We start from the raw sequence: 57532 nt of genomic DNA on the forward strand, positions 1-57532 counted from the left end.
GAGGCTGAGGTCGCCGTGGCACTGGGCGGGGTCGAGGGCGTCGTCCGGGAACGTCGTCATCGGCTTCAGCTTGGCGGGCTTGAGCTTCGCGAGACCGTAGCGGTCGTCGAAGAGCGAGGCGCCGACCCCGAGGACGACACCAAGGTCACCGCCCGGGATGACGGGCCCGAGGACGCCGGAGTCGGCGGGCGGCGCGGAGATGCCGAGCGCGGCGGGCGCACCACCACCGGTGAGGAACCGCGCCCGGTCGGTGACGGCGCGGAAGAGGTCGGTGAGCTCGGCTTTCGACTCGGCGACGACGTCGAACGACGCGACGACGGTCTGGGTGGGCGGCTTCCGCAGGATGGCGGCCTGGTGCGGCCCGTGGAAGGGCACGGGCGCGGTGCTGTCGGTGACGGAGGAGGAGGCCCCGAGCCCGGCACCGGCGGCAACGGTCAGGCCGGCGCCCATGGCCGCGCGGCGCAGGAAGGAGCGGCGCGGCAGCCCGGTGGGATGGGGTACGGGGCAGCGAGACTGGTCGCTCACGAAACCCTCCTCGGCTCGGCGATCGCCGCGATCGGGGCCAGCAGCTCGGTCAGCTCGCTCACGTCGGCGTTCAGCTTCTGCCTTTCCCGCTGCGGCAACTGCGCGAGCGGCGTCCAGCTCCCGTCCGGCCGGTGGGCGGAGTCCAAAAGGGACTGCGTGCGCGTCAACCAGCTGTCCACCTTGGACAGATCCGGGTACCGGGGCGCGAGCAGCGGGCGGAGCACGTCCAGCACCGCGCGCGTGCCGTCGAGGTTGGCGCGGGCCGTGGCCAGGTTGGTGCCGCTGCCGTAGTCCGTGCGGCCCGTCAGTTCGAACTGCAGCGTGTTCTCCATGATCTCGTGCGCGCGCAGGCCGAGGTCGTTGCCGTCGACCTGGCTGTCGCCGAAGGACGCCTGCAGCGCGTGGGCGTCGGCGTCCAGCTTGTCGGCCACCGCGCCCAGCGCGCCCAGGTCCTCGCCGTGCCAAAGCCCCTGTTCCAGGCGGTGGAAGCCGGTGAACCCCGCGTCGGCCGTGCCGTCCGGGAGACCGTCGGCGGTGCCGTTGAGCGCGCCGTCGGAGTCGCCGAACGCGTCGTACGCCGCGCCCAGCCGCTCGTACGTCAGGTGGGCCGCCAGCCACGCGGCCTCGCTCGCCGCGCGGTCGCCGCCGTGGACGGCGTCCTTCAGCGCGCCCGTGTTCGCGACCAGCTCGCCGAGGCCCGTGGTGACGTGCTGCTGATAGGCCTTCAGCGGTCCGAGCAGGTCGTTGTGCGTCACGGGCGCGACGCCCGGGCCGGTCCGCTCGGCGCCCCCGCTGACCTGCACGGCCGGCCCGACGATCGCGCCCGCGTCCTCGGGCAGGCAGCGGAACGCGTAGCTGCCGTTGCCGAGGTTGACCTGCAGCGGCCGGGTGGTCGCCGGGCCGAGGCCCTCGACCTCGCCGTAGATCACGCCGGTCGCCGGGTCGATCAGGTCGACCTCGGCGGTCACCGATCCCGTGTTGTGCAGGCGGAACGTCTGCGGCCCGGGCTTCGGGTCCGCCCAGCCGGTGCCGCACGCCGAGCGCGACACCGCGATCTCGGGATCGCCGGCCGCGGCGCTGTCCGGCCAGAAAGCGACGACGGCTCCCGCCGCGGCGGCCACGACCACGGCCACCACGATCCAGCGGGTACGCACTGACCCCGGCACGCACACTCTCCCGTCACTCGATCGGACCATCACCGGTCACGGATTATGCGACCCTAGCGCCCGGAAAACCGCATCGGATGCCGTCGAGAGGAGGGAATTCACCGGGACTTCAGCCCGGCGCCCACGAAAGGGGGAGGAATCAGACTAATTCGTGTGCCAGATCTGTCGGGTTGGGCGGGTTGGTCCGGTTGGTCACGCTGCCGGCAGCGGGGAACCGGTCTCCAGCAGCGTCTTCAGGCTGGACAGCAGTGCGGGCCAGCCCTGGCTGCACATCGCCATGACCGTGCTGCCGGGCTCGAAACCGTCGTGCAGCACGGTCAGCTTCACCGTTTCTCCCTGCGGTTCCAGGGTGAACGTGACCTTCGACCGGCCTTCGCTCTGCAGTTTCGCAAGCGTTTCACCGTCGATTCCATTGCCCTTCGCCCATTCCTCGGTGAACGTGTGCCAAGTGTAGGAAAGGCGGTGGAACGGGTCGGATTCGACGACGACCTGGTCCGGGTGGCTCGTTTTCGCGCCGCCTTCCGCCCAAACCATCGGCGAACCCTTTTTCCAGTCGGTTTCGAAGGCGACACCCCAGTACTGGCGCGTGAAGGCGGGTTCGGTAAGCGCTTGCCAGAGCTTTTCCGGGGTGGTGCTGATGTAGGTGGTGTACGCGAATTCGTTCATCGGTTCGGACTCCAGGGCTCGTTTCAGATCGGCGAGCGCGCCGGCCCGCTGCCGGTCGAAGCGGGTCAGCCAGCGCTCGGTGATCGCGTTGATCGGCGCGGCGTCGAGGTGGTGCAGCTTTTCGCGGCCGCGCCAGGTCGTCGTGACCAGCCCGGCCCCTTCGAGCACGGCCAGGTGCTTGCTCACCGACTGGCGGGCCATGTCCAGCCCCGCGCACAGTTCGCGCAGGGTCAGGCCGTTGCGCTCGTTGAGCACGTCCAGCAGCCGGCGGCGGCTGGGGTCGGCCAGCGCCTTGAACACCTCGTCCATCGCGCCCTCTCCTGACATGCAGCCGGTTGGCTGCCTATGCACGATAGGCAGCCAAACGGCTGCATGTCAACCGGGGGTCACCGGAAGCGGATCACCGTGATGCTCGCGAGCACGAAGAACACCAGGACGACGAGCGTGCCGGTCTGCCCACCGGACGAGCGGGTCACGACCTGGTCGACCGAGCCGGTCAGCCGCACCCCGCACTCGGCGACGACCGTGTGGCGCCCGGCCTCGATCCGCGTGAACTGGACGGGCGCGGTGAAGGCGCCGGTGCTGTCGGTGAAGGCGGAGCCGACCTCGGTGCCGTCGGCGGTCAGGGTGACTCGCCGCGCCGGATTGCAGCCCTTCCCGGACGCCGACAGCTTGTCGCCGGGCTGGACGCTCGGGCGGTCGAGCACCAGTTCACCCGGCTTCGGCTCGGTGCTCGTGGTGGTCGGGGTGCCGGGCGTCGTGGGGGTGGTCGACGTCGGTGGCGTGGTCGTGGTGGTCGGCGGGGTGGTGGTCGTGCTTGGTGGGGTCGTGGTGGTGCCGGGCCGGGTCGGGGGCGTGGTCACCGGCGGTGGTGGAGTCGTCGTGGTCGGCGGCGGCGGGGTGGTGGTCGGCGTGCCGGTGACGGTGAATCGGCTGCTCGCGGTGAGCGGCTGCTTGGTCCGGGCGTTGGTGCACGTGCCGGTCACCGGGTAGGTGCCGGGCTGCGCGCCGGCGGGCACCGTGGCCGCGACCGTGCCGCTGGTCTGCTGCAGCGTCGCGTTCGCCGCCCACATCGGCGTGCCGTTCCAGGAAAAGGTGATCGCCGTGCCGCACGGGTAGAAATTCCAGGAAATGGTGAAGGAACTCCCGGCCTTTCCGCTCGACGGTTTCAAACCAACCGAAGACGTGTATTGTGCGTTGGCGCTGGTCGCGGTGGCCAGCAGAAGTATCGTTCCGGCCACGGCGCCGAAAAACAGCCGAACCACGAATCGCATTGGGACGTCCCTCCCCGGTGTGTGCTCGCTGTAGCATTCCGGACCAGTCGGATAACGCAAGTAGGGGATGCCCAATGGGACGTGTCATCGCGGCGGGGGTTGCGTTGGGTTTGTGCGCCGTGCTGCTCGGCGCGCCGGCCGCTTCGGCGGACTCCGGCTCGCTCGACGTGCAGGCGTCGATCGACGGGCGGCCGGTCGCGGACGCCACTGTCCCGATCGACCCGGCCCAGCAGATCGAGCTGCAGGTCGTGGCCACCAACTCGGGCACTGCGCCGGTGAAGGTCCGCAGCGTGCGGCTTTCCGGCGTCGCGCTCGCGCTGACGTTCTTCGCCTACGACACGACGGCGCCCTTCGAAGTGCCGGCGCGGGGCTCGATCACCCGGACGTTCGTGCTCGACCTCGGCGATCTCGCCGGACAGGCGACGGGGCTGCTGCCGTCGTCGGTCGAGCTGCTCGACGCCCAGCGCGCGACGCTCGGCGAAGCGACCACCGTCGCCGACGTCCAGGGCTCGTTCTGGTCGGTCTACGGCGTCTTCGGCCTGGCGATGCTCGTGCTGACCGTCCTGGCGTGGCTGACCGCGCTGCTCGCGCTGGCCCGGCACCGGCTGGCGCCCAACCGCTGGCGCCGTGGCCTGCGGTTCCTGCCCGCCGGGTTCGGCACCGGCCTGGTCGCGGTGATCACGCTGTCGGTGCTGCGGCTGGTCCCGCCGGAGCCTGCGGTCGAGATCCCGGTGGTGCTCGGCGCCGCGGCGATCGCGTTCCTGCTCGGCTACCTGACGCCGCACCCCGCGCCGCCGCCGGTCGTCACCGGCAGTGACACCACGGTCCGGCTGGCGGTCCCGCCGACGCAGGAATTCACCCGATGAGCGCACCGGCCGAGCTGGTCGCCGCCCTGCCGCAGTACGACATCGGGGCGGAGATCGGCGAAGGCGGCATGGGGGTCGTGTTCGCCGGGACGCACCGGACGCTCGGGCGGAACGTCGCGATCAAGCAGCTGCCGTGGGACGTGCTCAACCACGCGGCGAGCAGCGAGCTGTTCGACCGCGAGGCGCGCGTGCTGGCCAGCCTGGACCACCCGCACATCGTGCCGGTGTACGACTACGTCCGCACCGGTCGCGAGCACCTGCTCGTGATGGAACGCCTCGACGGCGGCACGGTGCACAGCCGGTTCCACGGCGACGGCGTGAGCGGTGAACAAGCGTGCGCGATCGGCCTCGCGATGCTCGCCGGGCTGCACGCGGCGCACCGGGCGGGCGTGCTGCACCTGGACGTCAAGCCGCGCAACCTGCTGTTCAACCTGCAGGGCGTGGTGAAGGTGGCCGACTTCGGCATCGCCCGGGTGATCAGCGAGGGCGCGACGCTCGTCACGCACGGTGGCGAGATCCTCGGCACGCCGGCGTATATCGCCCCGGAGCAGGCGATGGGCAATGCGCTGAGCCCGGCGGCCGACGTGTACGCGGCGGGCACGGTGCTGTACGAGCTGCTGGCGAAGGAGCTGCCGTTCGACAACACGCGCGGCGCGATCAGCATGATGCGCCAGCACATGTTCACCGACCCGAAGCCGATTTCGGGCGTACCGATGCCGATCGCCGGCGTGATCATGCGCGCGTTGGCTCGCGAGCTGGACGCGCGGTACCGGGAGGCGGAGTCGTTCGCGGCGGATTTGGCGGGAGCGGCGACGGCGGTTTACGGGCCGGGGTGGCTGGAGCGGTCCGGGGTGCCGGTGCTGCACCTGACGCCCCGGGTGATCGCGGGGTTGAACTCGCCGACGGCGCCGCAGGGGGACGAGCGGACGCGACCGGTCCGGCGCCCGACGGGTCCGAACGCGACACTGGTCGCGACGAGCGGCGGGTTGGACACGGCGCCGGGCTCGGCGGCCGGCGCCGGCGCTGCGGGCGGCTTCGGACCGGGCTTCGCCGGCGGGGACCGGGCAGGCGGTGCGGAGGCCGGCTATGCCGGCGGCCCCGGATCCGGCTCGGCGGCCGGCTTTGCCGGTGGCCCGGGTGCCGGTTCGGCGGGCGGCCTGGGCGTGGCGGGCGGCCAAGGCCCCTCGAGTCCTGGCGGCGCGAGCCCGGCGGGCGGCCCCGGCTCCGTTGGCGGCCCGGGCTCCACGTCCGGCTTCGGCGGCGCGGGCGGCGGCACGCTTGCCCCGGATTCCGACTCCTCCAGCCGCTCGCGGGCCGCCGTTCTCTGGCTGCGGCTCGCCGCCGCCGCGGCCGCCGTCGTGCTGGTCATTCTCGCGCTGCTCAATCCCGAGCGGCTGTCGCACGAGGCGTCGCCCACCCTTCTCCTCGGCAACACCAAGGTCACCGCTCCGGTCGAAGTGGACCTCAGCAAGCCGCTCGTCCTCGCCGGGGCCGGGAATCCCGGCCGGGTCGCCATCAGCCTGTCCGCCGCCGGGATTCCGCTCGGCTCGGCCGAAACGCTCGCCAAGCCGGCCGGCAACGGCTTCACCGCCGAGCTCACCCTGCCGGCGCTCGCGCGGTGGGTGGTCGGCGGGGCGGTCACCGCGACCGTCCAAACCGGACCCGTCACCCAGACCTTCACCCTGCTCACCAGCCAGCACCCGCTGGCCAGCGCGATGGGCGCGGGCAGCCTCATCCTGGCGCTGTTCGCGCTCGCCTACCTCGAATCGGGGCTGCGGACCATCCGCAACGGCCACCGCTGGCGCGGCGCGGCCGTCGGCGGGCCGGTGCTGGGCCTGCTGTTCGGCGCCGTCGCATGGCTGTGCGTCTGCGTGTTGCGGGTGCACGAACCGGCGCCCGGGTTCGGGGCCGGGTGCGCCGTCGCGGGTGCGGTCGCGGCGGGGCTCGTGGTCGCGGCGGCGCGGCGCCGGGCGTCCACAGTGGTCAGTCGACCATCCGGACGGTGACGTGCGGGCTGTAGCTCTTCCGCCGGCTCCACCCGGTTTCGGCGCAGAGGCTCAGCTGGATCGCGCGGTCGGCCGGCGCCCAGTAGCCGGTGCGGACGAAGTAGCCCTCCATCGTGTTCAGCGCGCCGAGCCGCTTGCGGGCCGAGCACATCTCCCAGCCCCACTGGCGCCCGGACTTCTCGACGCCGTTGCGGCGCACGGACAGGCACGGGTTGCCGACCGCGCGGATGTCGGCGTCACCCTCGGTGACGTAGACGACGCCGTCGATCTTGTAGAACCGGTTGTTGTCGAGCAGGGAGACCTGCCCGGAGAGCGTGACCCCGACGCGCCCACCTTCGTCGCCCGTGAGCGTCCAATCGAGACAGAATTCCTGGACCGGGAGTTCCAGCGACTGGGTCATAACGAGTTCCCCTGTTCTAGGCCGAGCGTCCCCTTCAGAAGATAGGGAAAATCCGGACGCCGGGAAGGGGGCGGGACGATCTTCACCCGAAGCGGTTCCCGGCCGTCGGATGCCTTGCCACGCATGGGTTTTCAGGCGAGTGGGTGACTTCGGGCACGCGAGGTGACATCGGCGCGTCTCTCCGGGTGGCGTCGGCCGTACGGTCGGGTCTGCGCCGGGTTCGGTCACGTTCCGTGAGTTAAAGGTAAAGGAACCATTACCTTCGCCGGGGCGTTGACGGGGCATGAGCGAGCCCACGGTCATCGAACTCGGGCCCCGCGACATGCTGGTCGTGGCGGGCCTCCCCGGCGCGGGCAAGACGACGATGCTCAACCACGCCGCGCCCGGCCTGGTGGTGCTGGATTCCGACCAGGTCCGGACCCGCCTGGCGGCGGCGGTGCCGTCGGTGCCGTACCGCTGCTACCGGCCGGTGGTCCACGCGTGGCACCGGGCGCGGGTGGTCCGCCGGGCGTTGGCGAGGGGTCCGATCGTGGTCCACGAGCCGTCGACGCGCGCTTCGACCCGGGCGCTGCTGGCCCTGGTGGGGGTGCTGAGCGGCCGCCCGGTGCGGTTGCTGTTCCTGGACGTGACGGCATCGGAGGCGTTGGCCGGGCAGCGCAGCCGCGGGAGAGTGGTGCGGCCGAGGTCGTTCGCCCGCCACGTGCGGCGGGTGGGGCGCTGGCGGGAGGGGTTGCTGGCGGAGCGGGTGCCGGCGGGGTGGAGCAGCGTGCAGGTGATCGACCGGGCCCGCGCGGGCCGGACGCGGGTGGTGGCCAAGTCCCTGGTGGGCTGCTGACGCGGCTGTGATGGCCACGTGCCGGTGGAGTTGGTGGCACCGGATCGACTGCTCGGCCGGTCGGGGTGTCGTGAGTGGCAACTGGGGTTCTAACCCGAATTGCCACTCACGACAAGCTGCGGAAGACCGCCCGGGGGCGGCCGCGGGTTGGTGGTTGTCGCGGCCGGAGCTGCGGCGGGGCCGGGTGGCGCGGTGCGGACATCGCCGGACGCTGAGGCTGGGCGGTGGAGGAGGTGGCGGGGCGGCGGCGGGGCCGGGGTGGCGAAACCGCCGGGTGTCGTCGTCGCGGCCGCGGCGGAACCCGCCCTCGGTTGGTCTGGACATTTTACATATTGGTCTAGACAATATACCCAGTCTCCCCGACTGGAGGACCCGATGAGGCGTTCCAGACTGTCCGCAATCCTCGCCGCCGCGATGCTCGCGCTCTCCGGGCTTGCCACCGGAACCGCCGAAGCGGCCAACCTCCTCGCCAACCCCGGCTTCGAAGCCGGCTCGCTTTCCGGCTGGACCTGCGCCAACGCCACCACCGTCAGCAGCCCCACCCACAGCGGCGGCTACGCCCTCGCCGGCACGCCCGTCGGGGCCGATTACGCCCAGTGCTCGCAAACCGTGGCCGTTCAGCCGAACACCACCTACTCCGTCTCGGCCTGGGTGCGCGGGAACCCCGTCTACCTCGGTGTCACCGGTGGCCCCTCGACGTGGTCCGGCAACAGCGGCGCCTACAACCAGCTCTCCCTCACCTTCACCACCGGCACCCAGACCTCCGCCCAGCTCTACCTCCACGGCTGGTACGGCGCCGGCACCTACTACGCCGACGACGTCGTCCTCGACGGGCCCGGTGGCAACACCCCCGGTACGCCCACCGCGCCCGGCACCCCGCAGATCACCACCGCCACGGCGGGCTCCATCACCCTGAGCTGGGGCGCCAGTGCCGGTACCGTCACCGGGTACCGCGTCTACGAAGGCGGCACCGTCGTCGCCACGACCAGCGGGACCAGCGCCACCGTCGGCGGCCTGACCGCCTGTACGACCCACAGCTACACGGTCGCCGCCTACAACGGAGCCGGTGAGTCGCCCAAGAGCGCCGCCGCCACCGGGAGCACCTCCGGCTGCGTCGACACCGGCCTGCCCAAGCACGCCCTCGTCGGCTACCTGCACGCCAGCTTCGCCAACGGCTCCGGATACGTCCGGATGGCCGACGTCCCCGCCGCCTGGGACATCATCGATCTCGCCTTCGGCGAACCGACCTCGGTCACCTCCGGGGACATCCGGTTCAACCGCTGCCCGGCCACCGAATGCCCGAACGTCGAGAGCGACGCCGACTTCACCGCCGCCATCAAGGCCAAGCAGGCGCAGGGCAAGAAGGTCCTCATCTCCATCGGCGGCCAGAACGGCCAGGTCCAGCTGACGACCACCGCCGCGCGGGACAAGTTCGTCAGCTCCGTCTCCGCCATCATCGACAAGTACGGCCTCAACGGACTCGACGTCGACTTCGAGGGCCACTCGCTCTCGCTCAACGCCGGCGACAGCGACTTCCGCAACCCGACCACGCCGGTGATCGTCAACCTCATCTCCGCGCTGAAGTCGCTCAAGGCCAAGTACGGCTCGGGCTTCGTCCTGACGATGGCGCCGGAGACGTTCTTCGTGCAGGTCGGCTACCAGTTCTACGGCGGCACCAGCGCCGGGGACGCGCGGACCGGCGCCTACCTGCCCGTCATCCACGCGCTGCGGGACTCGCTCACCGTGCTGCACGTCCAGGACTACAACTCCGGCCCCGTCATGGGCCTCGACAACCAGTACCACAACATGGGCGGCGCGGACTTCCACATCGCGATGACCGACATGCTCAAAGCCGGCTTCACCGTCGCGAACACCGGCCAGTTCTTCCCCGGCCTGCGCCCGGACCAGATCGCGATCGGGCTGCCCGCCGCGGTCAGCGCCGGCAACGGCTACACCTCGCCCGCCGACGTCCAGACGGCGGTGAACTGCCTGGTCAAGGGCAGCGGGTGCGGCTCGTACACGCTGCGCGGCGGCACCTCGCCCGCCCTCCGGGGCCTGATGACGTGGTCGATCAACTGGGACAAGTACTACAACTGGGAGTTCCAGAACAGCCACGAGCCGTTCCTGAACTCGCTGCCGTGACGCCGGGCAGTGTGCCCCGCCGAGCTGGGGCACACTGCCTGACGTGGAGAAACGCGACTCGGTGCTGACGCGCGTCGTCCGCATCTTCGAGACCTTCGGGCCGGAGACGCCGGCGCTGCGCGTCACGGACATCGCGCGCCGCGCCGGCCTGCACGTCGCCACGGCGTCCCGGCTCGTCGACGAGCTGGTCGGCCACGGCTGGCTGCGCCGCGACCCCGATCGGAGGATCCGCGTGGGCGTTCGGCTGTGGGAACTGGCGTCGCGCGCGTCGCCGACGCTCGGGCTGCGCGAAGCCGCGATGCCGTTCATGGAGGACCTGCACGCCGTCGTCGGGCACCACACCCAGCTCGCCGTGCTGGAGGACCGCGAGGTGCTGTTCGTCGAGCGGCTCTCGGCGCCCGGCGCGGTCGTCAACGTGACGCGGGTGGCCGGCCGGCTGCCGCTGCACGCGTCGTCGTCCGGGCTGGTGCTGCTCGCCCACGCGCCCGCCGACCTGCAGGAACAGGTCCTGTCCGGTCCGCTCGAGGCGTTCCGCCGCACGACGCTGACCGACCCGGCGCGGCTGCGGCGGTTCCTCGCCGACGTCCGGCGCGACGGCTACGCGTTCTGCGCCGGGTTCATCGACGAGGAGACGACCGGGATCGCCGTGCCGCTGCGGGGACGCGGCGGCGACGTCGTCGCCGCGCTGTCGGTGATCGTGCCCAACGACCGCAACGCGCGGATGCAGATCCCGGCGCTGCGGGCGGCGGCCCGCGGCATCTCGCGGATGCTCTCTCGCTGAATGAGAATACGGTAGTGGGCGGGGCGTCGGCGGGCGATGCTCGGGCTCTGTCGCGGGAAAGGACGTCTCCAGTGCGCACCCAGGTCGTCATCGTCGGCGCCGGCCCGGCCGGGCTGCTTCTGTCCCACCTGCTCGGGCTCGACGGCATCGACTCGGTGCTGCTCGAACGGCAGACCGCCGAGTACGTCCAGGCCCGCATCCGCGCGGGCATCCTCGAGGCGGGCACGGTCGAGCTGCTGCGTCAGGTCGGCCTCGGCGCCCGGCTCGACGTCGAGGGCATGGAACACCGCGGCATCTACCTGCAGTCGCCGGGAGAGCGCCACCACATCGACTTCACCGGCCTCATCGGACGGTCGGTGACCGTCTACGGGCAGACCGAGGTCACCAAGGACCTCATGGTGGCAAGGGAAAAGGCCGGCCGTCCGGCTTATTACTCCACTTCGGACGTCGCCGTGCACGACGTGGCCGACAGGCCGTATGTGACCTTTGTGGACAGTGACGGCACCGCGCGGCGGATCGACGCGGACGTCGTCGTCGGCTGCGACGGGTTCCACGGGCCGAGCCGGGCGTCCATTCCGGAGCCGAAGGTCTGGGAGCGGACGTACCCGTTCGCCTGGCTGGGCGTGCTGGCCGACGTCGCGCCGTCGACGGACGAGCTGATCTACGCGTGGCACCCGGACGGATTCGCGATGCACAGCATGCGTTCGCCGCGGGTGAGCCGGTTCTACCTGCAGGTGGCGCCGGACGAGGACATCGCCGAGTGGAGCGACGACCGGATCTGGACGGCGCTGTCCGAGCGGCTGGGCGTCCCCGGCTGGACCCTGGAAACCGGGACGATCACCGAGAAGAGCGTGCTCCCGATGCGCAGCTTCGTGACGACGCCGATGCGGCACGGGAACCTGTACCTGGCCGGGGACGCGGCGCACATCGTGCCGCCGACCGGCGCGAAGGGCCTCAACCTGGCGGTGGCCGACGTCGCGCTGCTGGCCCGCGCTCTGAAGGCGTCGTTCGACGGCGATGACGAACTCGTGGACGCGTACTCGGAGACGGCGTTGCGGCGCGTCTGGCGGTGCACGCACTTCTCGTGGTGGATGACGTCGATGCTGCACCGCCACGGCGACGACTTCGACGCCCAGCTCCAGCTGTCCCAGCTGCGCCGCACGGTCACTTCGACCGCCGCGATGACCGAGCTGGCCGACAACTACGCGGGTCTGCCGCTGTAACCGACGTGAATGACTCATTCCTGTCGCCACGCGACAGGAATGAGTCATTCACTACACCCACCCTTGACGCCCAGCCCACCCCCGTCGCACCATACCCGCGTAGTAATTCGAATTATCAGCGCCGGGAAGGGCTCATGAGGGAACTGGACACGGAGATTCTGGTGGTCGGCGGGGGACTCGGCGGGGTCGCCGCCGCGCTGGCCGCCGCGGCCCGCGGACGGCGCGTTGTGCTCACCGAGGAGACCGGCTGGCTCGGCGGGCAGCTCACCGCCCAGGCCGTGCCGCCGGACGAGAACCCCTGGATCGAGCGGTTCGGCTCCACCCGCACCTACCGCGACCTGCGCCAAGGCATCCGCGACCACTACCGCCGCCACTACCCGCTGCGGGCCGAAGCCGCGAAACGGCCGGAGCTGAACCCCGGCGCCGGCCGCGTCAGCAAGCTCTGCAGCGAACCCCGGGTGGCCCTGGCCGTCATCGAGGCCATGCTCGCGCCGCACGTCAGCGCCGGGCGGATCCACGTCCTGCGCCACCACCGGCCGGTCGAAGCGCACACGACACAAGACCGCGTCGACGCCGTGACGCTCGAGAACGGCGGAGAGCGGATCACCGTCAAGGCCCAGTACGTCCTCGACGCCACCGAGAACGGCGACCTCCTGCCGCTCACCGGAACCGAGCACGTCACCGGCGCCGAGTCCAAGGCGGACCACGACGAACCGCACGCGCCCGCGAAAGCCGACCCGGCCAACCTGCAGGGCATCACCTACTGCTTCGCGGTTTCCCACCACGAAGGCGAAAACCACGTCATCGACAAGCCGGAGATGTACGGCTTCTGGCGCGACTACCAGCCGGACTTCTGGCCCGGCCCGCTGCTCGGCTTCGTCGCCCCCGACCCGCGGACGCTCGAACCGGTCAAGCGCACCTTCGTCCCGAACCCGCCCGGTGACCCTCTGGCGGTGAGCGCCGACCAGAGCGCCGACGCCGGCGACAAGGAACTGTGGGCCTTCCGCCGCATCCTCGCCCGCAACCTCCACACCGAAGGCGCCTTCGACTCCGACATCACGCTCGTCAACTGGCCCCTCAACGACTACTGGCTCAAGCCCGCGCTCACGATCCCCGGCCACACGACCGAAGCGGACGTCCGAGAAGCGCACCACGAAGCCAAGCAGCTCAGCCTGTCCGTCCTGTACTGGCTGCAGACCGAGGCGCCCCGCGCGGACGGCGGCACCGGCTTCCCGGGTCTCAAGCTGCGTCCCGACGTCACCGACACAGAGGACGGACTCGCGAAATCCGCGTACGTCCGGGAAGCCCGGCGCATCAAGGCGGTCACGACCGTCACCGAGCACGACGTCTCGGCCGAGATCCTCGGCGTCGACGGCCGGGTGCGCCGCGCGGACGCCGTCGGGGTCGGGAGCTACCGGATCGACCTGCACCCGTCGACCGGCGGGGACAACTACATCGACGTCGCCAGCGTGCCCTACGAGATCCCGCTGGGCGCCTTGCTCCCGGTGCGGACGACCAACCTCCTGCCCGCCGGCAAGAACATCGGCACCACGCACATCACCAACGGCTGCTTCCGGCTGCACCCGGTGGAGTGGAACATCGGCGAGGTCGCCGGGCTGCTCGCGACCTTCGCGATCAGCGAGGACGTCGAGCCGAAGGCCGTCCGGGAAGACACCCGGCTCTTCGAGGACTTCGCCCGCGTGCTCGACGCCGCCGGGGTGGAACGCCGGTGGCCGGAAGTGCGGGGGTACTGACCGTGCCGCCGGTAAGGTCTCACGGAGTCGCGCGGGAGGGAGTCACGGATGACGGCGGGTTCGGGCCGGGTCACGCAGGCCCAGGTGGCGCGCCTGGCCGGCGTCTCGCAGGCCGTCGTGTCCATGGTGCTGAACGGCTCCGACAGCCTGCGCATCACCCCCGAGACCCGCGACCGCGTGCAGCAGGTGCTGCGCGAAACCGGGTACACGGTGGACATCATGGGCCGCCGGCTGCGCGGCGGGTCCAACCAGATCCTCGGCGTCTTCACCTACGAGTCGGTGTTCCCCTCCGGTGTGGCCGACTTCTACCGGCCGTTCCTGCTCGGTATCGAGGAGGAAGCCGAGGCGCAGGGCTTCGACCTGCTGCTGTTCACCAGCGGTGGCCGCCGCGATGGGCGCCGCCGGATCTACGAGGCGGGCACGAACCGGCTGCGCATCGCCGACGGCTCGGTCCTGCTCGGCCGGCACAACGACCCGCAGGAGCTCGCGCAGCTCGTCGAGGAGCAGTTCCCGTTCGTGTTCGTCGGCCGCCGCGAGTCGCCGACCGGGCCGATCAGCTACGTCGGCGCGGACTACGTCGCGGCCACCCGTGAGGTCCACGAACGGCTGTGGGGCCTGGGGCACCGCCGGATCGGCCTGCTCAGCGTGACCGAGGAGAACGAGCCGACGCTCGACCGCCGGGCCGGCTACGAAGCCGCGGCGCGCAAGCACCGCCGTCCGCCGCTGGTCTTCCTCGAAGAGGACCCGGCGCTCGCGTTGCGGCAGGCGCTCGACGAGGGCGTCACGGCGCTGCTCGTCGAGAGCTCGGCGATGGCCGACGCCATCCTGGCCGGCGCGCACGAACTCGGCCTCGGCGTGCCCGGCGACCTGTCCATCGTGGTGCTCGGGGACGCCGACCCGTCGCAGCAGCCGCACGCGCACGCCGTGCCGAGCACCGGCACGGACTGGTCGATGTTCCGCATCCCGCGCCACGAAATGGGCGCGCACGCCGTGCGCGTGCTCGTCGGGCTGCTGAAGAACCCCCAGCCCCGCCAGCTGCTCCTGCCGTGCACGATCCACGAGGGCGCCACGACGGCGAGACCCTCCACAACAGACTCACGCTGACGCCGAACGGCCGGTTGACACCCTCGCAGGCGACGCTTACGGTCCCTGCTAATTCGAATAACCAGGAGGCATCGTGGCCTACCGGAGAATCCGGCTGCTCGCCGCGGCCCTGTCCGCCGTCGCACTGGCTTCGACGGCGTGCTCGGGCGGCGCCGGCGACGACAAGGACATCGCCCTGCGCATGACCGTCTGGACGACGGACAAGAACCAGCTCGCCCTCTTCGACTCCATCGCCGCCGAGTACCGCAAGGCGCACCCGGAGGTCGCGTCGGTCAAGTTCGACGTCGTCCCGGGGGACACCAGCGCGTACTCGGCCGCGCTCACCACCCAGCTCTCCGGCGGCAACCCACCGGACCTGGCGTGGATCCTCGAGCGCGACGCCCCGGACTTCGTCCAGTCCGGCGCCCTCACCGACCTGAAGCCCACTTTGGACAGTGCCGCCGGGTACAACGCCGCCGAGCTGGTGCCGTCCGCCACGAAACTGTGGACCAAGGACAACGGCCTGTACGCCTACCCGTTCTCGACGTCGCCGTTCGGCATGTTCTACAACAAGAACCTGCTCACCCAGGCCGGGATCACCGAGACCCCGGACCAGCTGCTCGCGAGTGGACGGTGGACCTGGGACGCCGCCAAGCGGATCGCCACCCAGGTCGCCGCCCGCGATGCGGGCAAAGCCGGCCTGGTCATCCGCGAGTTCGAGTACAAGCAGTGGGTGCTGCTCGCCTCGGTCTGGCGCGGCTTCGGCGCCGACGCCTGGGGCCCGGACGGCAGGACGTGCGGGTTCACCTCGCCGGAGATGACGTCCGCGATGACGTTCCTGCACCAGGCGATCTTCACCGACAAGGCGCTGCCCGGCCCGGGCACGACGGCGGACTTCTTCGCCGGCGAGTCGGGCCTGACCATCGCCCAGATCAGCCGCGCCGGGCTGCTCAAGGCCAAGCCGTTCGAGTGGGGGATCGTCCCGCTGCCCGCTGGCCCGAAGGCGAACGCGCAGGTCATCGGCCAGGCCGGGATCGGCGTCCCGGTCAAGGGCAAGCACGCCAAGGCCGCCGCGGACTTCCTCGCGTTCTTCACCAACCCGGCCAACTCGGCGAAGCTCGGCCAGTACTTCCCGCCGGCCCGCGACAGCCTGCTCAACGCGGCCACCCTGGCCAAGGCGAACCCGCTGTTCAGCCAGGAGCAGCTGCAGAACGTCGTGGTCAACGGGATCAAGACCGGCGCGGTGCTCCCGTCGCACACCGGGAGCGCGCGGATCGCGTCGCTCGTCCAGTCCGCCTTGGACCCGATGTGGAAGCCGGACGCGAACGTGCCCGCCGCGCTGGCCGGTGTCTGCCAGGCGATCGACCCGGCGCTGAGCCAGTGATGTGGACGTCGAGGAAGCGCGAAGAGCTGGCGGGGTGGCTCTTCGTCGCCCCACAGGCTCTCGGGTTCCTCGCCTTCGTCGTCGCGCCGCTGGTCGCGGTGATCTGGTACAGCTTCCAGGACGTCAACCTGCTGGCCGGGACGTCGACGTTCGCCGGTGCGGACAACTACGCGAAGCTCTTCGACGACCCGACCGCGCCGAAGGTCGCCCGCGCCACGGCGATCTTCTGCGTCGGCCTGGTCGTGCTGAACCTGGCGCTCGCGCTGTCGCTGGCGTTGCTGCTCAACCTGAAGCTGCGCGGCACCACGGTGTTCCGGACGGTCTTCTTCTCGCCGGTGGTCGTCACGCTCGTCGCGTGGACGATCGTCTGGAACTTCCTCCTGCAGGACAACGGCGGCATCAACGCGCTGCTGCAGACGATCGGCGTCGACGGGCCGAACTGGTTGCGCGGCAACGGCACCGCGATGCTGTCGGTGATCGTCGTGCAGGTGCTGAAGAACGTCGGGCTCAACATGGTGCTGTTCCTCGCCGCGTTGCAGGGCATCCCGGCGTCCGTCATGGAGGCGTCGCAATTGGACGGTGCCGGGCCGTGGCGCCGGTTCCGCTCGGTGATCCTGCCGATGATCAGCCCGACGACGTTGCTGACGGCGATCATCACCGTCGCCGGCGCGTTGCAGGTGTTCGCGCAGATCCAGGTGCTGACCCTCGGCGGGCCCGCCGACAGCACCAACGTGCTGGTCTTCTACTTCTACCAGCAGGCGTTCGCCAACCACGACCTCGGCTACGGCTCCGCGCTGGCGGTCGTGCTGTTCCTCGTCATCCTCGTGCTCACGCTGCTGCAGTGGCGGATGCGGAAGCGGTGGGTGTTCCATGAGTCGTAGGGCCAAGATCGCGTGCTACGCGGTGATGGTCGTGCTGGCCGTGCCGTTCGTGTTCCCCACCTGGTGGATGATCACGGCGTCGCTGCTGCCGGCGAACGAAGTGCTCGCGTACCCGCCGAAGCTGTTCCCGAACCAGCCGCAGTGGGAGAACTACAGAGTCGCGTTCACGGACTTCCCGTTGGCGCGGCAGTACTTCAACAGCCTCTACATCGCCGTGCTCGTCACGCTCGGCACGATGTTCTTCTCCTCGCTGGCCGGGTACGCGTTCGCCCGCATCCGGTTCCGCGGCGAGAAGCTCTTCGCGCTGATCCTCATCGGACTGATGGTGCCGAGCGAGGTCACGATCATCCCGCTGTTCCGGCTGGTCGACGACCTCGGCCTGACGAACACGCACTGGCCGCTGATCGTCGTCCCGATCTTCGGCGCGCCGAGCGTGCTGGCGACGTTCGTGATGCGCCAGTTCTTCATCACCATCCCGAACGAGCTCGAAGAAGCCGGCCGGCTCGACGGCCTGTCCCGGTTCGGGCTCTACCGGCGCGTCGCCCTGCCGATCGCCAAGCCCGCGCTCGCCGCGGTCGCCATCTTCACGTTCCTCAACACGTGGAACTTCTTCCTGGAACCCCTCGTGTACCTGACCGACAAGGACATGTTCACGCTGCCGGTGGCGCTGACGCAGTACGTCGACGTCTACGGCGGCCACCTCTGGAACGTCCAGCTCGCCGCCGCGACCACCACGGTCGTGCCGGTCCTGATCGTCTTCATCATCGCGCAGCGCCAGTTCGTCGAAGGGCTCGCCCAGAGCGGCCTCAAAGGCTAGCGCTGCCGAACTGCTGGGAGGCAGTCGTGATCGATCGCAGAACCTTCCTCGGCGGAGCCACCGCCGCCGCGGCGCTCGGCCTCGTGGGCGCCCGGACGGCGGCGGCCGAAGTACCGCCGGCCAGCGTGCCGTTCCCGCCGCTCGCCCCGCTCCCGCCCGGCGCCCCGAACCGGCGGCTCTTCTCCCCGCTGGAGCAGCGGTTCGCGCCCTACCTCGCCATTCTGCCGGGCATTGTCAACGATGTCAGCGTCGATCCGGCCACTCTCGGCTTCTTCGGCGGCGGCTGGTGGCGGACGCCGAGCGAGCCGTACAACGCCCGCGTCCAGGAGCACGTCTACACGCTGAGCTGGTTCTACGCGAACCGGCGGCCGTGGAACCCGTACTACCTCGACCCCGCCCTGCGGAACCGGCTCGACGCGGCGATCGGGCACTACCTGAACCTCCAGCACGCCGACGGCTCGTTCCCGGAGTACTCGATCACCGAGAAGTCCAAGGCCGCCACCGGGTTCGGCATGGGCTATCTCGCGAAGACCCTCGCCAACCTGCGCCAGGTCAACGCGCTGCCGACTCGCCGCGCCGAGCTCGCGGCCGCGCTGCACCAGGGCATGACGTGGTTCCTGAACCCGGCCAACCCGATCTGGGCGCACCCGGTCGAGTTCGCCAACCAGAACGCGTCCGGGTTGTCGTCGTCGCAGCTGGCGTTGAAACTCGACCCGGATGCCGTGCTGCGCAACCAGTTGCGGGACCGGATCGGATTCCTCGCCGCGAACGGCCAGAGCCCGGCGGGCTTCTTCTACGAGCCGACCGGCATGGACGTCAACTACAACTTCGAGGTGATGCTCCCGGAGCTCGCCGAGATCTACGCGCTGACCCGCGACCGCACGGTCGTGGGGATGGCCCGGAAGTTCGCGGACTGGTTCGGCTACAACGTCGTCCGCGAACCGGACGGCTCCGGTTCGCTGACCTACGTCGCCACGTCGAGCCGCACGCACGTGTCCTGCTACGACGACGTCCTCCCGGATCCCGACCGGACCAACCTCGCCTCGCTGTTCGTCCCGGAAGTCCCGGACCTGGCCGCGTTCTTCACCACCCGCGAGGACCGCGCCGAGACGCGCAGGCAGTGGGCGGCCACGCCGGGGCCGGCGATCGGACCGGCCAAACAGGACACTTCACCGCGCATCCTCGCGCACGTCCCGTACGGCGAGGCGTTCCCGTCGCGCGGCGAGAAGCAGGCGTCGATCCGGCAGCTGCCTTACCTGCGGTCCACCGACTTCGCCGTCCAGCGGCGGGACGCCGAGCTGAACCAGACGTACGTCTACGTGCGTCGCCCGCAGCTGTACCTGGCCGGGTTCTGGGGCACGCGGCCGTCGACCTACGTCCGGGGCGCGCAGGGCATGCTGTGGCACCCGCGGGCCGGCATGGTCGTCCACTCGCAACAGGACGACACGCAGTGCTGGGCCAGCCTGCTGCCCAGCGGCAGCCCGGACGCCCGCGGCCTGCTCGACGCGACCTACGCCATCGGCGACCGCCCGTGGGACGGCAGCCGGAAGGTGCCCGGCTCCGCGCCGGTCGTCGTCCGGTACGGCCTCGACACGCGGATCCGGACGGACCTGACGATCACGCGCGACACCGTCACCCGAGCGGTCCGCGGGACGACCCCGCTCACCGAGCAGCTCCCGCTCGTCCTGCACCCGGGCGACGACGTGCGCTTCTCCGACGGCACCCCGGTCACGCACGGCGCCGACGCGAGCGCGACGGCGTCAGGGCTGGCGATCCGCCGCGGCGGCACGACGATCGCCGTCGGCTGGGGCACCGCCCTGGCCGCGACCGTCACCGCCACCACCGTCACGTTCCTGCGCGACGGCGCCCGGCGGCTGCACGTCCTGCGCGTCCCGCACCCCGGCGCCCTCACCACGGAGATCCGGCTTCGGTAGCCGGACGGTGAACGTCGACCCGGCGTCCACTTCGGACTCGACGGTGACCGTTCCGCCGTGCGCCGCCACCAGGTGGCGCACGATGGCGAGGCCGAGCCCGCTGCCGCCGGTCTGGCGGCTGCGGGACTTCTCGGCCCGCCAGAACCGGTCGAACACGTGCGGCAGGTCCTCGGCGGCGATCCCGGTGCCGGTGTCCGCGACGGCGATCACCACCTCGTCCACAGTGGACGAAACGTGGATCGTCACGCGGCCGCCGGCCGGCGTGTGCCGGACCGCGTTGGCCACCAGGTTCCCGACGATCTGGCGCAACCGCACCGGGTCGGCGGTCAGCAGCGCCGAACCGCGCGGGGAAACGGTGAGCGTGACGCCGGCCGCGGCGGCCCGGTCGGCGTGCGCGGCGGCGACGTGGCCGGCCAGCTCGGCCGCGTCCACCGGCTCCGGGTGCAGCCGCAGCCGGCCGGCGTCGGCCGCGGCGAGGTCCTGCAGGTCCTCGACGATGTGCTGCAGCAGTACGGTTTCTTCGAGCAGCGACGTCGACAGCGCCCGGTCGAACGGCAGGTGCCCGTCCTCGGCGGCCTCCAGCCGGCCGCGGATGACGTTGAGCGGGTTGCGCAGCTCGTGGGCGATGTCGCTGACCATCGCCTTGCGCTGCTCCTCGATGCGTTCGCGGCGCGCGGTGAGGTCGTTGAACGCGGCGGCGAGGTAGCCGACCTCGTCGCGGGACTTCACCGGCGCCGGCCGGTCCTGCTTCGCGGCCTCGGTCAGCGCGCGCAGCGGCCGCGACAGCCGGCGTGCGACCAGCACGGTGATCGCCGCGGCCAGCACCAGCACGCCGCCGGTCACCGCGAGGATCCGGGTGAGGTTCTCCCGCGACAGCGTGAACGTCGGCAGCTGCGACCCGCCGGGGCCGAGCGTGAAGAGCAGCGCGGGCGGCGCGACGAACGGCGTCAGCTGCGCGCGGCGGGCGGAGTCGACGCAGGCGCGGCTCGGCCCCTGGTCGGCGACGCCGAGCGCGTCGAAGTCGAGGCCCAGCTTCACCTGCTCGGCGCCTTGGGCCTGCAGGCAGCGGTTCACGGCTTCGTCGAGGCTGTCGAGCGCGGTCTGCTCGGTCGGCGTCGGGGTGGCGAGGTCGTAGATGCCGCACTTGGCCGCGAAGTAGCGGGCGGCGAGCGGGTCGAGCCCGGTGAGCTGCGGCCGGCCGCTCGCCCCGGCGCGCACCTGGCTGGGGAAGCCGAACGAGGTGAGGCACGCGGCGGCCTTCCTCGCCAGGCCGTCGAGGTCCTCGCGCTCGTCGACGGGGAGCCGGAACGGGCCCGCCGCGCGCGGGTCGATGCCGCTGGTCCCGGCCTGCGGCAGCAGCACCGGGTCGACGTGCAGCGGGTCGACCGACGCCGTCGCCTTCACCGGCAGCGTGACCGGCTCGCCGCCGGAGTCGCCGAGCACCCGGCGGTCGAGGGTGGTCAGCACGATCCGGCGGCCGGTGCCGGCGGACAGCTCCCGCAGCCGCGGGCCGACCTGGTCCCACGTGTGGTTGGCCGCGGCGAAGCCGATCAGCTCGGTGTAGATGGTCGCGTCGCCGGACAGCGCCTGGCCCTGTTCCTGCTGGATCGCGCGGGTGGTGGTCTGCACGGCCAGCCACGCGGTCGCGGCGATCGAGCCCAGCGCGATCAGCAGGGAGACCGCCGTCAGCCGGACGACGAGACTGCGCCGGAGGGGGAAGCTACGCGTCATTTTCCGCCGTCAGCTTGTACCCCACGCCGAAGACGGTACGCAGGTAGACGGGCTTCTGCGGGTCGGGCTCGAGCTTCTTGCGCAGGTTGAGGACGTGGACGTCGATGATCCGGGTGCTGACGAACCGGTCGTCGCCGCGGGTCAGCTCGAGCAGCTGGCGCCGGGTGAACACCCGCCCGGGCTGCCGGATCAACGTCTCCAGCAGCTGGAACTCGCCGGGTGTGGTCTCGACCGGGCGGCCGTCGACCGACACCTCGTGCCGGACCGGGTCGAGCCGCAGGGCGCCGGCCCGCAACGCCGGGTCGGGCGGCTCGCTGCGGGCCGACGTCCGGCGCAGCAGCGTCCGGACCCGGGCCATCAGCTCGCGGGGGCTGTACGGCTTGGTCAGGTAGTCGTCGGCGCCGAGGTCGAGGCCGAGCAGCAGGTCTTCCTCGGTCGCGCGGGCGGTGAGCATCAGCACCGCCACGTCGGACTCGCCACGCAGGATGCGGCAGACGTCCAACCCGTCGACCTTGGGCATCATCACGTCGAGGACCAGCAGGTCGGGCCGCTCGCGGCGGGCCTCGTCGAGGGCCGCCCGGCCGTCCGGGGCCAGCACCACGGTGTGCCCTTCGCTCTCGAGGTAGAGCCGGAGCACCTCGGCCTGCTTCTCGTCGTCCTCGGCGACCAGTACACGTGCGCACACGGCGTCGAGGTTAGGCGTCCTGACGCGGTCGCCACCCGATCCTGACCGGATCTTCATACGTTGAGGGCACGAGCCAGGTCTTTGTCAAAGTGTTGACCGCGGCCCCGGACGCAGGCAAAGGTCGGATGACAAGGCTGTCGGCTTCGGGAGGCACCGGGTGCGGTATCGGTTCATGGCGGCGGTGGTCGCGACGGCGGTGATCGGGGCGCCCGCCGTCGTCTCAGCGGCTCCGACAACGATGTCACCGCTGGTCGGGGATCCGGCGGCCTACGTCGACCCGCTGATCGGCACCGGCCGGGGCGGCAGCTCGGTCGGCGAGATCAACAACTTCCCCGGGCCGGCGGCGCCGTTCGGGATGATGCAGTTCTCGCCGGACACCCAGGGCGCGTACGCCGGCTACCAGTACCACTCCGACCGGATCCGGGGATTCAGCCTCGACCACGCCTCCGTCGGCTGCAACGCGTTCGGCGACGTGCCGATCCTGCCGGTCACCGGCGACGTCGGCAGCGCGCCCTGGGACCGCACCGAGCACTTCGGCCACGACGGCGAACAGGCCGAGCCGGGCTACTACGCCGTGACGCTCGCCGACTCGAACGTCCGCGCCGAGCTGACCGCGACGACCCGCACCGGGCTCGCGACCTTCACCTACCCGGCCGGCTCGACACCGCAGGTGCTGGTCAAGGGCGGCGCGAGCCTGGCCGGGAACTCCGCCGCGACCTTGAAGATCACCGGCGACCGCGAGGTCAGCGGCTCGGCGACCACCGGCAACTTCTGCGGCAAGGGCAACCACTACACGGTCTACTACGACATCGCGTTCGACCAGCCGTTCACCGCGCACGGCACGTGGGACGGCTCGGCGGTCAAGCCGGGCACCGACAGCGTCGACTCACCGCGGGCGGGCGCGTACCTGACGTTCGCCTCGCAGACCGTGCACGCCAAGGTGTCGATGTCCTATGTGGGCGTCGACGGCGCGAAGGCCAACATGGCCTCGGAAGTCCCGGGCTGGGACTTCGCCGCGGTTCGCAAGTCCACAAGGGACAAGTGGACGCAGGCGCTGGGCAAGATCCGCGTCGCCGGGCGTGATGAGGCTCAGCTCAAGACGTTCTACACCGCGCTGTATCACTCGCTGCTGCACCCCAACACGTTCGACGACGCCGATGGCCGTTACATCGGCTTCGACAACCAGGTCCGGACGCTACCCGCGGGTCGCCACCAGTACGCGAACTTCTCCGACTGGGACACTTACCGCTCGCTCGCGCCGCTGCACGCCATGCTGTTCCCGCAGGAAGCCAGCGACATGGCGCAGTCGCTGACCAACGACGCCGTGCAGGGCGGCTGGTGGCCGCGCTGGCCGATGGCGAACGGCTACACCGGCCAGATGACCGGCGACAGCTCGGTCGCGCTGATCTCGAACCTTTACGCCTTCGGGGCGCGGGACTTCGACGTCAAGACGGCGTTGCAGTACCTGGTCAAGGGCGCGACTTCGGTCGACGAAACGCCGGGGGCGTACCAGGAACGGCGGGGCATCGCGGACTACGTCGCTCGCGGGTACCTGCCGAACAACGACGCCGCACGCGGCGACCACGCCCGCGTCGGCGCGTCGATCACCCTGGAGTGGGCGATCGACGACTTCGCGATCGCGCAGTTCGCGCAGGGGATCGGCGACCGCGACGTCGCGCGCGAGTTCACCCGGCGGGGGCAGAACTGGCAGAACATCTTCAACCCGCTGACCGGCTACCTGCAGCCGCGCGGGCAGGACGGCCGCTTCCCGGACGGCCCCGGCTACGTCCCGCCGCCGCCCGGCAAGTTCGGCCAGGACGGCTTCGACGAGGGCAACGCGGCGCAGTACACGTGGCTCGTCCCGCAGGATCCGGCCGGGCTGGTGACGGCGATGGGCGGACCGGCCGCCACGGCGTCCCGTTTGGACACCTTCTTCCAGAAGCTGAACGTCGGCCCGAACGAGCCGTACATGTGGGCGGGCAACGAACCCGACTTCGGGGTCCCGTGGCTGTACAACCACGTCGGGCAGCCGTGGAAGACGCAGCAGGTCGTCCGCGAGATCGCGACGACGCTGTTCAGCGCGACGCCGGACGGCGAGCCGGGCAACGACGACCTCGGCGCGCAGTCGTCGTGGTACGTCTGGGCCGCGCTCGGCATCTACCCGGCCACGCCGGGGACGCCGGACCTGGTCGTGCACAGTCCGTTGTTCGAGCGGGCGGTGCTGTCGCTGCCTTCCGGGCGGACGATCGACATCCGCGCGCCGAAAGCGCCGGCGACGTACGTCCACTCCCTGTCGTTGAACGGCCGGGACTGGAACAAGACGTCGCTGCCCGCCGGGACGGCTCGCGACGGTGGCCGGCTGGACTTCTCGCTCGTGTCCACTCCGGACAAGCGGTGGGCGGCGGACTCCGTACCGCCGTCCTATCGCGACAGTGAGAAGCCGTTCCTGGCCTCGGCGACCAACCAGGTCGTCGTTTCGCCTGGGAGCACCGGGGAAGCGACCGTGAGCGGACAGCGGCTCGGCGGGCACGACCGCGTGCTCGACGTGACCACGAAGGCGCCGGCCGGGATCTCGGTGACCGGGCCGCGGCAGCTGCGGCTCGACGACCGGACCGGCAGCGGTTCCGCGAAGCTGACCGTGTCAGTGGCCGCCGGGACACCCGAGGGCTACTACCAGGTGCCGGTGACCGTCCGCGGCGGTTCGACGTCGGTGCCGGGCTCGGTGATCGTGCTGGTCGCGCCTCCGGGTGGGCTGGCGGCGGCGTACTCGAACGTCGGCATTTCGGACGACGGTGACACCGGGGCGGCCGACATCGACGGCGCCGGCAACAGCCTGTCGCGGCAGGCCCTGGCCGCGGCCGGACTGGTCGGCGGTCAGACCGCGCAGGCGGTCGGCACGTCGTTCGGGTGGCCCGCGGCGCCGGCGGGCCGGCCGGACAACGTCGTCCCGGCCGGGCAGACGATCCGGCTGTCCGGGACGCGGTTGTCGTTCATCGGCACGGCTTCGAACGGTGACCACCAGGCGTCGGCGACGGTGACGTTCACCGACGGCACCACCGCGGCGGCCGACCTGTCCTTCGGCGACTGGGTGTTCCCGGGCGGCGGCACGGATCCGGTGTTCGGCAACACGCTGGTGGCCCGCACGGACCACCGCAACCAGCCGGGCGGCCCGGGTGGCGGAGCGTCGATCTACGCGACGACGCCGTTCGACGCCCCGCCCGGGAAGCAGATCGCGTCGGTGACCCTGCCTTCCGACAGCAACCTGCACGTGTTCGCCATCGGCCTCGGCTGACGGGTGGGGTCAGGCGGCTTGCTGGGCGTTGTAGACGTTGATCGCCGCGTCGCCGAAGTGCGGGGCTGCATTCCGGCACCTCCCCGTTGCTTGCCCGTTCAGGGGAGGCCGGGCGAGGAGCAGGCACGCCACCGACCCGGCCTGCAGCCGCGGCTCGACGCGCAGCTTGATCAGGACGTTGCTGATCGCCGGCCGGCGGGCGATACCGCGGATGGACAGGCCGTGGCCGAGCAGGCCGAAGATCTCGCGCTCCCGCCGGCTCAGCCGCTCGACGCGGAGGGGGAAGGCGCGGGTGCAGATACTCAGCCGGGGGAGCCGGCGGCGCAGACCTTGATCGGCGCCGCGTGCGCCGGGTCGAGGGCGTTGCGCACCAGGTGCCACACGTTCAGGTCGTAGGCCTCGCCGATGTGGCCCACCGGGTCGAACGGGCAGAAGTCCTGGACGTACTGGTTCTCGACGCCGGGCTCGCGGACGAACGACGTCTCGGTCGGCGTCACCAGCTCGTCGTAGCGGGAGGTGATGATCGTGTAGCCGATGCCGGGCTGGGCGACCGGGCCGGTGTTCAGCGCGACGATCGCGGCGCCGCCGTCCAGCTCGTCGGCGAAGATCGGCAGGCCGATGGTCTTGACGATGGTGTCCCACGTGCTCTTGCCGAGCAGCGTGTAGGCGAGCGTCAGGAGGCCGGACGCGTTCGCGCCGTGCGTCGGCGGGGCGATCGCGACGACCTGGCCGAGCTCGCTCTGGATGCCCTGCATCTTGGCCAGGTAGAGCGACTGAAGACCGCCCTCGGAGTGCCCGACGACGTCGACCTTGGCCGCGCCGGTGGCCGCGCGGACCTTGTCGACGAAGGCCTTGATCTCCAGCGACGACTCCGCGACCGGCTTCAGCCCGCCCACGAAGGGGAACTGCGGGTAGGCGCCGTAGGTCAGCGAGAACGTGCAGTAGCCGCGGGCGGCCAGGTCGGCCTGGAGGAAGTTGAGGTCCTCGTAGTAGGTGGCGAAGGTGCCGTGGAGCAGGACGACGGGGTTCGGGTGGGCCGCGCCCGGGCGGCAGCCGAAGTCGTTGTTCCCGCCGCCGGCCGCCTGGGCCGGGACCGCCGCGCTCAGCGTCAGCACCCCCGCCAGGCCGATCGCGGCCAGCCATCGTTTCGTTCCCCGCGCCATTGCGAAGTCCCTTCGTCTGGTGGTGTGCACAGCATGCGCCGGTTGATCAATGCTGTCTGCTGGCAAAACGCGCAGAAACTTGCCGTGGCCGTTTGTGCATGGTGACAATGTGGTGGTGGATGCCGTCGAGGCGCTCTTCCCGCGGTCCGGGGAGATCGCCGCCGCGATGATCGCCCGGTGCGCCGCCGAGATCCCGGCGTACCGGCTGCTGCCGGCGAGCGTGCTCGAAGGTGACCTGGTCGCCAACGCGATGGCCGTGTTCGAGCTGTTCCTGACCACGGTGGCGGAGGACCGCCGGCCGACGGAGGCCGAGCTGGCGTTGCCGATCGCATGGGGTGCCGAACGGGCTCGCGACGGCCTGCCGCTGGAAGCCGTGCTGCGGATCTACCCGCTGGCCGCGAGCGTGGCGTGGGAGCAGGTGCCCGGCGACCGCGCGGTGCTCGGCGCGCGGATGCTGGCGTTCCTCGGCGAGGTGATGCCCCGCGTCGCGGCGGCGTACCTGCGCGAGCGCGACGACCTCGACTGGGAGCAGCGCGAGGACCGGCAGCACCTCACGGCCAACCTGCTCGCCGGCCGCCCGGTGCGCCGTCGCGAGCTGGCCGAGGCGTACGACGTCGTGGTGTTCCACCTGCCCGCGCCGCCGGCGGCCGCGGACGCCCGTGCGGCGACCGACCTCTTCCGCGCGGTCCGGTCCGATTTGGACGGTCAGCCCGGCTTGCTGGTGACGTTCAAGGGTGACGGGGGCGTGCTGCTGGTGCCGGCCTCGTCGTCCGCCGACGAGGTGGCGGCCCGGGTGGACCGGGTCTGCGGCCGTCCTTGCTTCGCCGCGACGGCCCGCGCGTCGACGCACGCGGACATCCCCTTCGCGCACACGTCGGCACTGGAAATCCTTGCGCTGGCGGAGAACCTGGGCCGCCCGCCGCGGCTCTACCGGCTGGCCGACCTGGCCATCGAGTACCAGATCGCCCAGCCGAGCCCGGCCCGGGAAGCGCTGGCTTCGGTGCTGACGCCGTTGGCGGACCATCCGCACCTGATCGACGCTCTGCGCGCGTTCGTGACGTCGGGCTACAACCGCGGCGAAGCGGCGTCGGCGTTGAGCATCCACCGCAACACGCTGACGTACCGGTTGGGCCGGATCCAGCTGATCACGGGGTACGACGCGACGCAGCCGGCGGACGCCCGCCACTTGGCCGCCGCGATGACGGCTTACGACATCGTGCGGCAGAACGGCTGATTCCCACGGGATAACGCTTGGGTCGCGGTTCTCCCGATCCGTTGCGGATCGGCGCGGGCGGCCGATTCCAGGGGGCGGACACGGAAGAAGTTGATTCCCATGAAACCCGCCGGAATTCTCGTCGCCGTCCTGATCGGAGCGGGCGCCGCCGCGTGCGGGGTGCCGCCGGTGGTCGGGGTGCCCGTCCCCGTCGCCGTGACACCGGCGCCGCCGACGACCAGCACCGCCGTGGTCGCCGTGCCCGCGCCGCCGCAGACGGTCTACGTTCCGCAGCCGCCCGCTTACGTCGCTCCCGTGGACACGTCGGAGGCGCGCACGGTCGTCGCGTACTACGACGCCCTCAACCGCCGCGACTTCGCCACGGCGTGGTCGCTCGGCGGCAGCCGCATCGCGGGCGGTGGCGGGTACGCCAAGTACGTCAACGGTTTCGCGACGACGTCGTGGGACACGCTGACCGTCACCGACGTCCGCGGGAGCACGGTTTCCGTCGTGCTGTCCGCCGTCCAGACCGATGGCAGCACCCGGACGTTCGCCGGCACGTACACCGTTTCCGGCGGCGTCATCACCGGCAGCCACATGACCCGGACGAAATGAGCCAGCCCATGCGTCTTTTCCGCGCCACCGCAACCCTTTCCGCCGTGCTCGCGCTCGCCGCGTGCGGGCTGCCGCGCACGATCTCCGGGACCGCTGGCCAGCCGTCGGTGTCCACAGTGGTCACCACGGCGCCGAGCACACCGACCGTCACCGTGGCCCCGCCGCAGACGGTGGTCGTCCAGCCGCCGCAGACCGTCGTCGTCGAACCGAAGGGCGCTGCCGGTCAGTGGTACGCGCAGTCGAGCTGGATCAACGCCCAGCCGTGGATCACGATCACCCCGGCGGCCGGGCAGACACCGTGCCAGTGGCTCCACGCGCGCGGTTACTCCTACGCGCAGGCGTACGCCGCCTGGGCGCAGAACGGCTACCCGGCCAGCTGGTCAGCCACCGGCGACGGCTATCCGTGCCAGAAGTCCTACGGCATGCAGCACTAACCGTCCAACCGGGACCAGAACGCGGTCAGGGCGCGCGCCACCGGGTGCGGGTCCGTCACCGGCCACCAGTGCCCGACATCGGGGAGTTCGGCGATCTCCGCGCCGGCGGCTTCACCCGCGGCCCGGTGCTGCGCCGGCGTTCCACTGGCCTGGTCGACGTCCGCGAGCGCGATCAGAGCCAGGCCGGGCCGCTGCCGCGCCTTCGCGAGGCCTCGGCCCGCGTCGGCCATCGCCGGCTGGGCGGCCGACCGCAGCAGGGAAAGCACCGCGCGCCCCATGCCGTCGTCCATTCCGGCGGCCACGCGTTCCGCGGCCGGACCGGTCATCCCGAGCGCGTTGACGACCGCCAGCCGCTGCTCGAACGTGCCGCCGAAGATCTCCTTCACCGAGGCCTCGCCCGCCCCTTCCTGTTGCCACACCTGGGCTCGCGCGTGCCAAACGTAACCCGGGTCGAAGAGGCCGAGCGCATCCGACGCCCAGCTGCGGATCAGGTCCGGGCGGGTCATCGCGATTCCGGCGACGTGCGCGCCGCCCCAGTCGTGGCCGACGAGGTCGACCGGTTCGCGGAACTGCTCCAGCCGCGCGGCGAGCCATTCGCGGTAACCCTCGACGGTGGCGGAGAAGCCGTCCGGCGCGGGCATCCCGAAGCCGGGCGGCGACAGCGTCACCACGTCGTCCCGGCCGAGCGCCTCGACCAGCGGGCCCCACACGCCGGAGCTCTCCGGATTGCCGTGCACGAGTACCAGGGGATTCCCCATCTCGACTCCTAACTTGCGTGCATGTACGCAAGTAACTGTAGCAGTGGCCGCGGCCGGAGACCACTGCCGGAAGCTACGGCGTGACGGCGAAGGCCGCGCGCACCGATCGCGTCGCCTCCCGGATGAGGGCGGGGACGCCCCGGACCGGGGGCTGGGCGATGAGCTGGAGCCCGGTCCCGCGGACCAGGGCGACGACCAGCACGGCGGCCGCGGCCGGGTTCGCGTCGGGCCGGACGGACCCGTCGGCGACGCCCTGGCGGACCACGTTCGCCAGGAGCTGCCGGAAGTCGGCGTCCCGGCGGGCGAACAGCGGGGCCAGCGCGGGGTCGGCCGCGATCGCCTCGCCCCACAGCTGCAGGAACGCGCGCGCCGCCGGGGTCCGCCGTACGACGTTGCGCAGGTACGCCTCGACGATCCGCACCAAGTGGTCCAAGCCGTCTCCCTGGTAGCCGGGGACGTCGAACCGCTGCGCCTCGTCGAGCACGGCTTCCAGCAGCCGCTCCCGGCTGCCGAACTGGTGGTAGACGATGCCGCGGCTGTAGCCGGCGGCTTCCCCGACCTCGGCGAGCGTGATTGCCCGGGACCCGCTGCGCGCGATGAGCGCCATCGCCGCGTCCAGCACCCGCCGCTCGGTCTCGGCGCGTCGTTGCTCCTGCGTCCGCCGGGCCGGGCGATCGGTCATGCGTCGTGCTCCCCTGACTGGATCGTGGTCGACGAAGTGTGCCACGAGCCCACCCAGGCGCGGACGACCTCCTCCAGCACCGACAGCGGCAGCGGGCCACCGCCGAGCACCACGTCGTGGAAGTCCTTGAGGGAGAACGCTTCCCCGAGCGCGGCCGCGGCGAACCGGCGCAGGCGCAGGATCTCCAGCCGGCCCGTCATGTACGCCAGCGCCTGGCCGGGGCACTCGATGTACCGGTCGGTCTCGGACTGGACCTCCACCTCGCTGAGCACCGTGTGCGTCCGCAGGAACCCGACGCACTGCGAACGCGTCCAGCCCAGCGCGTGCAGTCCCGTGTCGACCACCAGCCGCGCGGCGCGGACCGAGTCCTCGGCCACCATGCCCAGCCGCATCAGGTCGCTGGAGAACAAGCCCATCTCGTCGGCCAGCCGCTCGGAGTACAGCCCCCAGCCCTCGCCGTACGCCGTCACCGGCGCGATCCGGCGCAGCAGCGGCAGGTCCGTCAGCTCCTGCGCCAGCGAGACCTCGAAGTGGTGGCCGGGCACGGCTTCGTGGAACGCCACCGTCTCGGCGATGAACCGGTCGCGCGTGCGCACCTCGTGGGTGTTCGTGAAGTAGACGCCCGGACGCGAGCCGTCGAGGGCGGCCGGCAGGTAGTACGCGGGCGCGGCGACCGGCGCGTCGGCCTCCGGGACCGCCCGGACGACGCACTCGGCGCGCGGGATGCGGTGGAACCAGTCCGGCGCCGCCGCTGTCGCCCGGGCGACCGCCGCCCGGGCCGTTTCGAGCATCTCCTCCGCGTCCGTCCAGCGGAGGCTTTCGTCGGTCCGCAACCGGCGGCGCACCTCGGCCGGGTCGGTCAGCCCGAACTCGCGGCCGCCGATCTCGGCGTACTCGGCCTCGAGCCCGGCGAGGACGTCGAGACCGAGCTGGTGCAGTTCCTCCGGCGTGTGACCGGTGGTCGTGTGCATGCGCGCCAACGCCGCGTAGTGCGTCGAGCCGTCCTCGAGCCGGCAGAGGCCGGGCCGGTCGTCGGGCCGCCCGCGCCCGACGACGTCGGTGGCGAGGAAGTCCCGGTAGCGCGCCAGCGCGGGCCGGACCACCTCGGCCACCAGCCGGTCGCGGCGCTCGCCGCGGCCGCCGGTCAGCGGCTGGGCGAGCAGCTCTTCCTGCGCGAGGTACCGGTCGAGGAACGCGACCGCGTTGCGCGCGTTGCGGTCCACCGGCGTCCGGCCCGCGCGCAGGCCGTCGCCTTGGCGCCGCGCCAGCGCTTCGTAGAACGCCGGGAGCCCGGCCAGCCGGGTCAGGTAGTCCTCCTCGGCCCGCTCGCCGGACGGCGCGAGCTGCGGCAGGAACGCCAGGTGGCTGATGCCGACAGCGAACATCGGGTCGGCGAGGGTGAATTCGACGACCCGCGCGTCGAGCTGGGTGAGCACGGCCTCCGCCTGCTGGACGACGACGCCGAGCGTCACCCGGTCCGCGTCCGCCGACGCCCGGGCCCGCGCGAGGACGCCGGCCGCCCGCTCCCTGATCCGGGCGTGCCCGGCTTCGGAAGGGTCGGGCAGCTCCGCGTCGTGGCCGGGGATGCCCACGAAGGTCGCTTCGAGCGGCATCCAGGTGCCGAGCACGTCGAGCAGTTCGTCCGCGAGCGCGATGGCGGAGGTCATCTTCCCATTCTGTCGGCGCGGCTCAGCCGCGATCCAGGGGATTTCGCACCGGGGCGAACGCCAGCTCCCGCGACAGCGCGAGCGCCGCTGTCCGGACCGCCGGGGCCAGCCGGTCGAGGTCGAGCTTCGCCGCGTTGCCGGTGATGGACAGCGCCGCGAGCACCCGGCGCCGCGCGTCGAACACCGGCGCGGCGACCGCCGACACGCCGACCTCGTACTCCTCGTGGTTGACGCCGTAGCCGCTCACCGCCGCGCGGGCCAGCTCCTGCCGCAGCCGCCCGGGCGCGACGATCGTGCGCGGCGTCCAGCGCGCCAGCCCGCCGACGGCGACCCGGCGGAACCAGTCGGGCGAGCCGAGCGCGAGGAACACCTTCCCGGTCGCGGTGCAGTGCAGCGGCAGCTTCCCGCCCACCTGCGACTCGATCGGCATCGACCGGCGGCCGCTCACCTTCTCCAGGAACAGCGTGTGCGGGCCGTCCTGCACCGCGAGGTGGATGTTCTCGTGCGTCGCCTCGTACAGGTCCTCGAGGTACGGCAGCGCGGCTTCGCGCAGGTCACGCCGCCGCGGCACGCGCTGGCCGAGCTCGAACAGCTTCATGCCGAGCCGGTACCGGCCGTCGGTGCGTTCCAGGCCGCCCCAGCCGACCAGCTCGGCGGCCAGCCGGTGCACGGTCGGCTTCGGCAGGCCCGTCCGCGCCGTCAGCTCGGCGAGCGACAGCGTCGTGTCCGCGGAGGAGAACGCGTCCAGCAGCGTCAGGCCGCGGGCGAGCACGGACTTCGGCGGGCCGGTCATCCCGTGATGATGATCCGGTGGTCCCGCCGAGGCAACGCCGCTGAGCCGAGCGGTCACCGGATCGCCTCGGCGACTTTGGCGGCCAGCGCGCGCACAGTCAGGTCGGGGGCCACCGAAAGCACGGCCGGCAGCAGCGACGCGTCGGCGACGTACAGGCCGTCGACGTCGTGGGACCGCCCGTCCGGGCCCACGACCGAGCGGGCCGGGTCGTCGCCCATCGGCGCGCCGCCTTGCGGGTGCGCCGCGAACAGCCCGCTCCACACGACATCCCGGGCCCCGGCCGCGCGCAGGTGCTGCACCGCGAACTCCAGCGCCCCGGCCAGCCGCCGCCGCTCGGCCGTCGAGAACCGCTTGCCCACGACGACCTCGCCGCCCACGCCGAGGCCGGCGACGGCGGTGTTGTCGTCGGTGACCAGCACCCGCACCCCCGTCCAGCGCGGGTGGCCGCGCACGACCTCGGCCAGCCGGCCGCCCCACAGCGGCCGGTGCCGGGGGTCGACGAGGCTCGCGGCGAAGGCGACCGGGCCCGGCAGCGCGGCCGGTTCGACGGCGAACCCCGCGCCCGCGTGGGGAGCCGGTGACCGGGCGCGCAGGCCGTACACCAGCCGGGCCGGGCGCAGGCCCAGCGTCCGCCCGGTCAACCGCGCCGACGGTGCGTCGATTCCGGCGGTTTCGTGGGTCTGCAACAGGATCCGGGGGGTCGCGAGCGGGCCGGCCGCGAGCACCACGACCGGGGCCCGGAGCACGCTGTCGCCCGCGCAGGCGACGCCGGTGACCTTCGGGCGCGGCCCCGACGTGTCGACCAGGACGTGCCGGACGTCGTGGCGCCGGCGCACCCGAGCCCCGGCCGCCGGCGCCGGGCGTTCGTACCACGGTTCGAGGTCGGCCGGTCCGAACGGGCCCGCCGCGCCGAGCAGCCCGGTGTGCTCGTGGAACTTCGCGATGTCCGACGCGGGCGCGCGCTCGGCCTTCGCCGGGCCGGGCGCGGTGGGCGGTCCGATCGGCTCATCGTCCACTGTGGACATAAAGCAGGCGTGACCGGGACCGCTGTCGAGCAGCAGCACGTCGGCCCCGCGCGCGGCCAGCACCGCGGCGATCGCCCCGCCGCCGGCGCCGACGACCAGCACGTCGGCCCGATCGGGCCCCCGCCGGCCCGGGGGTGCGTGGTCGCCGTAGAACGCCTCGATCGCCAGCCGCCGGAACCGGTCGAAGGCGGCGCTCCCGGCCAGCCGGGCCAGCGCCGGCGCGTCCGCGACCCCCGCCATGACGCCGATCGCCGCGTGCACCGCGTCCTCGTCGGCGGGGGAGAGGGCGGGCAGGGTCGCGGCGAGGTAGCGGTCCGGGCGCGCGGCGGCCGAGCCGGGGACGAGCAGCTCGCACACCCGCGTCACCACGGTCGCCTCGCCGGCGCCCAGCAGCTGGCTCACTCCGCCCCCTCAAGTGAACGCCGACCCGCCGTCCACGGTCAGCGTCTGGCCGGTCAGGAACCCGCTGCCCTCGTCGCAGACGTACCGCAGCGTCGACACCAGGTCCGCCGGGCTTCCCGTGCGCGGCACCGCCTGGCTCGCCCGGACGCGCTCGAACCCGCCGCCGGCGCCGGTCGTCCGCGCGGCGGTCGCGGTCGTCACCAGCCCGGGCGCGATGGCGTTCACCGTGATCCCGTCCGGGCCGACGGCGTTGGCCAGCGCGCGCGTGAACCCGACCAGCCCGGCCTTCGACGTCGTGTAGGCGACCAGGTCCGGCGGGCCGAGGAAGACGACGGCGGACGCGATGTTCACGATCCGGCCCCAGCCGGCGGCCCGCACGTGCGGCAGCGCGGCCCGGGTGACCAGGAACGGGCCCTCCAGGTTCAGCCGCATGACGTCGCGCCATTCGTCCACAGTGGTCTCTTCGAACGCGATCGGCGGGTAGCTCCCGGCGTTGTTCACCACGATGTGCAGGGCGCCGAAGGCGGCCACCACCTGCTCGACGGCGGCTTCGACGGCGACCGGGTGCGTCACGTCGACCGTCACCGGCAGGAACTCCCCGCCCGCGGCGACCACCCGCGCGGACGTCTCGGCCTGGTTCCCGACGTCCCAGCCGGCCACGCGGTGGCCGAGGCCGGCGAGCGCGACGGCGAACTCCTGGCCGAGCCCGCGGGCGGCCCCGGTGACCACGGCGACCCGGCTGGACGGCATGGCGGGCAGCGTGGCGGCCGGCGCCGCGTCCCGGCAAGGGCACCGTTTCACCCACCGAAACGCGCGTCTTGCCGAACCCGCCCCCGCCTGGTGACCTTCGCGGCTATGTCGACGCTCCCGCGGTACCGCCACTTCCTGCGCGACGAGCTCGGCGTCGTGCTGGTCCTGGCCGTGCTGGTCGGCGTCGTGGGGCTGGCGCACCCGGACTTCCTGCGCCCGGTCAACCTGCTGTCCACCGCGCAGAGCTCGGTCTACGTCGGCCTGATGGCCTGCGGCATGGTGTTCCCGCTGGCGATGCGCGAAGTCGACTTGTCGCTGGGCGGGCAGTACGCGCTCGGCATCGTGCTGGGCGCGGTGCTGATCCGCGACGGCTGGTCGCCGTGGCTCGCGCTGCCGGCGATCCTCGTGGTCGCGACCGCCCTCGGCTGCCTCAACGGCGTGCTCACGACGTACCTGCGGCTGCCGTCGTTCATCGTCACCCTCGCCGCCGCGCTGCTTTTCCGCGGCGCCGCGCTCGCGCTGGCCGACGGCAAGCAGATCGGCGGCATGCCGCTGGACCACGCGTTCTTCAGCGTGCTCGGCGGCGACGTCGCCGGCGTCCCGACGTCGGTCTGGGTGCTGCTGGCCGCGACGATCGTGCTCACGGTGGTGTTCACCCGGACCCGGTTCGGGGCGCGGGTGCGGGCGGTCGGGTCCAACCCGGACGCCGCGGAGTTCAGCGGCCTGCCGATCGCCCGGACGCGGATCGCCGCGCTCGGCCTGTCCGGCTTCATGGGCGGCGTCGCGGCCGTGCTCGGGCTGGCGTTCTTCACCGCGGGCGACCCGACCGTCGGCAACGGCTACGAGCTGACCGCGATCGCCGCGTGCATCATCGGCGGCACCCCGCTCGCCGGCGGCCGCGGCTCGGTGCCGGGCGCGGTGCTCGGCAACCTCATCCTCACCACCGTCGCGGCCAGCCTGGTGTTCCTGCAGGTGCCGATCAACTGGACGACGTTCGCCACCGGCGCGGTGATCCTGGTCGCCGTCGCCTTCGACAGCGTGCTGCGCCGCACGCGCGGCCGGTCCACTAGGAGATCCCGTGAAACGCATCCCGATCCTGGCCCTGATCGCGTGCCTGACCGCGACCGCGTGCGGTAGTTCCGGCGGAGGCGGCGGGAACCTCAGGATGGGCATCGCCGTCGCCAACATCAGCCTCAACTTCGCCCACGAGATGGTCGAAGGCGCGGAAACCGCGGCGCAGCACGAAGGCGGCGTCGACTTCAAGGCCGTCGGGCCGCCCAACACCGACGGCCCGGCCGAGCAGCAGCTGTTCACCAACCTCACGCAGACCAACCCGGACGGCGTGGTGCTGGAGAACCTCGACCCGCCGATCTTCACCCGCCCGGCCGCGACCGCGATCGACCGCGGTGTCCCGGTGGTCGCGCTGGACACCGCGCCCACCGACGGCAGCAAGATCACGTTCTACGTCGGCAACGACAACTATGACCTCGGCGTCCAGCTCGCCTCGGAACTGCTGAAACGGTTGCCCACCAACCCATCCGGCACGGTCGTGGTCGGCGTGCCGAACCCGGGGACGCCGGTGCTGGACAGCCGCGCGCGCGGCATCAAGGAGACCTTGGCCGCGAAAGCGCCGGGGATCACCGTGCTGGGTCCGTTCCAGACCTACAGCGACCCCAACCAGAACTACGGCGCCTGGGCCGCGTTGGTGCACGCGAACCCGGGCGCGCTCGCGTTCCTCGGCGTCGGCGACGCCGACAGCTACGACCTCGCAAAGATCAAACAGACGGAGAACGGCAAGTACCTCGTCGCGGGCGCCGACGTCGACGCGAAGACGTTGCAGGGCGTCAAGGACGGCCTCGACTTCGTCACCATCGACCCCGAGCACTTCCTCAAGGGGTACGTCGTGACGGCGCTGCTGATCCGGTCGGTGAAGGAGAAGAAGCCGTTGCCGCAGGGGTGGTTGCGGATGCCGGGGCTGGTCGTGGACTCGTCGAACATCGACGCGGTCATCAAGCGCCAGACGTCGCCGCAGGCCGCGTACGACTTCTACAAGCCGGAGATCGACCGCATCCTGGCGAACCCCGCCGCGTTGGTCCGTCCCCTGGCCGAGGCGCGCTGACGTGCTGCACGCCCACGGGCTGACCCGTCACTACGGCGGTGTCACCGCACTGTCCGAAGTGGATATCTCGGTGGCGCCGGGCGAAGTGCACGCCGTGGTGGGGGAGAACGGCGCGGGCAAGTCGACGCTCGTGAAGATCCTGTCCGGTGTGGAGCGTCCGGACGCGGGCACGCTGTCGCGGCCGGACCGGATCGCTTCGGTGGCGCAGGAGCTGACGGTGTTCCCCGACCTGACGGTGGCGGAGAACCTGTTCCCGCTCGCCCCGCCGCGGCGCGGTTTGCTGGTCAGCCGGCGGCGGATGGCCCAGCTCGCTTCGCCGGTGCTGGCGGAGCTGGGCTTGGCCGTCCCGCTCGGGGCCCGGGCGGGGTCGCTGTCGCTGGCCGACCAGCAGCTGCTGGAGATCGGCCGGGCGTTGCTGCGGGAGCCGTCGGTACTGATCCTGGACGAGCCGACATCGGCGTTGCCCGCCGACGCCGTCGAGCGGTTGACGGGAGTGCTGCGCCGGCTGGTTTCGCGGGGAGTGGCGGTGCTGTACGTGTCGCACTTCCTGGAGGAGGTGCTGCGGATCGCGTCCCGGGTGACGGTGCTGCGCGACGGCCGCGCGGTGCTCGCCGGGGTGGCCGCGGAGTCGGTGGACCTCGCCAGCGTGGTGACGGCGATGCTCGGCGACCGCGCGCTCGCCCCGCCGATCCAGCGTCGGTTTTCCCACGAAGGCCCCCCGGCGCTCGTGGTCGACGCTCGTCGAGCCAGGTGGTCACCGTGCCTCGCTGCCAGGCGATGCGGGTACGCACCGGCGCCGGATCGGACGGGATCGGCGGCGGCACGTTGATCTTCGTGACGGCTCTCGACCGCACGCCGAAGGACTGGGCCGCCCAGAGGATCTCGTGGTAGGAGATCCGCTCGCCGGCCCCTTCGGCGGGCAGCTCTTCGAGCGTCGCGAGGTACTGGCTGCCTTCCCGGTTGATCACGTTCCCGTACGTTGCGAACACCTTCATCATGTTGGCGGCGCCCACGGTCGGCTCGTCGACGAAGATGGCCCCGGCGTTCGCCCCGTCCGAAAGGCGTTCGGCCCGGTCGGCGACCGGTCCGATGTAGTCGGTGCCGGCGCTCCACGGGAACTCGACGGCCCGTCCGGTCGCCACCCCGATCGCGCAGTTGCACCGGTAGCTGTTCTCCCGCTGCGCTTCGGTGATCCGTTCCTGGACGACGATGGCGGCGTTGATCGCCTCGGCCGCGCGGTCGATGGGGAAGGCCGCGACGACCCCGTCGTTCAGGTACTTGCTGATGGCGCCGCCCTGGCGCTCGACCGCTTCGCCGACCTGGTCGAAGAACCAGGCGATCGTCGGCAGCCAGCTGACGTCTCCGGTCCGGGTCTTCAGGGTCACCGCGTCCGTCAGGGTCACGTGCATGACGACCTTCTGCGTCCACATCGGGTTCGTGAACTGCTCACGCAAGGATTCCATTTTCCACACCATCTCTTCCGATGATTCGTCCCGGGCTCTTTGCCCGGTGTGAACTCATCGTGGCCCGGGAAACCCTTCGCCCGCTGTCCGCAAAAACCCGGACACGTCAGCCGGCCGAGGGAACGTGAACCTCCACGCAGGTGGCTTCCGGTTCGTCTTCGACTTCGGCGCCGGACACGGTCGCGCGGAGCCGCTCGGCCCGTCGCGGGTCGCCGGGGACGCAGACCAGGCTGATCGTCGTCCGATCCCGTTCGGGGTGCAGGCTCAAGATCAGTTCGCGCGGGGCGTCCGGCGTGCTCAACGCCGAGTCGAGCAGATCGCGGACCACGACCGGCGGCTCCATCGTCTCGGTGTCGGCTTGGATGGTCACGACGCAGCCGCTCAACCGGGCGGTCTCGAGCCGTCGCCTGCTTGCCGTGTCCAGTACGCCAGGGATGTGCAGCTCGTCCCGTGCCATCCACTCGAGCGCGCGGGCGCGGTTCCGCACGGCTCCGGGATCGGTGGCGAGCCGGCCACCGGCCGCGACCTCGCGGAGGAAAGGCAGGATTTCCCGACCTATCTCGTCGATGCGGCGTGACCGCAGGGCGAGCCTGCTGTCTCGAGCCGCTGCCGAGCTGGCGATCTCCGTGCGTTCCGCGCCCGCTTCGAGCACCACCTTGCCGAGGCGGGCGATCGTGCTCGTGATGACCGCGCCCGAGACGAGGCAGAGCGTCGACGACATGGCGGAAGGCAGCGCCTCGGCCCAAGACCGCGTGTGCAGGCTTCCGTTGACCACCAGCACGGTCAGGGTGACTTGCTGTACCAGCAGGGTGGCTACGGCTTCCCAGCGCAGTCCCATGGTGAACAGGACGACCAGGATCGGCCCGATGGCGCCGACCGGCCAGGACACGTAGGTCTGGATGCTGTCCGCCGGGATGACCAGCAGGGCCCAGACCGCGCCCGCCCCCGTCCACACCGCCGCGAGCCGGCCCCAGAGCCGGTGTATCGGGCGGTGAGCGCGGAAGATGAGCAACGTCGTCGCCACGGCCATGATCCCGTACCACCCGGCGAGCCAGGACATCGACGGAGCCGCGTCGAGGTGGCGCACGACCGGGATGGACATGCTCAGCAGGTAGGGGAAGCACACCGCCGCCAAGGGACCGCGGACGTCGTCGACGGCCGCGTGCAGGCCTTGGATCCACGATCCCGTGGCCGGCTCGGCGTCGGCGGCAGCCGACCAAGACAGTTCCACGGTGGTGCCCCGGCCGGGTTCGGACATCACCTTCGCGGTCCCACCGATTTCCGTCATCCGCCCGGTCACGGAGTCCCGTAGCCCGACGGAGGTACCCCGGACGTCGGAAAGCCGGAACCCGGCGCCGTCGTCGGTGATGCGGACGGTGAACGCGTCTCCGTCGGCACTCAGCTCGATGGTCACCGATTCCGCGCGGGCGTGCCGCTCGACGTTGACCAAGGCCTGGCGCGCGGCGTCCGCCGTCGCCTGGGCGACGGGGGCCGGCACGGCCGGCGCCCCTTCGGCGACCAGCCTCAGCGCCAGCCCGGCGGGCGCCGGCAACGCTTTCAGCAGGTGCTCGAGGCTTTCTCCGTGCTCGGCCGCGAGTTCGGGTTCCCGGTCGGCTCGACGCGCGGCTTCCGCGCAGGCGGTGCGGACGCTCCGCTCGTCGATACCGACCGTGGCCACCGCGCGCAGCGCGGCCGAGACGTCGTCGTGGAGTACCCGCTGGAACTCCCGGTGAGCCGCTCGCCGAGCGCTCGCCCTCGCCTCGGTGATTCGAGCGTCGTGCAGGCTTTCCCGTGCGTCATCGGCGCGCGTTCCGGCCTCTCGCAGCACTTTGGTCACCGCGGCCGAGGCGACCGGTGCGGCGAGGATCGGCCACAGCCCTTCCACGGCGCTGTCGAAACCGCCCAGCCGGACGGCGACCAGTACGTGTACCGACGCCAGCGCGAAGCAGATCAGCCACGCCCGGGTCCTGGGGTGGAAGCCCGCAACCAGGATCACCGCCACCACGACCGGTGTGGGCCGCGCGGACAGGGGCAGCAGCGCCGGCGCGGGCGCCAGGTTCGCCAGCACGGTGACCGACGCCGCCGTCGACGCCACGATTCCGTCACCGCGGCCCAGCTGCAGTTTCCAGCTCCTGATCATGAGCAGGACGAGGTAGCCGAGAAAACCGCTGATGGCGACGAACGCCGCCACGTGGACTCTGCTCGCCACCGGCAGGAACGCCCCGAGCAGGGAGATCACGAGCATGACGATGAGGACGGCGAAGGCACGCTGAAGGCCGCGCTCGACGCTGTAGCGGTACGTTTCCGGCAACCGGCTCACCCGGCCGGCGGGTCGGGCGGGAGTTCGATGTAGCCGTCCTGGAGCGCGAAGGCCGCCAATTCGCCCGGGCTCGCGCTGGCGTTCCGGGCTTTCGCGTACTTCTCGTCCACCCGCTTGAGGTACGTCGGCAGTGTCTTCTCACTGATGCCCAGCTGTTTCGCGATCAACCTTCGCGGCATGCCCTTCGCGATCAGGGTGAGCACTTCCCGTTCGCGTGCGGCCAATCGCACGACGGCTCGCGGGTCGGTGACGATGGCGTGCGCGAGCCTGCTCGAATAGGACTTCCGGCCTTCGGCGGCGTCGCGGATCGAGTCGACCACGCGCTCCTCCGGGTCCCCCTTCAGCACAAGACCGAGTGCGCCCGCATCGAGTGCTTCCCGGACGATCCCCGGCCGGGAGTCGGACGTGTAGATGACGACTTCGGCCCCCGCGGACCGGATCCGCCGGACGTTCTCGGTGACATCGCGCTCATCGGGGAGGAGCAGATCGAGGAGCACCACCGAAACGGTGACCGGGCTCGCGAGCATCGCCGAAACGGCCGGGTACACCGCGCACAGGTCGATGTCGTCCGCGTGCTCCGACAAGTACGCCTGCAGCCCGCGGAGGATCAACGGATGGTCGTCGACGGCGGCTACGCTGATCACGCTGTCTCCTTCGCGAGTGAGCGAAGGAGAGGTCGCTGCGGCCGGCCGGGCTGTTACGCGAACCGGGCCGGGAGCTTTCCGCTCCCGGCCCGGTCGCCGATCAGGTCAAACTCGAACAGGGTCTCGCATCAGGATCTTTCGCCCCGTTGGGTACCCAGCGCACGTTCGCGAACGACGCCTGGAACGCGGCGTCGGTGTACACCAGGAACGGCGTGTTGATGTGCTCGAAGTCCAGCCCGTTGTTGAAGCAGGACAACGGGATCTTGACCGTCGTCTTCGGGCCGCCCGCCAGGTCGGTGAACAGCTTCGTCGCGTTCACCTCCGAGAAGCACGGGTAGACGCAGTGCATGCTGATCACCGTCCGGTTGACCGGTGCCTGCTGCACGGTCGTGTCGAACTCCAGCGCCCCGTCCGCGTTCAGGTAGCTGCGCAGGTCGTTCGTGCCCGCCGTGTTCTGCATGTAGAGCTGAGCCGCTCCGGCACCCGTCCAGGTCGCCTTCAGGCCGTCGCCCTGCACGTTGACGTCCGTCGGGACCGTGTTGATCTCCGGGTGCGAGGCCGTGCCGTCCGGGCCGATCACGGTGCCGCCCCAGTTCGAAGCCGAGCCGATCTGACTGGTGTACGGCGCGACATCGGTGCGGTCGTAGATCGACAGGTCCTCGGTCGCCGTCCCGCCGCCGCCGGTCGTGCCGCAGGCCGCGGGGCCCGGGGTCTCGTCCAGCTGGCCGATCGTGACGCGCTGGCCGCTCTTCAGGCCGTAGCCCAGCTTGAACAGCGGGTCGTAGTCCGGAGACCACGGGTTGAGCGGCGACTGGCACGCGCTCTTCGGCCACGAGTACGACAGCGTGCCCTGGTAGCCCGTGCCGTCCTTGCCCTTGACCAGCATGTCGGCGACGCCGCCGCCCTCGGTGCCGGGCAGCCAGGCCGCCACGAACGCGTCGGAGCGGTTGATCTCCTTGTTCATGTACAGCGGGCGGCCGCCGACGTACACGGTGACGACCGGGGTGCCCTTGCCGCTGACCTTGTCCAGCACGGCCAGGTCCTCGGGGTAGAGCTTCGACGCCTCGAGGGTCTTGCGGGTCAGGTCGCCGACGCCCTCGGCGTACGGCGTCTCGCCGATGACCGCGATGACGGCGTCGTAACCGGCCGGGTCGACGTTGCCGGTGGCGTCGAACGTGACGTTCTCGGCGCCGAGGTCCTCCTTGATCCCGGTCAGGATCGAGGTGGCGTTGGGGAAGTCGGCGTTGGTGTTGCCGGTGCCCTGCCAGCTCAGCGTCCAGCCGCCGGTCTGGTTCTGGATGTTGTCGGCGCTCTTGCCGACCACCAGGACCTTCGACTTCGGCTTCAGCGGCAGCACGTTGCCGTTGTTCTTCAGCAGCGTCTGCGACTCGCGCGCGGCGTCGCGGGCCAGCCAGTTGTCCTTCAGCGCCTCGTCGGAGTTCGCGTAGGAGCGGTCGGACGGCTTCTGCGACTCGAAGAGGCCGTCGCGGATCTTGACGCGCAGGATGCGGGTGACGGCGTCGTCGATGCGCGCCATCGGGATCTGGCCGCTCTGGACCTGGGCGATCGTGTTGGTGATGAACGCCTTCCAGTCGGCGGGCACCATCACGATGTCGATGCCGGCGTTGATCGCCTGCGGGCACGAGGAGTTCGTGCAGCCGGTGACCTGGCCGATGCCGTTCCAGTCGGACACGACGAGGCCGTCGAAGCCCATCTTGCCCTTGAGGATCTGGTTCAGCGCCTTGTCGCTGCCGTGCAGCTTGCCCTCGTTGATGCCGAGGTCGGCGTTGGTCCAGCTGTTGAACGACACCATGACGGTCTGGGTGCCGGCGGCGAGCGCGCCGTAGTAGCCCTGGCCGTGGATGTTGATCATGTCCGCTTCGGACGACGGGTTGACGCCCTGGTCCTGGCCCTTGATGGTGCCGCCGTCACCGATGAAGTGCTTGGCGGTGGCGATGACGCCGTTGTAGCCGATGCGCTTGGTGGCGCCGTCCTGGAGGCCGTTGATGGCCTCGAAGCCGTAGGAGCGCGTGATGCGCGGGTCCTCGGAGAAGCCTTCGTAGGTGCGGCCCCAGCGGTCGTCCTGCACGACGGCGAGGGTGGGCGAGAAGGCCCAGTCCTGGCCGGTGGCGCGGATCTGCCGGGCGGTCGCGCCGGCGACGTCGCGGACCAGGCACGGGTCGTGCGCGGCGCCGAGCCCGATGTTGTGGGGGAACACGGTGGCGCCGTAGACGTTGTTGTTGCCGTGCACCGCGTCGATGCCCCAGATGACGGGGATCTTGGTGCGGCTGGTCTTGGAGGCGTTCCAGTAGGCGTCGGCGAGGTTCAGCCAGTCCTGCTGGGTGGCGTGCTTGTTGCCGCCGGGCCACGCGCCGCCGCCGTTGAGGACGGAGCCGATGGCGTACTGCTTGACCTCGTCGGGGGTGATCGAGGTGATCTCGGGCTGCGTCATCTGCCCGACCTTCTCCTCGAGGGTCATGCCCGCGAGGATCTTGGCGATGCGCGCCTCGTCGTCGGCCTTGCCCTTGAACCGGCTGTCGACCTTCGGCCAGTCGGCGAGGGTGGGCAGGCTGCTCTCGATCTTGGCGCAGCCGTCCTTGTCCTTGGCGGGCTGGCCGATGACGGGCTGAGCGGGTGCGTCTGCTTGAGCCGGCGTCGCCTGGGCGATCCCGCCCAGCAGGCTCAGGCTCATCAAGGTGACGAGCGAACTTCGGCGCGCACGGACCCACGCGCGGGATCTTCTGGCCATGGTCTGGTCCATTCTGCGATGAACGGCGGACCGGCCGATCCTCACCGGGCGAGCGGGCGGCGTCAATAGGTTTCGAGCTAGTTATTTCTCGACATAAAATAAGAGTCGCCCGGCGACGGGGTCACCTGGTGTCCTGCTTAGCCGGTGCGGGTGGTGAAAGACAAGGGTGCTTGCGGGCAACGGTTTTGCCCGCTCGTCGGAGGTCGCGCTTGAGCCGTTCGGCTCAGCCGAGCACCGAGCCCGGCAGTTCCTCGAAGATCAACCAAGTCCGCGTGGACCGCACCCCCTCCAAGGCCTGCAGCCGCTCCAGGACCACGTCCCGCAGCGTCTGGTTGTCCGGCGTCCGCACCAGCAGCAGGATGTCGAAGTCCCCGCCGACCAGCGCCACGTGGTCGACGTACGGGATCTCGTGCAGGTCCGTGGCCATCGTCCGCCACGACGTCTGCTCCACCGTCACCATGATGTACGCCGACGTGCCCAGACCGGCCCGGCGCGGGTCGATGCGTGCGCCGAACCCCGTGATCACCCCCTCGGCCATCAACCGCTCCAAGCGCGCGTACGCGTTCGTGCGCGAAATGTGCAGCTTCTCCGCCAACGCCCGGACCGCCAGCCGGCCGTCCGCGGACAGCTCCGCCAGCATGGCGCGGTCGACCTCGTCCAAGGCCGGGGCCGTTCGTCCCGGACGGCCGCCGTGAGCCAGCGCGCCGATGGACGTTTGGTCACCAGGGACCCCGTCGAGAGACCGTTTGTCGCTCATTCGGCCAACACCTTGAACACTCGACCAGCAGGAACCACCATTCGAGCATCATATGTCTGCGAGAGGTGGTGCCCGTGGAAACCCTGCTGCCCTCCGCGTCCCCCGTGCGGTTCGTCGCCGAGGACGGGGCTCGCGTCGACCAGCACGGCGGCTACCCCGAGCCCGCGACGGACCGCCTGAAGGCCGCCTACCGGCTGATGGTCCTGGGCCGCCGGTTCGACGTCCAGGCGACCGCCCTCACCAAGCAGGGCCGCCTCGCCGTCTACCCCTCCAGCGCCGGCCAGGAGGCCTGCCAGGTCGCCGCCGCGCTCGCGCTCCGGACCCAGGACTGGCTCTTCCCGACCTACCGCGACTCCGTCGCCCTCGTCGCGCGCGGCCTGAACCCCGGCGAAGTCCTGACGCTGCTTCGCGGCGACGCGCACTGCGGCTACAACCCCGTCGAGACGCGCGTAGCGCCCCAGTGCACTCCGCTCGCGACGCAGACCCTGCACGCCGCCGGTCTCGCGCACGCCATGCAGCGACGCGGTGAGGACGCCGTCGCGCTCGCACTGATCGGGGACGGCGCCACCAGCGAAGGCGACTTCCACGAAGCCCTCAACTTCGCCGCCGTCTTCAAGGCGCCCGTCGTGTTCTTCGTGCAGAACAACCGCTACGCCATCTCCGTCCCCTTCGAGAAGCAGAGCGCCGCACCCGCCCTCGCGTACAAGGGGATCGGCTACGGCATGCGCTCGGAGCAGGTCGACGGCAACGACGCCGTCGCGGTCCTCGCCGTCCTCGACGACGCCGTCAAGCACGCCCGCGAGGGCAGGGGCCCGGTGCTCGTCGAGGCCCACACCTACCGCATCGACGCCCACACCAACGCCGACGACGCCACCCGCTACCGCGACGCGGACGAAGTCGCGAAGTGGCGCGAAGCGGACCCGCTCAAGCGCCTCGAGACCTACCTCGGGGACGCCCTCACCCAGGACGAAGCCACGCAGTACCAGAACGAAGCCGAGGAGTTCGCCCAGTCCGTCCGCGACACCCTCAACGCCGACACCGAGCTCGACCCGATGTCGCTGTTCGACCACGTCTACGCCGAGCCGACCCGCCACCTCGAAGCCCAGCGGGCCGCCCTGCAAGCCGAACTGGAGGCCTGATGACGACCACGATGGCGCAGGCGCTCAACGCGGCCCTGCGGGACGCGCTCAAGGACGACGACCGCGTCCTCGTCTTCGGCGAGGACGTCGGCACGCTCGGCGGTGTCTTCCGGGTCACCGACGGCATCACCGCCGACTTCGGCGAGGACCGCTGCTTCGACACGCCGCTGGCGGAGTCGGGCATCGTCGGGTTCGCCGTCGGGATGGCGATGGGCGGGTTCCGCCCGGTCGTCGAGATGCAGTTCGACGCCTTCGCCTACCCGGCGTTCGAGCAGATCACCTCGCACGTCGCGAAGCTGCGCAACCGCACCCGCGGCGCGCTGGAACTGCCGATGGTCATCCGGATCCCCTACGCCGGCGGCATCGGCGGCGTCGAGCACCACTGCGACTCCAGCGAGGTCTACTACACGCACACGCCGGGCCTGCGCGTCGTCACGCCGGGCACCGCGCAGGACGCCTACGACCTGCTGCGCGACGCCATCGAGTCGCCGGACCCGGTCGTCTTCCTCGAGCCGAAGGCCCGCTACTGGTCGGGTGAAGAAGTCACCTTCACCCGCACCGGCCCGGCCATGGACCAGGCCGTGGTGCGGCGCCAAGGCAAGGACGTCACGCTCATCGCGTACGGCCCGATGGTCGCGACCGCCTTGGAGACCGCCGAAGCCGCGAAGGACGAGGGCTGGGACGTCGAGGTCGTCGACCTGCGTTCCTTGAGCCCGTTCGACGACGAGACCGTGACGGCGTCCGTGCGCCGCACCGGCCGGGCCGTCGTGGTCCACGAGGCCGCCGGCTTCGGCGGCTACGGCGCCGAGGTCGTCGCGCGCGTCACCGAGCAGTGCTTCCACCAGCTGCACGCGCCCGTGCTGCGCGTGACCGGCCTCGACATCCCGTACCCGGCGCCGAAGCTGGAGCGGCACACGCTGCCCGACGTCGACCGGATCCTCGACACGATCGCGCGCCTGCAGTGGCACGACACGCCGGTGGTGGCCGGTGCCTGACTTCCTGCTGCCCGACCTCGGCGAAGGCCTGACCGAGGCGGCGATCCTGAACTGGCACGTGAACGTCGGCGACACGGTCAAGGTCGACCAGATCGTCGTCGAGGTCGAGACGGCGAAGGCCGCGGTCGAGGTGCCCGTGCCGTTCGCGGGTGTGGTGTCGGCGCTGCACGGCGAGCCGGGGCAGCTGCTGCCGGTCGGCGCGCCGCTGCTGTCCGTCGGCGGATTCGCCGAGCCCGGCGTGACGACGTCGTCCGGCAGCGGGAACGTCCTCATCGGGTACGGCACCGCGCCGACGACCCGCCGCAAGCGTGCCCGCCGCGTCGAGGCGCCCGCGCCGAAGGCCAAGGCGCCCGGCGTGATCTCGCCGTTCGTCCGGAAACTGGCCGCCGACAACGGGATCGACCTCGCGAAGGTCCCCGCGACCGGCGCGGACGGCATCATCCGCCGCGCCGACGTCGAGGCCGTGCTCAAGAAGCCGGTCGCGAAGGGCAGGCGGATCCCGCTGACCGGGGTGCGCAAGGCCGTCGCGGACAAGCTGACGACCTCCCGGCGCGAAATCCCCGAGGCCACGGTCTGGGTGGACGTCGACGCGACCGAGCTGGTCGCCGCCCGCGCGGCCCTCAACGCGAAGGCCGACCGGCCGGTCAGCCTGCTCGGGCTGATCGCGCGGTTCGCCGTCGCGGGGCTGCGCAAGTTCCCGGAGCTGAACTCGCGCGTCGAGGGCGACGAGATCGTGCTGCTCGACGAGATCCACCTCGGGTTCGCCGCGCAGACCGACCGCGGGCTCGTCGTGCCGGTCGTGCGGGACGCGGGGGCGCTGTCGACGCGGGACCTGTCGGCGGCGATCGGCGACCGCGCCCGCACCGCGCGGGACGGCAAGCTCGCGCCCGCGGACCTCACCGGCGGCACGTTCACCGTCAACAACTACGGCGTCTTCGGCGTCGACGGCTCCGCGGCGATCATCAACCACCCCGAGGCCGCGATCCTCGGTATCGGCCGGATCATCGACCGGCCGTGGGTGGTCGACGGCGCGCTGGGCGTGCGCAAGGTGTGCGAGCTGACGCTGGCGTTCGACCACCGCGTCTGCGACGGCGGCACGGCCGGCGGGTTCCTGCGGTTCGTCGCCGACTGCGTGGAGTCGCCGGTCACCGCCCTCGGTGATTTGTAGACGCACCGGCCGCATTGGCCGGTGGTGACGGCCGTGGCACTTACAGTGTTCGCGTGACGACTCCAGCCCAGCACGACCGGGACCAGGCGGAAGCCCGCGTGGGCCGGCTCAAGCAGGACCTGCGGGCCGGCCTGGCGACCCCGCCCGCCGACGTCGAGGCGATGGACGAGCTCGTCGCGACGGCGCACCGGCTGCTCGACGCCGAGGTGGCGTTCGACGAGGCGAAGCACCGGCTCGCGAACGCCGAGCTCGAGTCGCGGCACGCGGCGACGCAGCGCGCGGTCGTGTACTACGCGGCCGCGCCGGTGCTGGTGCCGCTGGTCGCCGCGGCGCTGGTGCTGTTCGACGTGCTGTCGCCGGGGTGGCTGTTCGCGCTGGTGCCGCTGTTCGCGGCCGGGCTGTGGATCGGCTTCGGGCCGGTCCGGCGCGTCGGCGACGTCATCCGCGAACGGACTCGCGCGGCGTGGGCGGGCAGTGCGACGGCCGGGCTGCTGGTCCTCGCGCTGGTCCCGTGGTCCGGGGCGGTGGTCTGCACGGTCCTGACGGCGCTGGGCGTCGCGGCCACGTGCGGGCTGCTGTGGCGGGAAAGCCGGATCCCGTGAGCCACGGCTACGCGACTTACGGCGACGACCCCGAGTTCTCGGTCGGCTACGAAGAGCCCGTCGACCCGACGCGGCGCGACCTCGACGAGCTGTTCGCGGCGGTCGACGGGCTGCGCGCGGCCGTCGAGGAGACCGACGACCGCCTGCGCCAGGACGTCGCCGACCTGACCGAGCGCCTCGAGACCGGCGGCGCGCAGCGGCAGGAGGACCGGCTCGACCTGCTCGGCCGGCGCCTGGACCGGCTGCAGCAGCAGGTCCAGGCCCTGGAGCGCGCGGTCCGCGTGTCGGACGGGGTGCCGCAGGTGAACCTCGACGACGTCGGCGCGGAGACCCGCGCGCTGGCGGCGGAGGCGGCGCGCTGGGACGACCTGCACAAGGAGCTCGTCACGAAGGAGCAGCGCGCGCGGTACTCCGACGAGATCTCGCGGCTTTCGTCGGTGCAGGCGGCGTTGTCCCGTTGCGACGCCGACCTGCTGGAGGTGATGGGGGTCCTGGCGTCGACGGATCGCGCTTCGCGGGCGCGGGGGGACGCGGAGTCGTCGTTGCGGGCGTTGTCGACGCGGCGCCGGACGTTGCTGGACGAGGAGATCCCGGCGGCGGTCGCGGCGGCGGACCAGGCTCGGCTGGCGTTGCGGGAAGCGGACGCGGTCGAGGCCCGGGTGGTCCCGCAGCTGGAGCGGGCCGAGCGCGCGTGGCACGACCTGCAGGTGCGGTTGCGGACGCGGATCACGGACGCGTTGGGCTCGAACGCGTTGCTGCCGACGTGGTTCGGTCACGCGCTGGGGGTGGCCCCGCCGGCCGGTGCATCGGCTGACGCGTGGATCCGCACGGCGGCGTCGGTGCTGGCGTACCGGGTGACGTTCGGGGTGGTGGATCCGGCGCTGCCGCTGGGCCCGCCGGCGCCGGAGGACGCGGACACGACCGAGCGGCGGTGGACCTGGCGGGCGCGCCTGGAGTCGGATCTCGACGACCTCTCGCTGTAGGCGTTCAGCCGCGCAGCGCCGACTCCAGCTGCCGGTGCAGGTCGCCCGCGCGGGTGCGGCCCGGCTTGCCCTCCGGGAACCTCCGCAGGATCTCGCCCACCTCGCGCGGCGCGTGTTCGAGAGCCCACCGGATCTCCGCCTCCGCCGAATCACCCGCCAGTTCGCGGGCCAACGCCGCCTGCTGCGCGGGGCCGACGATGTGCTTCACCTGGTGCGGCGACTCCAGCGGGTGCAGGTAAGCCGCCCCCGCCGCACCCACCGCCGCACGAGCAGCCGCCGCGGCCGCCGGGTCCGAAGTCTTGCTCGCCGCCAACGCCTCCCACGCCGCCGTGCGCAAGGCGCGCGTTCGCGGACCTCCCGCAGCGAACTCCCGCGCCGCCGCGATCGCCGCCGCCGGGCGCGGATCCGGCACCAGCGGCAGCACCCGCTCCGCGCAGTCGGCCGCCCAGCCCGTCAGGGCCCGCAGTTCGTCGAGAGTCAGCTCCATGTGGGTGAAGCGTATCTTTGAAACCCCGGTTGAGACTTTCAGACGACCGCCGGGCGGCGAAGGGGCCGCCGCAACCGGTTGAACAGCTTCGCGTTGTTCAACGCGAACACCCCCACCGTCTCCCCGTCCCGCTGCCACACCGCCGCGAACGACGACGAAGCCGGATCACCGTCGACGAAGGAAAGCGTGTCGGTCGGCAACGGGTGCCCGGCCAGCTGCAACGTCCCCGAATACTGGTCCGACCACACGTACCCGCTGGGCGTGTACGTCCGCGCGGTGTGGCCGGCCAGCAGGTTCGCCACCGCGACCGGCGCCTGCTCGGACGCGTTCGTCCAGTGCTCGTGGCGCCGGCCGGCGAACCGGGCCACGTCGCCCACGGCCACCACCGAAGGCAGCGACGTCACCAGTCCCGCGTCCGTGTGGACGCCGTCGCCGACCTTCAACCCCGAGCCCGCCAGCCACTCCGTCTCCGGGATCATCCCGACGCCCGTCACGACCACGTCGGCCGGCACCGACGAACCGTCGGAGAGCGAGACGCCGGCCGGGGACAGCCCCGAAACCCGGACCCCGCACCGCAGGTCCGTGCCGTGGTCGCGGTGCAGCCGGGCGCACACCGCGGCCAGCTCGGGGCCCAGCACCGGCGCCAGAGGAGCGTCCAACGCCTCCAGGACGACCACGTCCAGACCCAGCGAACGGCACGTCGAAGCCACCTCGGCCCCGATGAACCCGGCCCCGACGACGGCCACCCGCACCCCGGGCACCAGAGCCGCGCGCAGAGCGAGCGCGTCGTCGAGCGTCCGCAACACGAACGCGCCCTCGAACCCCGGCAGGGTGCGGGCCCGGCCGCCGGTCGCGATCACGACGCCGTCCGCGTGCACCGAACCGCCGTCGGACAGCAGCACTCGACGTGCCGCGGGCTCCAACGCCGTCGCCCGCACACCGAGCCGGAAGTCCAACGCCAGCGAAGCGAGGTCCCCGGCGTCGAGCAGCTCCAGTGAAGCCGCGGAAGCCGTCCCGGCGAGGAAACCCTTCGACAGCGGCGGCCGGTCGTACGGCAAATGGGCCTCGGAACCGATCAGCACGATCCCGCCGTCGTACCCCTGCGCGCGCAGCTCCTGCGCCGCGCGGACCCCGGCGAGCGACGCGCCGACGACCGCGATGCGCCTCACGCCGCGTCCTCGCCGGCCAGGTCCTGGACGTAGACGACGCCGTCGGCGACCGACACGGCGTACGTGCGCACCGGGTCCTTCGCCGGCAGGCAGGTGGGCATGCCCGTGCGCAGGTCGAACAGCGCCGCGTGCAGCGGGCACTCGACGAAGCAGCCTTCGAGCCAGCCGTCGGCCAGGGAGGCGTCCTGGTGGGTGCACGTGTCGCCGATGGCGTACAGCTCGCCCTCCTCGGTGTGGAACACCGCGATGGCGGGCGGTCCGGGGATCCGGACGGACTCACCGGGGGGCAGCTCGTCCACCGTGCACGCGCGAATCATGAGTCCTCCGAATGTGTTGCGCATGGGGGAACATCAACTGTGATACGCAACAAAGTCTGAGTCCCGTGGCGGACGTCGTCAAGGGGGTACGCCCCGGTAGTTTCCGTTGTCCGGTAACGACGATTTCCGGGCACGCCGAAGGCGCCCGTACCGGGGATGGCGGTACGGGCGCGCGACGACGTCGGGGCTAGTTCTCGCCGTGCCGGTAGAACGGCGTCTTGATCGGGGCGAGCGGGGTGTTGCCGAGGATCAGGTCGGCGGCCTTCTCGGCGGTCATCATCACCGGCGCGTAGATGTTGCCGTTGGTGATGTAGGGCATCACTGACGCGTCGACCACGCGCAGGCCCTCGGTGCCGTGCACCCGCATGGTCTGCGGGTCGACGACGGACTTCTCGTCCACGCCCATCTTGGCCGTGCACGACGGGTGCAGCGCGGTCTCGGCGTCCTTGGCGACCCAGTCGAGGATCTCCTCGTCGGTCTCCACCGACGGCCCCGGCGAGATCTCCCCGTCGTTGTACGGGTCGAGCGCGGGCTGGTTGAGGATCTTCCGCGCCACCCGCACCGCTTCGACCCACTCCTTGCGGTCGGTCTCGGTCGACAGGTAGTTGAACTTGATCGCCGGGTGCCGCCGCGGATCGGTCGAGGTGATCTTCACCGAGCCGCGGGTGTCGGCGTACATCGGGCCGACGTGCACCTGGTACCCGTGGCCGCCCGTCGGCGACGAACCGTCGTAGCGGATCGCCACCGGCAGGAAGTGGAACATCAGGTTCGGGTACTTCACCTCGTCGTTCGACCGGACGAACCCGCCGCCCTCGAAGTGGTTGGTCGCGGCCGGCCCGGACCGCAGGAACAGCCACTGCGCGCCGATGTAGGGCCGCTTCCACTTCGCCAGCGACGGCTGCATCGACACCGGTTGCTTGCAGGCGTACTGGATGTACACCTCCAGGTGGTCCTGCAGGTTCTCGCCGACGCCCGGCAGGTCCTTGACGACGTCGATGCCGAGCTTCTCCAGCTCGGCCGCGTTCCCGACACCGGACAGCTGCAGCAGCTGCGGGCTGTTGATCGCGCCGCCGCAGAGGATGATCTCCTTGCCGTACACCTCACCCGGCGCGCCGCGGCCCTGCGCGTACTCGACGCCGACCGCGCGCGTGCCGTCGAAGAGGATCTGCGACACGAACGCGTGCGTCTTCACGGTCAGGTTGGGCCGGTCCAGCACCGGGTGCAGGTACGCACCCGCCGCGGACAGCCGCCGTCCTTTTCGGACGTTGCGGTCGAACGGCGCGAAGCCTTCCTGCCGGTAGCCGTTGACGTCGTCGGTGCGCGGGTAGCCCGCCTGCTCGGCGGCGTCGAAGAACGCCTGGAACAACGGGTTCGAGGCCGGGCCGCGCTCCAGTTCGAGCGGACCGTCGTGCCCGCGCCACTTCCCGTCCGGCGGGTCGGCGAGGCAGTTCTCCATCCGGTTGAAGTACGGCAGGCAGTGCGCGTAGTCCCAAGTGGACATCCCCGGGTCGGCGCCCCAGCGTTCGTAGTCCATCGGGTTGCCGCGCTGGAAGATCATCCCGTTGATGCTGGACGACCCGCCGAGCACCTTGCCGCGCGCGTGGTAGATGCGACGGCGGTTCATGTACGGCTCGGGTTCGCTGCGGTAGCCCCAGTCGTAGAACTTCGACCCGATCGGAAACGTCAGCGCGGCCGGCATGTGGATGAAGACGTCCCACTTGTAGTCCGACCGGCCCGCCTCCAGGACGAGGACCTTGTTCGCCGGGTCGGCCGAAAGCCGGTTCGCCAGCGCGCAGCCCGCCGAGCCACCGCCGACGATGACGAAGTCGTAGGTTCCGGAACTCATGGCGCCTCCTAGCCGGGCAGGGTGTCCGGGGCGTTGTCGGGCATGTGCTCGGGGCTCGTGTGCGACGAACCCCAGGTGCGGCGCCGGACGTAGAGCATGATCGCACCGATGACCACGATCAGCCCGGTGACGATCACCGCGCCCCACTGGAAGTACCAGTGGTCGTCGCCGTAGACCTCGGCGCGCGGCCAGATCAGGTTCACCGTCATCGCGGCGCCGTAGAGCACCGCGACCAGGTTCACCAGCGTGCCCCAGCGGCCCAGCTTGAAGTACGGGCCGTGCTCCGGGCGGGGCCAGCCGCCACGCAGGCGGTGCACCAGCATCGGACCGGTGACCATCAGGTAGGGGATGTAGAACAGGATGATCGCGGTCGAGGTCAGGATGAAGAACGCCCGCTGGTTGCCCAGGTTGATCAGCAGCACCACGACGGTGAGGCCGCCGGTGAGCAGCGCGGGCAGCACCGGCACCTTGGAACGCGGCGAGACCTTCGACATCGCCCGGCTGAACGGCAGGCGGCCGTCGCGGGCCATCGCCCAGGCCATCCGGATGGCGGCGGTCTGCACGGCGAGGCAGCACACGGTGATCGCGATCGCCGAGCAGATCAGGAAGGCGTCGCCGAGCCCTTCGCCGAGGGTGCTCTTCAGCAGGTACGGCATGCCGGACGTGCTGAGCTCCTTGGCACTCAGGTCACCGACGGCCATCATGCCGAACAGCATGATCAGCCCGCCGACGACGAACGCGGCGGTGATGGCGCGCAGGATCGCGCGGGGCGCGTGCCGCCGCGGCTGGGTGGTCTCCTCGGCCAGCGAACCCGCGGTGTCGAAGCCGTAGAAGACGTACGCGCTCATCAGCGACGCCACGAGGAACGCGCCGAGATACCCGAACGAGTGACCCTCGCCGGTGCCCGCGGTGTCGAAGACGAGGCCGGGGCCGCGCTTGATGTGGATGGCCAGCGCGATCACGAGCAGGATGCTCGCGCCGAGTTCGACCGCGACGCCGAAGTTGTTGATCTTCGCCATCAGCTTGACGCCGATGATGTTCACGACCGTGGCGAACACGACCAGGATGAGGGCCAGGATGATGGCGTTCTGCGCGCCACCGGGTGTCGACGTCAGACCGGCGTCTTCGTCGCTGCCGACGATCTGGAACGCGGTCGAGACCTGCGGCAGGATGATCTGGTAGGCCACCGCGACGGCCGCCGCCGTGACGATCGCGCCGATGATCATGATCCAGCCGGCCAGCCACGACGTCGCGGGCTTCGCGATCTGCTTGGCCCACTGGTACACCGACCCGGCGAGCGGGAACTGCCCGGCGAGCTCGGCGAAGCACAGGGCGACGGCGGCCTGGCCGAGGAAGACCAGCGGCCACGTCCAGATGAAGGCCGGGCCCCCCGACCCGAAGCCGAAGAAGAAGAGCTGGAACACGCCGGTCAGGATGGAGATGTAGCTGAACCCGGCGGCGAAGCTGGAGAACGACCCGAGCGAGCGCTCGAGTTCCTGGCGGTAGCCGAACTTCTCGAGTTCGGAGCTGTCGTCGGCAGCAGGCCCCCCGCCCGCCGGTATTTCCTGAGTGGTCATGGCATGCGTCCTCACGTGGTGGGTGGGGGAATTTCAGCCTTTGAACCAGTGCTGCGGAACGGGATCGATGTTCTGGTAGACGTGCTTGCTCTCCTGGTACTCGGCCAGCCCGGACGGCCCGAGCTCGCGGCCGATACCCGACTTGCCGAAACCACCCCACTCCGCCTGCGGCAGGTAGGGGTGGTAGTCGTTGATCCACACGGTGCCGTGGCGCAGGGCCCCGGCGACCCGCTGGGCGCGGGACGCGTCCGACGTCCACACCGCCCCGGCGAGCCCGTACTCGGTGTCGTTGGCCAGCGCGATCGCGTCGGCCTCGTCGGTGAAGCGTTCCACGGTGACGACCGGGCCGAAGACCTCTTCCCGGACGACCGCCATGTCCCTGGTGCAGTCGGAAAACACCGTCGGACGCAGGAAGAAGCCGTTTTCGTACTGCGGCCCTTCGGGACGCTTGCCGCCGGCCCGCAATGTCGCGCCCTCCTTGAGAGCGCTTTCGATGTAGCCCTCGACCTTGTCACGGTGCTGCGCCGAGACGAGCGGACCGGTTTCGGTCGTGGGGTCCAGGCCGTCGCCGACGCGGATCCGGTCGGCGCGGGCGGCGAGGTCCGCGACGAACCGGTCATGGATCTCATCCTGGACGATCAAGCGGGCGCCCGCCGAGCAGACCTGTCCCGAATGGACGAACGCGGCCATCAGCGCGTAGTCCAGCGCGGTGTCGTAGTCGGCGTCGGCGAAGACCACGTTCGGGTTCTTGCCGCCCAGTTCCAGCGCGACCCGGCGGACGCCCTTCGCGGCGGCCGTCATGATCTTCTCGCCGGTCGCGTAGCCGCCGGTGAAGGAGACCAGGTCGACGCCCGGGTGTTCGACCATCGCCGCGCCGACCCGGCCGTCGCCGAGCAGCAGGTTGACGACCCCGGCCGGCGCGCCGGCCTCCTCGAGCAGGGCGACGAGCTTGATCGTGGTCAGCGGCGTGACCTCGCTGGGCTTGAGCACGACGGTGTTGCCCGCGGCCAGCGCCGGCGCGACCTTCCAGGACATCTGCAGCAGCGGGTAGTTCCACGGCGCGATGAGCGCGCAGACGCCGACGGGTTCGTGCACGATCCGGCTGACGACGGTCGCGCTGCCCGCGTCGACCAGGCGTCCGGCGTCCTTGTCGGCGAGGTCGGCGTAGTAGCGGAAGACGTTCGTCACGTCGTCGATGTCGATGCCGCCCTCGCCGAGCGTCTTGCCGGTGTCGAGGCTTTCGGTGCGGGCCAGCTCTTCGCGATCGCGGACCAGGAGGTCGGCCACCTTGCGCAGTAAGGCACCTCGTTCGGTGGCGGTGGTCCGCCGCCACGGGCCTTCGTCGAAGGCCCTTCGCGCCGCTCTGACAGCGGCGTCGACCTCCGCGCGGCTCGCTTCGGCGACGGTCACGATGACCTCGCCGGTCGCGGGGTTCAGCACGTCGGAGCGCGTCCCGGTGGACGCGTCCAGCCAGATGCCGTCGATGTGGAGGTCCTTCACTCCGGCTCCTTCCGGATCGGTGGTGGCCGGTACGGGTCGAGAGTGCGTACATTTGTACGCGAAACATGTACAGATGTCCACAAGGGGGCTCGATGGCCAAGAGCGAACCCGGCGCGACGAGGCGCCGCGGTCCGAACGACCCCGAGCGGCGCGCGCGGATCGCCAAGGCCGCGATCGAGGTCGTCGCGCAGCGGGGGATCGACGGGGTCACGCACCGCTCGGTCGCCGCGGCGGCCGGCGTCCCGCTCGGCTCGACGACCTACCATTTCGCGACGCTGGACGACCTCCTCGAGGTCGCCCTGCACGAGGCGGCCGAGAAGAACGTCCACGCGCTGAAGGAGTGGGAGTCCGCGCTCCCGCCGGACGCCGACTTCGCCGCGGCCCTCGCCGAGCTGGTGATGGGCTACATCAACGAGCAGTACCGCGACACCGTCGTCGAGTACGACCTGTACGTCGCGGCCCTGCACCGGCCCGCGCTGCGCAAGGCGAGTGCGGCGTGGGACGAGGCGCTCATCGCGTTCTTCGGCTCCCGGACCGACCCGCTCACCGGCCGGCTGCTGGCGGGTTTGTTCTGCGGCCTGCTGATGCAGGCGGCGCTGGCCGACCCGCGGCCGACGCGTGCGGAGATCGAAACGCTGTTCCGGCGGGCGATCGAGGGACCGCCGGCCCGAACTTGTTGACAGGCGTGCGCGGCGGCAGTCACTCTGTTCCGGAGTGAGCAACAAGACGCGTTCTGCGCAACTCCCGTCC

Annotated in this window: 50 protein-coding genes (1 of these 50 only partly in view); 25 read left to right on the top strand and 25 right to left on the bottom strand. The window is 71.4% G+C overall.

The features are described 5' to 3' along the window. The 4 genes from ACERZO_RS10380 to ACERZO_RS10395 all read right to left on the bottom strand — a co-directional run. On the bottom strand, positions 1–450 hold the 5' end (the start) of the coding sequence (locus tag ACERZO_RS10380) for a Dyp-type peroxidase (RefSeq protein WP_372664608.1). 702 nt of this gene lie to the left of the window's left edge; the window shows 450 of its 1152 coding nt (coding positions 1–450); it begins with the start codon at positions 448–450; its stop codon lies beyond the left edge, outside the window. A gap of 71 nt (positions 451–521) precedes the next feature. Further along, complete coding sequence (locus ACERZO_RS10385) at positions 522–1679, bottom strand: EfeM/EfeO family lipoprotein (protein ID WP_372664609.1); 1158 nt, start codon at positions 1677–1679, stop codon at positions 522–524. 204 nt (positions 1680–1883) lie between these two features. Further along, positions 1884–2666, bottom strand: coding sequence for an ArsR/SmtB family transcription factor (locus ACERZO_RS10390; protein ID WP_372664320.1), 783 nt, complete (start codon positions 2664–2666; stop codon positions 1884–1886). A gap of 77 nt (positions 2667–2743) precedes the next feature. Next, positions 2744–3631, bottom strand: a complete 888-nt coding sequence (locus ACERZO_RS10395) for a hypothetical protein (protein WP_372664321.1) — start codon at positions 3629–3631, stop codon at positions 2744–2746. Positions 3632–3705: 74 nt separating this feature from the next. On the opposite strand from ACERZO_RS10395, the gene ACERZO_RS10400 reads away from it, so the two are divergent. After that, positions 3706–4497 (top strand): hypothetical protein, encoded by a 792-nt coding sequence (locus tag ACERZO_RS10400; protein WP_372664322.1) that lies wholly within the window; start codon positions 3706–3708, stop codon positions 4495–4497. Continuing rightward, positions 4494–6503 (top strand): serine/threonine-protein kinase, encoded by a 2010-nt coding sequence (locus ACERZO_RS10405; protein WP_372664323.1) that lies wholly within the window; start codon positions 4494–4496, stop codon positions 6501–6503. Before ACERZO_RS10400 ends, ACERZO_RS10405 begins: the two co-directional genes overlap by 4 nt. On the opposite strand, the gene ACERZO_RS10410 is transcribed toward ACERZO_RS10405, so the two are convergent. Further along, positions 6481–6903, bottom strand: a complete 423-nt coding sequence (locus ACERZO_RS10410; RefSeq protein ID WP_372664324.1) for a hypothetical protein — start codon at positions 6901–6903, stop codon at positions 6481–6483. The two genes, ACERZO_RS10405 and ACERZO_RS10410, sit on opposite strands and share 23 nt — an antisense overlap. A 283-nt stretch (positions 6904–7186) precedes the next feature. Between ACERZO_RS10410 and ACERZO_RS10415 the strand changes: the two genes are divergently transcribed. From ACERZO_RS10415 to ACERZO_RS10455, 9 genes are all read left to right on the top strand, one after another. Next, positions 7187–7738, top strand: coding sequence for an AAA family ATPase (locus ACERZO_RS10415; RefSeq protein ID WP_372664325.1), 552 nt, complete (start codon positions 7187–7189; stop codon positions 7736–7738). A gap of 375 nt (positions 7739–8113) precedes the next feature. Then, the gene (locus tag ACERZO_RS10420) at positions 8114–9880 is read left to right on the top strand and encodes a chitinase (RefSeq protein WP_372664326.1); all 1767 of its coding nucleotides are present in this window, start codon (positions 8114–8116) and stop codon (positions 9878–9880) included. Positions 9881–9923: 43 nt separating this feature from the next. After that, on the top strand, positions 9924–10661 hold the full coding sequence (locus ACERZO_RS10425; RefSeq protein ID WP_372664327.1) for an IclR family transcriptional regulator: 738 nt from the start codon (positions 9924–9926) through the stop codon (positions 10659–10661). Between the two features lie 71 nt (positions 10662–10732). Then, positions 10733–11884, top strand: a complete 1152-nt coding sequence (locus ACERZO_RS10430; protein ID WP_372664328.1) for a 4-hydroxybenzoate 3-monooxygenase — start codon at positions 10733–10735, stop codon at positions 11882–11884. A 134-nt stretch (positions 11885–12018) separates the two neighbouring features. Next, a complete protein-coding gene (locus ACERZO_RS10435) occupies positions 12019–13638 on the top strand; it encodes an FAD-dependent oxidoreductase (RefSeq protein WP_372664329.1) in 1620 nt (539 codons plus the stop codon). A gap of 48 nt (positions 13639–13686) precedes the next feature. Then, a complete protein-coding gene (locus tag ACERZO_RS10440; protein WP_372664330.1) occupies positions 13687–14742 on the top strand; it encodes a LacI family DNA-binding transcriptional regulator in 1056 nt (351 codons plus the stop codon). 73 nt (positions 14743–14815) lie between these two features. Further along, positions 14816–16105, top strand: a complete 1290-nt coding sequence (locus ACERZO_RS10445) for an ABC transporter substrate-binding protein (RefSeq protein ID WP_372664331.1) — start codon at positions 14816–14818, stop codon at positions 16103–16105. Continuing rightward, positions 16105–16986, top strand: coding sequence for a carbohydrate ABC transporter permease (locus tag ACERZO_RS10450; protein WP_372664332.1), 882 nt, complete (start codon positions 16105–16107; stop codon positions 16984–16986). Before ACERZO_RS10445 ends, ACERZO_RS10450 begins: the two co-directional genes overlap by 1 nt. Then, positions 16976–17803: a carbohydrate ABC transporter permease gene (locus ACERZO_RS10455; RefSeq protein WP_372664333.1), complete on the top strand. Its 828-nt coding sequence runs from the start codon at positions 16976–16978 to the stop codon at positions 17801–17803. Before ACERZO_RS10450 ends, ACERZO_RS10455 begins: the two co-directional genes overlap by 11 nt. A 1760-nt stretch (positions 17804–19563) precedes the next feature. Here ACERZO_RS10455 and ACERZO_RS10460 read toward each other — a convergent pair. After that, positions 19564–21468: a sensor histidine kinase gene (locus tag ACERZO_RS10460; RefSeq protein WP_372664334.1), complete on the bottom strand. Its 1905-nt coding sequence runs from the start codon at positions 21466–21468 to the stop codon at positions 19564–19566. Continuing rightward, positions 21458–22153 (bottom strand): response regulator transcription factor, encoded by a 696-nt coding sequence (locus tag ACERZO_RS10465; protein ID WP_372664335.1) that lies wholly within the window; start codon positions 22151–22153, stop codon positions 21458–21460. The genes ACERZO_RS10460 and ACERZO_RS10465 overlap by 11 nt, the downstream gene beginning before the upstream one ends. Before the next feature lie 157 nt (positions 22154–22310). Between ACERZO_RS10465 and ACERZO_RS10470 the strand changes: the two genes are divergently transcribed. Continuing rightward, positions 22311–25445, top strand: coding sequence for a GH92 family glycosyl hydrolase (locus tag ACERZO_RS10470; protein ID WP_372664336.1), 3135 nt, complete (start codon positions 22311–22313; stop codon positions 25443–25445). A 9-nt stretch (positions 25446–25454) separates the two neighbouring features. On the opposite strand, the gene ACERZO_RS10475 is transcribed toward ACERZO_RS10470, so the two are convergent. Then, the gene (locus ACERZO_RS10475; RefSeq protein ID WP_372664337.1) at positions 25455–25826 is read right to left on the bottom strand and encodes a hypothetical protein; all 372 of its coding nucleotides are present in this window, start codon (positions 25824–25826) and stop codon (positions 25455–25457) included. Then, positions 25748–26608, bottom strand: a complete 861-nt coding sequence (locus ACERZO_RS10480; protein WP_372664338.1) for an esterase/lipase family protein — start codon at positions 26606–26608, stop codon at positions 25748–25750. Before ACERZO_RS10480 ends, ACERZO_RS10475 begins: the two co-directional genes overlap by 79 nt. Positions 26609–26723: 115 nt before the next feature. Between ACERZO_RS10480 and ACERZO_RS10485 the strand changes: the two genes are divergently transcribed. From ACERZO_RS10485 to ACERZO_RS10495, 3 genes are all read left to right on the top strand, one after another. Next, a complete protein-coding gene (locus tag ACERZO_RS10485; RefSeq protein WP_372664339.1) occupies positions 26724–27842 on the top strand; it encodes a PucR family transcriptional regulator in 1119 nt (372 codons plus the stop codon). Positions 27843–27941: 99 nt separating this feature from the next. Then, positions 27942–28436, top strand: a complete 495-nt coding sequence (locus tag ACERZO_RS10490) for a hypothetical protein (RefSeq protein ID WP_372664340.1) — start codon at positions 27942–27944, stop codon at positions 28434–28436. A gap of 8 nt (positions 28437–28444) precedes the next feature. After that, positions 28445–28870 (top strand): hypothetical protein, encoded by a 426-nt coding sequence (locus ACERZO_RS10495; RefSeq protein WP_372664341.1) that lies wholly within the window; start codon positions 28445–28447, stop codon positions 28868–28870. Here ACERZO_RS10495 and ACERZO_RS10500 read toward each other — a convergent pair. From ACERZO_RS10500 to ACERZO_RS10525, 6 genes are all read right to left on the bottom strand, one after another. Further along, entirely contained in the window at positions 28867–29628 is a 762-nt protein-coding gene (locus tag ACERZO_RS10500) for an alpha/beta fold hydrolase (protein WP_372664342.1), read from the bottom strand. The genes ACERZO_RS10495 and ACERZO_RS10500 overlap by 4 nt on opposite strands. A 73-nt stretch (positions 29629–29701) precedes the next feature. Further along, complete coding sequence (locus tag ACERZO_RS10505) at positions 29702–30310, bottom strand: TetR/AcrR family transcriptional regulator (protein WP_372664343.1); 609 nt, start codon at positions 30308–30310, stop codon at positions 29702–29704. Next, the gene (locus tag ACERZO_RS10510) at positions 30307–31977 is read right to left on the bottom strand and encodes a DUF885 domain-containing protein (RefSeq protein ID WP_372664344.1); all 1671 of its coding nucleotides are present in this window, start codon (positions 31975–31977) and stop codon (positions 30307–30309) included. The genes ACERZO_RS10505 and ACERZO_RS10510 overlap by 4 nt, the downstream gene beginning before the upstream one ends. 22 nt (positions 31978–31999) lie before the next feature. Further along, positions 32000–32770, bottom strand: coding sequence for an IclR family transcriptional regulator (locus tag ACERZO_RS10515; RefSeq protein ID WP_372664345.1), 771 nt, complete (start codon positions 32768–32770; stop codon positions 32000–32002). A 53-nt stretch (positions 32771–32823) separates the two neighbouring features. Then, positions 32824–34197, bottom strand: a complete 1374-nt coding sequence (locus tag ACERZO_RS10520; protein WP_372664346.1) for a GMC oxidoreductase — start codon at positions 34195–34197, stop codon at positions 32824–32826. A gap of 9 nt (positions 34198–34206) precedes the next feature. Continuing rightward, positions 34207–34947, bottom strand: coding sequence for an SDR family NAD(P)-dependent oxidoreductase (locus ACERZO_RS10525; RefSeq protein WP_372664347.1), 741 nt, complete (start codon positions 34945–34947; stop codon positions 34207–34209). A 105-nt stretch (positions 34948–35052) separates the two neighbouring features. On the opposite strand from ACERZO_RS10525, the gene ACERZO_RS10530 reads away from it, so the two are divergent. Genes ACERZO_RS10530 through ACERZO_RS10545 form a run of 4 tightly spaced genes read left to right on the top strand, consistent with a single transcriptional unit; the run spans position 35053 to position 38553 of the window. Further along, positions 35053–36084, top strand: a complete 1032-nt coding sequence (locus ACERZO_RS10530; RefSeq protein ID WP_372664348.1) for an ABC transporter permease — start codon at positions 35053–35055, stop codon at positions 36082–36084. After that, the gene (locus ACERZO_RS10535) at positions 36026–37066 is read left to right on the top strand and encodes a sugar ABC transporter substrate-binding protein (protein ID WP_372664349.1); all 1041 of its coding nucleotides are present in this window, start codon (positions 36026–36028) and stop codon (positions 37064–37066) included. The genes ACERZO_RS10530 and ACERZO_RS10535 overlap by 59 nt, the downstream gene beginning before the upstream one ends. A gap of 1 nt (position 37067) precedes the next feature. Then, positions 37068–37895, top strand: a complete 828-nt coding sequence (locus tag ACERZO_RS10540) for an ATP-binding cassette domain-containing protein (RefSeq protein ID WP_372664350.1) — start codon at positions 37068–37070, stop codon at positions 37893–37895. Between the two features lie 55 nt (positions 37896–37950). Next, positions 37951–38553, top strand: a complete 603-nt coding sequence (locus ACERZO_RS10545) for a hypothetical protein (protein ID WP_372664351.1) — start codon at positions 37951–37953, stop codon at positions 38551–38553. Between the two features lie 82 nt (positions 38554–38635). Here the strand turns inward: ACERZO_RS10545 and ACERZO_RS10550 are convergent, their stop codons facing one another. From ACERZO_RS10550 to ACERZO_RS10565, 4 genes are all read right to left on the bottom strand, one after another. Continuing rightward, on the bottom strand, positions 38636–40840 hold the full coding sequence (locus tag ACERZO_RS10550; protein ID WP_372664352.1) for a sensor histidine kinase: 2205 nt from the start codon (positions 40838–40840) through the stop codon (positions 38636–38638). 5 nt (positions 40841–40845) lie between these two features. Further along, positions 40846–41493, bottom strand: a complete 648-nt coding sequence (locus ACERZO_RS10555) for a LuxR C-terminal-related transcriptional regulator (protein ID WP_372664353.1) — start codon at positions 41491–41493, stop codon at positions 40846–40848. A gap of 100 nt (positions 41494–41593) precedes the next feature. Next, positions 41594–44185: a glycoside hydrolase family 3 protein gene (locus ACERZO_RS10560; protein ID WP_372664610.1), complete on the bottom strand. Its 2592-nt coding sequence runs from the start codon at positions 44183–44185 to the stop codon at positions 41594–41596. A gap of 280 nt (positions 44186–44465) precedes the next feature. Next, a complete protein-coding gene (locus ACERZO_RS10565; RefSeq protein ID WP_372664611.1) occupies positions 44466–44882 on the bottom strand; it encodes an Lrp/AsnC family transcriptional regulator in 417 nt (138 codons plus the stop codon). Positions 44883–45067: 185 nt separating this feature from the next. On the opposite strand from ACERZO_RS10565, the gene pdhA reads away from it, so the two are divergent. From pdhA to ACERZO_RS10590, 5 genes are read left to right on the top strand one after another with little or no spacing between them, the layout of a single operon-like run. Then, positions 45068–46138, top strand: coding sequence for a pyruvate dehydrogenase (acetyl-transferring) E1 component subunit alpha (gene pdhA, locus ACERZO_RS10570; RefSeq protein ID WP_372664354.1), 1071 nt, complete (start codon positions 45068–45070; stop codon positions 46136–46138). Then, positions 46138–47133 carry an alpha-ketoacid dehydrogenase subunit beta gene (locus tag ACERZO_RS10575; protein WP_372664355.1) on the top strand — a complete coding sequence of 332 codons (996 nt, stop codon included), beginning with the start codon at positions 46138–46140 and terminating at the stop codon, positions 47131–47133. The genes pdhA and ACERZO_RS10575 overlap by 1 nt, the downstream gene beginning before the upstream one ends. Continuing rightward, positions 47126–48301, top strand: a complete 1176-nt coding sequence (locus ACERZO_RS10580) for a dihydrolipoamide acetyltransferase family protein (RefSeq protein WP_372664356.1) — start codon at positions 47126–47128, stop codon at positions 48299–48301. Before ACERZO_RS10575 ends, ACERZO_RS10580 begins: the two co-directional genes overlap by 8 nt. Positions 48302–48354: 53 nt before the next feature. Next, the gene (locus tag ACERZO_RS10585; protein ID WP_372664357.1) at positions 48355–48903 is read left to right on the top strand and encodes a hypothetical protein; all 549 of its coding nucleotides are present in this window, start codon (positions 48355–48357) and stop codon (positions 48901–48903) included. Then, positions 48900–49886: a hypothetical protein gene (locus ACERZO_RS10590; protein WP_372664358.1), complete on the top strand. Its 987-nt coding sequence runs from the start codon at positions 48900–48902 to the stop codon at positions 49884–49886. Before ACERZO_RS10585 ends, ACERZO_RS10590 begins: the two co-directional genes overlap by 4 nt. A 4-nt stretch (positions 49887–49890) precedes the next feature. Here the strand turns inward: ACERZO_RS10590 and ACERZO_RS10595 are convergent, their stop codons facing one another. From ACERZO_RS10595 to ACERZO_RS10620, 6 genes are all read right to left on the bottom strand, one after another. Then, on the bottom strand, positions 49891–50373 hold the full coding sequence (locus ACERZO_RS10595) for a putative immunity protein (RefSeq protein ID WP_372664359.1): 483 nt from the start codon (positions 50371–50373) through the stop codon (positions 49891–49893). A 38-nt stretch (positions 50374–50411) separates the two neighbouring features. After that, positions 50412–51542 (bottom strand): NAD(P)/FAD-dependent oxidoreductase, encoded by a 1131-nt coding sequence (locus tag ACERZO_RS10600; protein WP_372664360.1) that lies wholly within the window; start codon positions 51540–51542, stop codon positions 50412–50414. Continuing rightward, positions 51539–51859, bottom strand: coding sequence for a bifunctional 3-phenylpropionate/cinnamic acid dioxygenase ferredoxin subunit (locus ACERZO_RS10605; RefSeq protein ID WP_372664361.1), 321 nt, complete (start codon positions 51857–51859; stop codon positions 51539–51541). The genes ACERZO_RS10600 and ACERZO_RS10605 overlap by 4 nt, the downstream gene beginning before the upstream one ends. A 187-nt stretch (positions 51860–52046) precedes the next feature. Beyond that, complete coding sequence (gene betA, locus ACERZO_RS10610; protein WP_372664362.1) at positions 52047–53705, bottom strand: choline dehydrogenase; 1659 nt, start codon at positions 53703–53705, stop codon at positions 52047–52049. Positions 53706–53713: 8 nt separating this feature from the next. After that, complete coding sequence (locus ACERZO_RS10615) at positions 53714–55282, bottom strand: amino acid permease (RefSeq protein ID WP_372664363.1); 1569 nt, start codon at positions 55280–55282, stop codon at positions 53714–53716. Between the two features lie 33 nt (positions 55283–55315). Beyond that, positions 55316–56782 carry an aldehyde dehydrogenase family protein gene (locus ACERZO_RS10620; protein WP_372664364.1) on the bottom strand — a complete coding sequence of 489 codons (1467 nt, stop codon included), beginning with the start codon at positions 56780–56782 and terminating at the stop codon, positions 55316–55318. 92 nt (positions 56783–56874) lie between these two features. Here ACERZO_RS10620 and ACERZO_RS10625 point away from each other — a divergent pair, with 92 nt between their 5' ends. Beyond that, on the top strand, positions 56875–57462 hold the full coding sequence (locus ACERZO_RS10625) for a TetR/AcrR family transcriptional regulator (RefSeq protein WP_372664365.1): 588 nt from the start codon (positions 56875–56877) through the stop codon (positions 57460–57462). Positions 57463–57532: the final 70 nt, after the last annotated feature.

It is taken from the genome of Amycolatopsis kentuckyensis, assembly GCF_041679295.1.
Classification (GTDB): Bacteria; Actinomycetota; Actinomycetes; order Mycobacteriales; family Pseudonocardiaceae; genus Amycolatopsis; species Amycolatopsis kentuckyensis_A.

Coding starts and splice junctions, on each gene's coding strand:
- ACERZO_RS10390 (WP_372664320.1), bottom strand. CDS start 2,666: ATGGACGAGGTGTTCAAGGCGCTGGCCGACCCCAGCCGCCGCCGGCTG.
- ACERZO_RS10395 (WP_372664321.1), bottom strand. CDS start 3,631: ATGCGATTCGTGGTTCGGCTGTTTTTCGGCGCCGTGGCCGGAACGATA.
- ACERZO_RS10400 (WP_372664322.1), top strand. CDS start 3,706: ATGGGACGTGTCATCGCGGCGGGGGTTGCGTTGGGTTTGTGCGCCGTG.
- ACERZO_RS10405 (WP_372664323.1), top strand. CDS start 4,494: ATGAGCGCACCGGCCGAGCTGGTCGCCGCCCTGCCGCAGTACGACATC.
- ACERZO_RS10410 (WP_372664324.1), bottom strand. CDS start 6,903: ATGACCCAGTCGCTGGAACTCCCGGTCCAGGAATTCTGTCTCGATTGG.
- ACERZO_RS10415 (WP_372664325.1), top strand. CDS start 7,187: ATGAGCGAGCCCACGGTCATCGAACTCGGGCCCCGCGACATGCTGGTC.
- ACERZO_RS10420 (WP_372664326.1), top strand. CDS start 8,114: ATGAGGCGTTCCAGACTGTCCGCAATCCTCGCCGCCGCGATGCTCGCG.
- ACERZO_RS10435 (WP_372664329.1), top strand. CDS start 12,019: ATGAGGGAACTGGACACGGAGATTCTGGTGGTCGGCGGGGGACTCGGC.
- ACERZO_RS10440 (WP_372664330.1), top strand. CDS start 13,687: ATGACGGCGGGTTCGGGCCGGGTCACGCAGGCCCAGGTGGCGCGCCTG.
- ACERZO_RS10450 (WP_372664332.1), top strand. CDS start 16,105: ATGTGGACGTCGAGGAAGCGCGAAGAGCTGGCGGGGTGGCTCTTCGTC.
- ACERZO_RS10455 (WP_372664333.1), top strand. CDS start 16,976: ATGAGTCGTAGGGCCAAGATCGCGTGCTACGCGGTGATGGTCGTGCTG.
- ACERZO_RS10460 (WP_372664334.1), bottom strand. CDS start 21,468: ATGACGCGTAGCTTCCCCCTCCGGCGCAGTCTCGTCGTCCGGCTGACG.
- ACERZO_RS10480 (WP_372664338.1), bottom strand. CDS start 26,608: ATGGCGCGGGGAACGAAACGATGGCTGGCCGCGATCGGCCTGGCGGGG.
- ACERZO_RS10490 (WP_372664340.1), top strand. CDS start 27,942: ATGAAACCCGCCGGAATTCTCGTCGCCGTCCTGATCGGAGCGGGCGCC.
- ACERZO_RS10495 (WP_372664341.1), top strand. CDS start 28,445: ATGCGTCTTTTCCGCGCCACCGCAACCCTTTCCGCCGTGCTCGCGCTC.
- ACERZO_RS10500 (WP_372664342.1), bottom strand. CDS start 29,628: ATGGGGAATCCCCTGGTACTCGTGCACGGCAATCCGGAGAGCTCCGGC.
- ACERZO_RS10505 (WP_372664343.1), bottom strand. CDS start 30,310: ATGACCGATCGCCCGGCCCGGCGGACGCAGGAGCAACGACGCGCCGAG.
- ACERZO_RS10510 (WP_372664344.1), bottom strand. CDS start 31,977: ATGACCTCCGCCATCGCGCTCGCGGACGAACTGCTCGACGTGCTCGGC.
- ACERZO_RS10515 (WP_372664345.1), bottom strand. CDS start 32,770: ATGACCGGCCCGCCGAAGTCCGTGCTCGCCCGCGGCCTGACGCTGCTG.
- ACERZO_RS10525 (WP_372664347.1), bottom strand. CDS start 34,947: ATGCCGTCCAGCCGGGTCGCCGTGGTCACCGGGGCCGCCCGCGGGCTC.
- ACERZO_RS10530 (WP_372664348.1), top strand. CDS start 35,053: ATGTCGACGCTCCCGCGGTACCGCCACTTCCTGCGCGACGAGCTCGGC.
- ACERZO_RS10560 (WP_372664610.1), bottom strand. CDS start 44,185: ATGAGCCTGAGCCTGCTGGGCGGGATCGCCCAGGCGACGCCGGCTCAA.
- ACERZO_RS10565 (WP_372664611.1), bottom strand. CDS start 44,882: ATGCTGGCGGAGCTGTCCGCGGACGGCCGGCTGGCGGTCCGGGCGTTG.
- ACERZO_RS10575 (WP_372664355.1), top strand. CDS start 46,138: ATGACGACCACGATGGCGCAGGCGCTCAACGCGGCCCTGCGGGACGCG.
- ACERZO_RS10595 (WP_372664359.1), bottom strand. CDS start 50,373: ATGGAGCTGACTCTCGACGAACTGCGGGCCCTGACGGGCTGGGCGGCC.
- ACERZO_RS10605 (WP_372664361.1), bottom strand. CDS start 51,859: ATGATTCGCGCGTGCACGGTGGACGAGCTGCCCCCCGGTGAGTCCGTC.
- betA (WP_372664362.1), bottom strand. CDS start 53,705: ATGAGTTCCGGAACCTACGACTTCGTCATCGTCGGCGGTGGCTCGGCG.
- ACERZO_RS10615 (WP_372664363.1), bottom strand. CDS start 55,282: ATGACCACTCAGGAAATACCGGCGGGCGGGGGGCCTGCTGCCGACGAC.
- ACERZO_RS10625 (WP_372664365.1), top strand. CDS start 56,875: ATGGCCAAGAGCGAACCCGGCGCGACGAGGCGCCGCGGTCCGAACGAC.